Below are 57,671 nucleotides of genomic sequence, written 5' to 3'. Positions count from 1 at the left end.
AACAATATGGGCGAAGCGGACGTGCGCGTGGCCATCGTGCAGCGCGGCAACGCCGACTTGCTGGTGCAACGGGTGAGCAGCTGGGGCCTGGCGCATGGCGACGCCCATTGGTTCCTCACCCGTGAGCGGCAGGACGCCTCGGCCAGCGTGTATTTCACTTCGCAAGGCTTCGCGCAACTGACCATCTGCTTTGTCGACCACCCGGGCGAGGCAGGCTGGGCCCGGCCACACCGATTTAAAGGTTGCCTGTCGCACGGCGGCACCTGACCATCAAGCGGAGGAATTCGTCATGGATTTGATCTTACTGGAACCCGGCGACGGGGAACTCGTGTTCGGCAAGGCGCAGGACGGTGAAAGCAAGAGCGGCGGTATCGACGCCATCTGGCGCGACGACGCCGCGCTGCGGGGCATGGGCCGGTGCATCGAGCTGGTGTCATTACATCAAGGCATGAAGCAGCAAATAACGACCGACGTCAGCAACTCTGCGCGCACGTCTGGCCGGCCCGTCATCACCGAATTTACCTGCGTCAAGTATGTCGATGCGAGCTCGGTCAAGCTGTACGATCTGTGCCTGCGGGCGAAGCCGCTGGGCAGCGGCCCGGACCAGCCGACCAGGCTGTACATCACCCGCCAGACGGGCGACAAGACGGCCAACATCATCACCATCGCCCTGCGCGACGCCCTGATCAGCGAAATCCAGCTGCAAACCCATCCCGACGACATGCCCACCGAGCAGTTCAAGCTGAATTTTACGGAAATCCTCTGGACGTACAGCGTGCAGCAGGCCGACGTCCAGCTCGGCGACCAGCAGACGACGGGCTGGAGCCTGGCGCGCAACCGCCCGATCGGGGCATTTACAGGATAAGCACATGAACGACGCTGTACACGCGACTGACATCGCCGACATCGGCAACGCCGGCCTGGCGCTGCTCCACCCGTTCCTGCCGACAATGTTCCAGCGGCTGGACTTGCTCGCCACTGGCGGCGATGGCAGGCCGCAGCTGCGCGGCGAACACGGCGCGCGCGCCGTTCACTTGCTGCAATACCTGGTCGATGGCAGGAGCGACGCACCGGAGCAGGAGCAGGAGCAGGCACTGTCGCTGAACAAGCTGCTGTGCGGCCTGGAACCGGACTTCCCTGCTCCCCCTGTCGACCTCGGCGAAGAAGAACGGGCCCTGTGCGAACAAGTGCTGGCCGCTGTGATGCGCCATTGGCCAGCGGTGGGACAAACCTCGCCCGAGGGATTGCGCCAGGTATTTCTGCAGCGCGAAGGCCGACTGCAAAAAGGCGACGGGAAATGCACGCTGGCTGTCGCGCGCAATCCCTTCGATGTACTGCTGAGCCGCTTGCCGTGGAATCTGGCTGCCATCCGGCACCCGTGGATGCCGCAACCGCTGTTGATCGACTGGCCCGGCGCGTAGCCTGGCAAGCCCACGCCCGGCTGGCCGCCCCCCCGCAAGGCGGGCTACTCTTCCAGCCCGCCCCCCAGCGCCTTGTACAGGGCCACGGCCGACTTGAACTGGTCGCGCCGCGCGTCGAGCAAGGCTTGCTGCGCCGCATACGACTGACGCTGCGCGTCGAGCAATTCCAGCCGGCTGTCCTGGCCCGCGTCGTAGCGCAGCTGCGACAGGCGCTGGCGCTGCTGCGCCGCCGTCACCACGCGTTCCTGCGCGGCGATCTGCTGCGCATACGTGGCGCTGCCCGCGAGGCCGTCGCGCACGTCGCGGAAGGCCGCCTGGATCGCTTGCTCGTATTGCAGCACGGCCACGTCCTTGCGCAGGCGCGACAGCTGCAGCTCCGCGCGCAGCTGGCCGCCCTGGAACAGCGGCTGCGTCACTTGCGGCGCGAACGACCAGCTGCGCGCGCCGCCGCGGAACAGGTCGCCCAGTTCCGGGCTGGCCAGGCCCAGCTGCGCCGTCAGCGACAGGCGCGGGAAGAAGGCGGCGCGCGCGGCGCCGATTTCCGCATTCGCCGCCACCAGCGCGTATTCCGCCTGCAGGATGTCGGGACGGCGCGCCAGCAAGTCCGACGGCAGGCCGGGCGGCAGCTGCGTCAGCACGGGCTGGCCATCGAGCGGCCGGCCCGCCGGCAAGTCGGCGGGCAACGGCGCGCCCAGCAGCAATTCCAGGTTGTTGCGCGCCAGGGCAGTCGCCCGCTCGCGGGCCTGCACGTCCGCTTCCGCCGTGGCCGCCTGCCCTTCGGCTTGCGCTACATCAAGACCGCTGCCCTGCTGCGCGCCGTGCAGGCGCTGCGTCAGGAGCAGCGCCTGGCGCCAATCGAGCAGGGTTTGCCGGGCCAGCGCCAGCTGTTCCTCGGCTAGGCGCTGTTCCAGGTAGGCGTCGGCCACGGCGCCGATCAGGGCCATGTGGGCGGCCCGCTGGCCCTGCTGCGTGGCCAGGTAGCGCGCAAAGGCGGCCTCCGACAGCGAGCGCAGGCGGCCGAACAGGTCGATTTCGAACGCGCTCATGGCGATGCCGGCCGTGAACTGGTTTTGCACCGTGGGATTTTGTCCCGTGGCATCGGCAGCGCGCTGGCGCGTGCCGCCGCCGTTGAGACCAATCGCCGGATAGTGGCCCGCATCCTGGATCTGGTACTGGGCCCGCACGGCTTCCACGTTGAGGGACGCCACGCGCAGGTCGCGGTTGTTTTCCAGCGCGATGTCGACCAGGCGCTGCAGGCGCGCGTCGAGCAGCATCTGGCGCCAGCCCAGGTTGGCCGCCGTGTCGGCCGTGCCTGGCGCGGCGGCCTCGGCATATGCGGCGGGAATCGGCGGCGCCGGCTTGACCAGCGGCGGCGTCAATGAACAGGCCGACAAGGCCAGCGCGGCCAGCGGCGTGATAAAAATCAAACGCATTACAACTCTCCTTCCACCGCCTTGACGGCGATGCGATTACTGCGTTTGTTGAAATAACGGTCCATCTTGTCGACGGCGCCCAGCACCACGACAAAGAACACGGGCACGAAAAACACGGCAAGCACGGTGGCGGTGATCATGCCGCCGAACACGCCCGTGCCGATCGCATGCTGCGTCTCGGCGCTGGCGCCCGTGGCCAGCATCAGCGGCACCACGCCCAGCGCGAACGCCAGCGACGTCATCAGGATCGGGCGCAAGCGCAATCTGGCCGCTTCCACCGTCGCCTCGACCAATCCCTTGCCCTGCGCCTGCAACTGGCGCGCATACTCGACGATCAGGATGGCGTTCTTCGCGGACAGGCCGATGATGGTGATCATGCCCACCTTGAAGAACACATCGTTCGGCATGCCGCGCAACATCACGGCCAGCACGGCGCCCAGCAAGCCCAGCGGCACGACCAGCATGACGGAGACGGGAATCGACCAGCTTTCATACAGGGCCGCCAGCACGAGGAAGACCACCAGCATCGACAGCGCCATCAGCATGGGCGCTTGCGAGGCCGATTCCTTCTCTTGCAGCGATTGCCCCGTCCACGCCAGCGCGAAGCCGGGCGGCAATTGCTTCACGAGCCGCTCCATTTCCAGCATGGCGTCGCCGCTGGACACGCCGGGCGCCGCGCTGCCCGAAATGCGCGCGGCAGGATAACCCTGGTAGCGCACTAGCTGCAGCGGCGATTCGCTCCACACGGGGCGCACCAGTTCGCCCAGGGCCACCATGCCGCCCGCGTTATTGCGAATGCGCAAGGCCAGCACGTCGTTCAGCTGCATGCGCGACGGCGCATCGGCCTGGATGATCACTTGCTGCATGCGGCCCGCATTCGGGAAATCGTTGACGTAGGTCGACCCCATGGCCGCCGTCAGCATGTCGGCGATGGCCGTAAACGACACGCCCAGCGCTTCCGCCTTGGTGCGGTCGATATCGAGGCGCACGCTGGCGCCGGGCGGCAAGCCGTCCGGATACACGCCCGCCACCTTGGCGCTTTGCGCCGCCAGGCCCAGCAGCTGGTTTTGCGCCGCCTGCAGGGCAGCAATGCCCTGGTTGGCGCGGTCTTGCAGGCGCAGGGAAAAGCCGGACGAGTTGCCCAGTTCATCGATGGCGGGCGGCATCAGGCTCATGATCACGCCCTCCTTCGCCTGCGACATGGCGGCCTGCGCCAGCGCCACTTCTTCCTGCGCCGTGGCGCCGTTGCGCTGTTTCCAGTCCTTCAGCATGGTGAACGCCAGGCCCGCATTCGGCCCCGCGCCGGAAAAGCTGAAGCCAAGGATCGATTGATTTACCTCAATGCCGGGCCGTGTGGCCACGTGCTGTTCGTACAACTTGACGACATCGAGCGTGCGCTCCATGGTGGCGTCGGACGGCAGCTGGATCGAAGTAATGAAATAGCCCTGGTCTTCTTCCGGCAGGAAGGCCGACGGCAGCTGCATGAAGGCCACGCCCAGCGCCGCGACGATGGCGCCGTACAGCACCATCGAGCGCCCAGCGCGTTTCAGCATCGCCACCACGCCCTTTTCATAGCGGGCCGTCATGCGCTCAAACTGGCGGTCGAACCACAGGAAGAATCCCTTCTTGTCATGGTCGTGCGGACCGATGGGTTTCAACATCGTGGCGCACAGGGCCGGCGTCAGGGTCAGCGCCAAAAACGCCGAAAACAGGATCGACACGGCCATGGCCAGGGTGAACTGGCGGTAGATGGCGCCCACGGAACCGCTGGCCAGCGCCATCGGGATGAACACGGCCGTCAGCACCAGGGTAATGCCCACCACAGCGCCCGTGATTTCGCGCATGGCCTTGGAAGTCGCTTCCTTCGGCGACAAGCCTTCGGTCGCCATCAGGCGCTCGACGGCTTCCACCACGACGATGGCGTCATCAACGATGATGCCGATGGCCAGCACCATGCCGAACATGGTCAGCACGTTGACGGAATAGCCGGCCAGCAACATCACCGTAAACGTCCCCATCAGGGCGATCGGCGCGACGATGGCGGGAATCAGCGTGTAGCGTATCTTTTGCAGGAACAGGTACATGACGAGGAACACCAGCACCATCGCTTCCAGCAGGGTGACGATGACCTTTTCGATCGAGATCTTCACGAACGGCGCCGTATCGAAGGGCACCGAATACTTGATCCCGGCCGGCATGGTGTGCGCCAGTTCGGCCATGCGCGCACGCACGGCAGCCGCCGTCTGCACGGCGTTGGCGCCCGGCGACAGCATGATGGCGGCGCCCGACGCGGCCTGGCCGTTTTCGCGGATGCTGAAATTGAAGCTTTGCGCGCCCAGCGACACTTTCGCCACGTCGCCGATGGTCACTTTCGAGCCGTCGGGATTCGCGCGCAGGACGATGGCGGCAAATTCGGCCGGCGTTTGCAGCTGGCCCTGCACCGTCAGCGGGATGGTCACGCGCTGGCCGTGCACGGCGGGCGAGTCGCCCAGGCGGCCCGGGGCGATCTGCGCATTTTGCTGCGCGATGGCGGCCGTCAGCTCGCCCATGGCGATGTTGTACGACACCAGCTTGGCCGGATCGACCCATATGCGCATGGCGCGCTCGGAACCGAACAGCTGCACCTTGCCCACGCCGGGAATGCGGCGCAGTTCTTCCGTCACGTTGCGCGCCAGGTAGTCGCCCAGCGCCACTTCGTCGTGCTGGCCATTGTCCGAGATCAAACTGACGATCATCAAAAAGCCGGACGACGCCGATTCCACCGTCAAGCCGTTTTGCCGCACGGCTTGCGGCAGGCGCGGCTCGATGGCTTTCAGGCGGTTTTGCACGTCCACCTGCGCCATTTCCGGATTCGTGCCCGGCTGGAAGGTGACGGTGATCGAGGCCGAGCCCGACGTATCGGTGGACGACTCGAAATACAGCAGGTGCTTGACGCCCGACAGTTCGCGTTCGATCAGGCCCACCACGGAATCGTTCATGGTTTGCGGCGTGGCGCCGGGATAATTGGCGCTGATGCTGACGCTGGGCGGCGCCACCGAGGGGAAGCGCGCAATCGGCAATTGCGGTATGGCGATCAGTCCGAACAGGACGATGAAGACCGCCACCACCCACGCGAAGACGGGGCGGTTGATGAAAAATTGAGGCATGTCATTAGGCTTTCATTGTATTCATATGGTGCATCAACGCGCCTTGGCGGCAGCCGCCGTTGCCACGACGGCTGGCTTCCACGGTTGCGGCGCCGCCGTGGCGCCCGGCTGCAGGCGCTCCTGGCCTTCGATGACGACGGTTTCGCCAGCTTTCAAGCCGCCGTTGACGACGTACTGGTGCTCGATCACGTCGCCCACGCTGATGGGTTTAAGACTTGCTTTGTTCGTGCCATCGAGCACCCAGGCCTGCGCCTGGCCGCCGCTGCTGTGCAGGACGGCTTGCTGCGGCAACAGCACGCCATTCGCCTGCACGGCGCGGGCGATGCGGGCCCGCACGAACATGCCCGGCAGCAACTGGCGCTGCGGATTGTCGACCAGCACGCGGATGACGGCGTCGCCCGTGCCCGCATCGACGCTGATGCCGGAGAACAGGATGCGGCCCGTGACGGGATGCGGCTGGCCATCGGCGCCTAAAATGGTCACGGGCAGCTTGTCCGCGCCGCCCGTGCCCGACGCTTGCAATGCCGCCAGCGCGGCGGCCGGCTGGCGCACGTCCACATACACCTTGTCGATCTGCTGGATGCGCGCCATCGGCGTGGCATCGGCCAGGCCCACCAGCGCGCCTTCCGTCACCAGTTCCGAGCCGATGCGCCCGGCAATGGGCGCCTCGATGCTGGCGAAGGCCAGGTCCAGGCGGCGGCGCGCCAGGCTGGCCCGCGCCTGGGCCACGGTGGCCACGGCTTGCTCGCGCTGGGCCACGGCGTCGTCATACGCCTGGCGGCTGATGGCGTCCGCTTCCACCAGCGGCTTCAACCTGTCGGCCTGGCTGCTGGCGCGGTTGGCCGTGGCCACCGCATGCTGCAGGGCGGCGGCGGCCGAATCGACGTCCGCCTGGAACGGCGCCGGGTTGAGCTGGAACAATTTCTGTCCCGCCTTCACTTCGGCGCCCTGCTCGAACTGGCGGCGCAGCACGATGCCGCCCACTTGCGGACGGATGTCGGCCGTGCGGAAGGCGGCCACCCTGCCCGGCAATTCATCGCTGAGGACGACGGGCGCCGCTTGCAGCTTGAGTACCGTCACGGCAGCGGGCGGCGCCGCGCCTTCTTCCGGCGCGGGTTTGGAACAGGCGGCAAGGCTGAGCAGTGCCGCGGCGATCAACATGTTTTTCCTGGTGAGGTACTTTACTGGCATGACTTTTCTCTATGACTGATCCCAACCGGCGGTCCGGTCGACAGATAACAAGAGCATAGAAGGCCAACATGGATGTTCCGTCAAAGAAATGTGGAGATTCGATGGAGAGCGCGAAGAATGCTAGACTATTTGCATGAACTATCATCACAGCGCCAGTCAGCCCTCGTTTCTTGCCACCACGCCCCCTTCCGCCCTCGTCCTGATCGCCGAAGATGAACCGCAAATCGCCCGCATCCTCGCCGGTTACCTGGAGCGCGACGGCTATCGCACGGCCTTCGCGCACGACGGCCAGGAAGCGCTGCAGCAGCACCTGGCGCTGGCGCCGGACCTGCTGCTGCTCGACGTGCAAATGCCCAGGGTCGATGGCTGGGGCGTGCTGGCGGAAGTGCGGCGGCGCGGCGAAACGCCCGTCATCATGCTGACGGCGCGCGACCAGGATGCCGATAAACTGGCCGCCCTGCGCGTGGGCGCCGACGACTACATCATCAAGCCCTTCAATCCGGCCGAGGTGGTGGCGCGCGTGGCGGCCGTGCTGCGCCGCTCGCGCGTGCGCCACCACCCAGTGGGCGGCCAGCGCCTGCGCTGCGGTCCCATCGACATCGACCAGGAAACGTACGTGGCCAGCGTGCTGCGCGACGGCGCGCCCGTGCCCTTGAGCCTGACCCTGACGGAGTTCCGCCTGCTGGCCCACCTGGCGCGCACGCCGCGCCGCGTCTGCAGCCGCCTGGAATTGCTGGAGTCATGCATGCCCGAGAGCAATTCCATGGAACGCACGGTGGACAGCCACGTCAGCAAGCTGCGCAAGAAACTGGAAGAAGCTGGGGTGATGAACATGCCGGCCAGCCTGCGCGGCGTGGGCTACCGCCTGGAAAGCGACCTCTGATGCGCTTCACGGGCCTGAACCGGCAGATCGTGCTGTCGATGTCCGTGCTGATGGTCAGCGGCATCCTGATCATCTGGATCGGTTCCTGGACCTTCTTCGCCATCGCCTTCAAGATCGATCCCGGCATGCTGTCCGAGCCGGACGACTGGTCGCCGACGACGGCCGAATGGCTGTGGATCTTCGCCATCACCATCTTCGGCCTGGGCCTGGCCGCGTTTTTCGCCATCAAGCTCGCTTCGCGCATTCTCAAGCCGATCAATTCCGTGATGGACAGCGTGCGCCGCGTGGCGCATGGCGACCTGTCCGCGCGCGCCTTCGCGGGCGACCGCAGCCTGGGCGAGACGGCCATGCTGGTCGACGATTTCAACAGCATGGCCGAGCGCCTGCAGCGGGCGGCCAAGGAAAGCGAGACGTGGAATGCGGCCATCGCGCACGAATTGCGCACGCCCGTGACGATACTGCGCGGCACCTTGCAAGGCGTCGTCGACGGCGTCTTCAAGCCCGAGGAAGTGCCGTTTTCCAGCCTGCTGGCGCAAGTCGAGGACCTGGGCCGCCTGATCGAAGACTTGCGCACCCTGAGCCTGGCCGACAGCGGCCACATGCAGCTGCGCATGGCGTGGACGGACCTGACCCTGGAAATCGGGGAAGTGCGCCGCCTGCTGGCGCAGGAGATGGAAGCGGCCGGCTTTACGCTGCAACTGCACCTGTCCGACCATCCCGTCTGCTGCGACGCGGCGCGCATCCGGCAAATCGTGCTGGCCCTGCTCGACAACGCGCGCCGCTACGCGCATCCGGGCTTGCTGCGCGTGCGCACCCGCGTGCAGGCCGGCCAGTACTACCTGAGCGTCGAAGATGCGGGTCCCGGCATTGCCGACGACCTGGCGCCGCACGTGTTCGAAGCGTTCCGCCGCGGCGACAGCGCCAGGGTCGACCTGAACGCGGGCAGCGGCCTGGGCCTGGCCGTGGTGGAAGCCATCGCGCGCGCCCACGGCGGCAGCGCCGTCTGCACGCGTGGCAAGGCGGGCGGCAGCCTGTTTACCATCAAGTGGCCGGTCGAGCATGGCGCCCCGCCGCCCGCCGGCTGACTACACGGGCGGGGCGCGCAGCATGTCGACGAAGGCGCGCAGCACGGGCGGCATCTGGCGCCGGCCCGGGTAGTACAGGTAGTAACGGGGCGGCGGCGGCAGGCAGCGCTCCAGCACGCACGCCAGGCGCCCCGCCGCGAGATCGGCGCGCGCATCGGCCTCGTACACATACGCCAGTCCCGCGCCATCGCGGGCCGCGCGCAGCATCAATTCATCGTCGTCGAACACCAGCGGGCCGCCAACGGCGATGCTGAAGCCTTCGCCTGCCTGCGCGAACTCCCACGCATACTGGCGCCCGCTGGGAAAACGCCGTCCGATGCAGGCATGGTCCAGCAAGTCGCGCGGCGTGCTTGGCGCCCCATGCGCCGCCAGGTAGGCGGGCGACGCCACCACGACGAACGGTTGCGGCGCGCCCACGGGCACGGCGATCATGTCGGCCGCCACCTGCTCGCCAAAGCGGATGCCCGCATCAAAACCGTCGCGCACGATATCGATCATGCCGTCATCCGTCACCACGTCCACCTGCACGCGCGGATAGCGGGCGACGAAGCTGGCCAGCATGGGCGCCAGCAGCAGCCGCGCGGCCGGACGGGGCACGTTCAGGCGCAGCTTGCCTGCGGGCACATCCTGCAAGGCGCTCAGATCCAGCAAGGCATCGTCGATTTCCCGCATGGCCGGCGCCAGCCGCGCCAATAGCTGCTGCCCCGCCTCGGTCGGCGTGACGCTGCGCGTGGTGCGGTTCAGCAGGCGCACGCCCAGGCGCTCTTCCAGCGTCCGCAGCGCATGGCTGAGGGCGGACGCGGAGACGTCCCGTTCGAGGGCCGCCTTGCGAAAGCTGCGCAGGCGGGCGACGGCGGCAAAGGCCGTCAATTCATTCAGGTCAGCCATTATTCGGGAAGCAATTCATGAGCAATATTCAGTAATGCATGCAGGATTAGGCATCTTATCGCATGCTGTTGCTTCATCCATACTCCTCGCATCTTTTTTTTGAAGAGGAGTGAAAAATGGAACACAGAACACTGGGCAACTCCGGCTTGCGCGTCGCCCCCATCGGCCTGGGCTGCATGGGCATGAGCTTTGCCTACGGCGGCGCGGACGAAGCCGCCTCGCTGCGCGTGCTGCACCGCGCCGTGGAACTGGGCGTGACCCTGATCGATACAGCGGAAGTCTATGGCCCCTACGCCAACGAGGACTTGATAGGCCGCGCCCTGAAGCAATTTCGCGGCAAAGTCAGCATCGCCACCAAGTTCGGCTTCAAGATCTTGCCTGAAGGAAAAGGCGTGGCACGCATGGCGGGCGTCGACAGCCGCCCCGAGCATATTCGCCAGGCGGTGGAAGCGTCGCTGTCCCGGCTGGGCATCGAATGCATCGACTTGCTGTACCAGCACCGCGTGGACCCCGCCGTGCCCATCGAGGACGTCGTCGGCGCCATGGCCGGCCTGGTGCGCGCGGGCAAGGTGCGCCACCTGGGGCTGTCGGAAGTGTCGGCCGCCACCCTGCGCCGCGCCCACGCCGTGCACCCGATTGCGGCCGTGCAGTCCGAATACTCGCTGTGGAGCCGCGACGTGGAAGCGGAGGTGCTGCCCGCCTGCCGCGCCCTCGGCATCGGCTTCGTGCCCTACAGCCCGCTGGGCCGGGGTTTCCTGACGGGCCAGCTCACGTCCAGCGCGATGCTGGCGCCCGACGATTATCGCCACAGCCTGCCCCGCTTCCAGCCGCAGGCGATGGCGGCCAACGCGCACCTGGTGGCAGAACTGCAACGCCTGGCGGCGGCGCGCGGCGTCACGGCGGCCCAGCTGGCCCTGGCCTGGCTGCTGGCGCAAGGCGACGACCTCGTGCCGATACCCGGCGCCCGCAGCCTGGCGCACCTGGAAGAAAACGTGGCCGCCGCGCGTATCCCCCTGGGCGACAGCGAGCTGGCCGCCATCGGCGCCGCCATCGCGCCCGCCAGTGTGCAAGGCGCGCGCTATCCGGACGTGGAACTTGCCATGCTTGGCCTGTAGACAAGCGTACTCGAGTACGCTAATTTGAGTACGAATACCGCTTCTTTTTGCCCGCCGCACTTGAAATGCCTGAATCCGCTATCATTTCCAGTCTGAACTATTCATTATGAAAGGGATTTACATGTCCGCACTGCTCGAAACACTGCAATGGCGCTACGCCACCAAGAAAATGGACCCGACGAAAACGGTGCCGCAAGACAAGGTCGAGCGCATCCTGGAAGCCGTGCGCCTGACGGCCAGCTCCAGCGGACTGCATCCTTATGAAGTCTTCGTCGTGACGAATCCGGCCCTGCGCGAGCAGATCAAGCCGCACGCGTGGAACCAGGGCCAGGTGACGGACGCCTCGCACCTGCTGGTGTTTGCCGCCTGGGACAATTACACGGTGGAACGCATCAACGCGCGCTTCGACCTGGTCAACGAGGTGCGCGGCTTCAAGAATGAAGGCTGGGAAGCGTATCGCCAGCAAATCCTGGCCACGTATCCGCAGCGCGATGCCGAGACCAACTACCAGCACGCGGCACGCCAGGCCTACATCGGCGTGGGCACGGCCCTGATCGCCGCGGCGCAGGAACAAGTCGATTCGACGCCGATGGAAGGTTTTGATCCGGCCAAGGTCGATGAAATCCTGAACCTGCGCGAAAAAGGCCTGCGTTCCGTCGTCATGCTGCCGCTGGGCTACCGCGCCGACGAAGGCGACTGGCTGGTGGACTTGAAAAAAGTGCGCCCTGCGCGCGAGCAATTCATCACCGAGCTGGCGTAAGCGCTACGCCAGTGACTGAAAAGCGGATGCCCTGACCGGCATCCGCTTTTTTTTTTGACCGTTCAGGCCGCCTGCGGGAAGCGCACCGTCACCTGCAATCCCCGCCCCGCCTCGCCGTCGGCCAGCGCGATATCGGCCTGGTGGTGCTCGGCGATGTGGCGCACGATGGACAGGCCCAGGCCGCAGCCCCAGGCGTCGTTGCCGTCGGGACGGAAGAAACGGTCGAACAGGCGCGCATGGTGCTGGCGCGGCACGCCGGGGCCGTTGTCGGACACGCGCAGCAAGGGCCTGCCCTCTTCCACTGCCGCCTGCAAGTCGACCCGGCCGCCCTGCTGCGTGTAGCGCAAGGCATTGTCGATCAAGTTGTTCAGCAACACTTGCAAGCCGTCGGGATCGGCCTGCACCAGCACCCTGGCGGGCAGCGCTTCCACCACGCCCAGGTCGATGGCGCGGCTGTCGGCCAGCGCGCTATGGTCGCCCACGGCCGCTTCCAGCAATTGTCCCAGGTCCACCGTGTGCAGTTGGCTGACCGTGAGCGCCGTTTCATGGCGCGCCAGGCTCAGCAACTGACGCACGAGGTGCGTGCTGCGGTCCAGCCGTTCGTGCAGCCGCGCCAGCGCCACGCGCCGTTCTTCCTCGCTGCCGGCCCGTTCGGCCACCTGCAGCTGCAGTTTCAATGCCGTCAGCGGCGAACGCAATTCATGCGCGGCATCGGCGACAAAGGTGCGCTGCGCCGTCAGCGCCGCCTCGAACTGCCCCATCAGGCTGTTGAGCGCCAGCGCCACGGGCCGCAGTTCGGGCGGCATGTCGTCGGCCGCCAGGGGCGTCAGCGCGTCCGGCGAACGGCCCGCCACGGACTCGGCCAGCCGGTGCAGGGGCGCCAGCGCGCGTCCCACGACGGCGACGATCAGCAGCGCCAGGATCAGCGCGAACACCAGCAGGGGCGCGCCGGCCCGCATCGTCATCCGCCAGGCCAGCTGGTCGCGCACGGCCTGCGCCTGCGCCACCTGCACGTAGCGGCCGCGCCGCGTTTCGCCGTACAGGCGCCAGTCCTCGCCGTGCAGCTCGACATCGGCGAAACCGGCCAGCGCATAGCGCGGCAGTGCCGGCTGCTCCTGCAGGACGGGCAAGGGCTGGCCATCCTCGTCCCACGCCTGCAGCACGAACGCTTCTTCCGGCTCTTGCGCGGCGGCCAGTCCCTCCTGCGGCTCGAACTCGTCGGGCAAGGCCACGGCCAGCTGGCGCAGCTGCAAGTCGGCCAGCTCATTGGTTTCTTCCAGCAGCGAACGGAACAGGGAAATGCCGGCGCCCAGCACGCACAGCAGGGTGGCGGCCAGCAAACCGAGCAGCAATTGGCGGCGGATGGTCAGCAAGATGCTACCCGCATCTTGTAACCCACGCCGCGCACGGTCTGGATGCAATCCGCACCGAGCTTCTTGCGCAGCTGGTACACGTACACGTCGACGGTATTGCTTTCCACTTCGCTATCCCAGCCGTACAGCTTTTCGCTCAGCTGGCGCTTCGACACCACCTTGCCCGGATGGTCGAGCAAGGCGCGCAGCACGGAAAACTCGCGCGGCGGCAGCTTGATCTGCTCGCCCTCGAACGTGACGTCGTGGCTGGCCAGGTCGAGGATCAGCGCGCCATGCTCGATGACGGAGCGCGAACGGCTGACGCGGCGGCGCAGCAGCGCGCGGATGCGCGCCAGCAGCTCGTCGAGGTCGAACGGCTTGACCAGGTAATCGTCGGCGCCGCTGTCGAGCCCTTCCACGCGGGCCGGCGTGCCGTCGCGCGCCGTGATGATCAGCACGGGCAACTCGGCACCCCGCGCGCGCATGGCACGCAGCACGTCCATGCCCTCCTTGCCGGGCAAGCCCAGGTCCAGCAGCATCAAATCGTAGGCGAAGCCGGCCAGCGCCAGCTCCGCATCGTGGCCATCGCGCACCCAGTCCACGGCATAGCACTCGCCGCGCAAGCCCTCGACCAGGCTTTCCCCGATCATCGGATCGTCTTCCACCAGCAACACGCGCACGCGGGCCTCTCAAAGTCTTGAAAAAGCCACCATCTTACCTTGACTGGCGCCGCGCCGCAGGGGCTGCCGCGGTAGCCTTACCTGGACCCGGACCCGCGGAACGGCGGGATATTGCCTTCTTGCGGATACAGCGCCACGCCTGTCGCAAGCGGTGCCGCCGCAGCGAGCGCCTCGCCGGGCTGGGCCGCTTGCGATACGGGCAGAACGGCCAGCAGGGATACTGCGCCAACACAGAAAACAGCCTTGATTTTCATATCATTCCTTCAAAGGTTGCATAGAAAAATATCGGATCAATACATTGTTTCGTATATTGATAAACAGGCAATACCAGTCCAAGATAGCTACATGCCGGCAACAAGTCAATCTCCGCAGCAACTGAATTGCCCGCGTGTCCGCCCATGCCATGCATGGCGTGAATTCGCGATACCGTGACTATGTGCGCATTTGGCGCGTTTTTTATGCGGTATATTTTCCTTCCCTCCACGCATCTGGAAAGGCATGCCATGTCCAGTTCCACCCAAGATACCGTCATCGTCAAGGCGGCGATTTATCCGCCCATCGGCATTGCCCGCGTGGGCAACAGCCCCAGCGAATACTTTATGGGACCGGAGGTGCCGGAACCGGCGCCGCGGCCGGCCGGCTATTACCGCGATGCGTCCGGGGCCATCAAGCGCCAGGCGGCGGGCTTTCGCATCTACGGCCTGAACGCCGCCGGCGTGGCCGTGGCCGAGTTGAACGCCAGCAATGCCGACATCGAATGGTCCGTCACGCTGGCCAACACCAAGGCGGCGTGGTATCAGTTCCAGATCGCGCTCGACATTCCCGAGGCGAATGCCACCCAGCCCTCGTTCCTGCGCAACATGGCCGTCACCGACCGCGCGCAACTGTCCATCACGCCGGGCGAGCGCAAGATCGGCGGCAGCGAACAGCCGGCCGTCGCCTTCGACAGCGGCCGCTTCATGGGCACGCCCGTCTACCTGGGCGAATTGCGCACGGACGCCATGGGACGGCTGATCGTGCTGGGCGGCCATGGCAAGTCCGCCTCGTGGAATGGCGCGCGCGCCATCACCTTCGCCAACAACGAAGGCTGGCATGACGACACGGCCGACGGCCCCGTCTGCGCCACGGTGCACTACCAGGGCCATGCCTTGCCCGTCGACATGGCCTGGGTGGTCGTCGCGCCGCCCGACTACGCGCCGCAGCAAAAGTCGGTGCGCACCATGTGGGACTTGATGCGCGACCTGTTTGTTTCCGAAAACAAAATTACCGCGCCTGCCGTTCCCTCGTTCCATGACGACATCCGTCCCATTTTCGAGCGCCTGTCCAACCTGCAATGGGTCAACGCCGGCTTCGCGGCCGCCTTCGGCTGGGATGGCAGCACGCCGTTCAGCCGCGACGAATGGATGGCGCGCCTGGCCAGTCCGTCCGAAAACCGCAAGGAGTGGCGCAACGTCATCTATAACCAGTTCCGCCAGTTCGAGCGCGACGCCTGGGCGCCATCGCCGTGGCCATGGCTGTATGGCGACGCGATGGCCATCCCGCCGGCAGACACGCCGCGCCAGAACTGCGCGCTGAGCAATTTGCAGTTGCGCTTCCTCAAGCAATGGGCCGACGGCAAGTTCACGGACGACTACGCACCCGGCAAGACGCCGCCGCAAAGCCTGGCCGACGTGGAAGTGGCGCAGCAGCCGGACACCCTGCTGCGCGCGGCCATGGAATTCTGCCTGGCCGACGCCTTCCACCCCGGCTGCGAAATGACCTGGCCCATGCGCCAGGCCAGCATGTACAGCGCGCCGTTCCGCCTGGCGCACCGGCCGCCCGGCTGGGTGGAGCCGGATTACGGTGCCGTATTGACGCCGGACAATATCGGCAGCCCCTGCTCGGCGCAGATCGCCGGCGGCGTGACGCGCTGGATGGCCGTGCCTTGGCAAACGGACACGGCCAGTTGCCGCTCCGGCTACCAATCCGACTACGATCCCTATGTGCCGACCTTCTGGCCCGCGCGCGTGCCGAACCAGGTGATGAGCAAGCTCGCCTACGACACGGTGATGAACCGGGAAGCCCCCACCGACGACCGCCTGGCCGCCTTCGCCCGGCGCGCCGCGTGGATACGTCCGCTGGGCAACATCAACTATGAAGAGCAAATCAACAACATGATCGCCGACCTAGCGCAAGTGGGCGTGGTCGAGGTGCGCCCCGGCCCCACGGACGTGAGCGGCTTCCCCGCCTTCCTGCAGGTGGAAAACCTGCCGCAAGCGATCGCCGGCAAGCATACATTGCGTGCCGCGGCGCCCATACCGGACGAGTTTGTCGACGTCGACCTGGAAGGCACGGAAAAAGCGCGGCATCTGCAGCGGCACCGCTCGTGACGGTGCTGCAGGCCGACGTGCTCGTCGTCGGTGCCGGTCCGGCCGGCGCCACGGCCGCCCTGAACCTGGCGGGGCGGCACCGGGTCTTGCTGGTCGACCGGCTGGCCGCGCCGCTGGCGCGCATCGGTGAATCGCTGCCGCCCGCCGCCGCGCGCCTGCTGCAAGACATGGGCTTGCTCGACGCCTTCCTGCGCCAGGGCCATGCGCCCTACCACGGCAACCGCGCGTGGTGGAACGGCGCCTGGGCGGAACACCACTTCCTCAGCGACCCCGATGGCCACGGCTGGCACCTGGCGCGCGGCACCTTCGACCTGTGGCTGCGCGACGAGGCGCGCCAACGCGGCGCCGCCCTGCTGGCCTCGGCCAGGGTCGCGGACATCGCGCCGGACGATGGCGGCTGGAGAGTACGGCTGGAAACGCAGCACGGCCCGTGCGACGCGGCGGCGCGCATCGTCATCGACGCCACGGGACGCAGCGCCCGGCTGGCCCGCAAAGCGGGCGCGCAGCGCCGGCACAGCGACCGGCTGATATCGATATGGCAATACGGACATGAACGCACGCCCTCCGCGCGGGGCTTTGCCCACATCGAGGCGTGCGAATACGGCTGGTGGTACAGCGCGCCCCTGCCCGGCCAGCGCCGCGTGCTGGCCCTGCATACGGATGCAGACTTGCTCGGCAACACCGCCCTGCGCGATGCCGGCTGGCTGGAAGCGGCGGCGCGGCGCTTGCCGGCCACGCGGGAATTGCTGGAGCAGCAAGGCTACGGGGCAGATACACCGGCCCTGGCCACGCCCGCCCATACGGCCGCCCTGGACGCCGCCGCAGGACCAGGCTGGTTCGCCGCCGGCGACGCGGCCCTGAGCTTCGACCCGCTGTCGTCGCAAGGCATCTTCAACGCCCTCTACACGGGCCTGGCCGCCGCCGAAGCGGCCGACCGCACGCTGCAGGGCGACGCCACGGCTTGCCAGCAATACAATGCGGAACTGGCGGCCATCGGCGCGGCATACGGACGCCACCTGGCATACTGTTACGGCCAGGAAACACGCTGGCCGTCGGCGCCATTCTGGAGCCGGCGCCGGCCGCTCGCGGCCCGCTGACCCGCCGGCCCGCAAAAAAATCGCCGCGCCGCCGTGCTGCCACGCGCTGCCGCTATGGCTGCATGGCCAGCGCCCCGATCACCAGCGCGCGCATGCCCAGGTCGAACTCGGCCTCGATGAGCGCATCGTCCTCTGCTTCCCAGGCGTCGCCGGCCGGCGCATACACGGTGTCGGCCAGGGCCACGCAGTGGAAGGCCACGGTCGACAGCAGCCAGCGGGCGCGCTCCCTGGGCAGCCGGTAGCTGTCCGCCACTTGCGCCTGGTGGGCGTCGATCCGGGCCAGCATGGCCGGCGTCGTCGCTTTTCTGCGCAGCAGGTACGGCGCCAGCCCCGGATGCGACTTGACCAGCGCGCGCAGCGAGGCGCTGAAACGCAGCAGGTAGCCCTCCAGGTCGTCGTTGCCCGTCGCCGGCAGTTTCCATCGAACAAAAATTTCCTCGGCCACCAGCAGCTTGAGCGCCGCCAGGTTCTCCACATGCTTGTACAACGCCACATGGCTGACGCCGAGCAAGGTGGCGACACCAGTGAACGTCATGGCGGGCAGGCCCAGCGCCATGCCGGCGTCGGCGATGCGTTCGCGCGTGATGCTGGGGGGACGCCCGGGGCGGGGCGAAGTGCTTGCAATAGTCATCGTTATGGTCCGTGGCGGCAGCTGCGTTGTCGGTTTCAGTTAATTAGTTTAGCATGATGAAACTAATTACCCAATACCAAGGAGTACTTACCATGGCAACACCAGTAGAACAGCAATCCAACGGTCCCTTGCGCAATGCCGAGCATGACCGCAGCCTGCATGACGTCACGGCCGCCGTCGTCGCCATCGCGCATCCCGTTCCCAGCGTGTTGCGCGTCACGGCCCGCCTGGACCGTTCCGGCGACGATCCCCAATGGGCGTTGCCCAACGTGGCCTTCCGCATCCACCTCGACGGACCAGCGTATGGCGGCGCGTCGCGCATCTACACCGTGCGCAGCTTTGACGCGCAGGCAGGCGCGTTTACCTTCGATATCGTGCGGCATGCACACGCGAGTCCGATGATGCACTGGGGTAACAACCTGCGCGTGGGCGAGGTCTTCCGCCTGACGGGGCCGCGCCCGCAGTTCGTCGTTCCTGCCGGTGCCGAAAAGAAAATCGCCCTCTTCCTCGACGAAACGGGCATACCCGCGCTGTACGCCATGCTGCAGCAGTGGCCCGCCGGCGCGAGCGGCATCGGATGGGTGGTGACGGATGATGCGGCCGCCTTTGCCGAGCTGCCCACCGTGCCGGGCCTGGCGTTGCAACGCCTCGGCACGGCCCACGTGGCGCCGGACGGGCCGCTGGCGGCCCAGGCCAGGGCCTTGCAATATCCGCACGATTACGCGATCTGGGGCGCCGGCGAGCGCGATGAAATGCGCGCCATCCGCCAGCATTTTCGCGTCGACGCCGGCCTGTCCAAGGAACAGGTGCTGGTGGCCGGCTACTGGAAACGGGGCGTCAGCAACACGGACATCGATCTGCGCCGCCGGCAAAATTTCGAGCAGCTGATCGCCAATGGCGGCACCCTGGCCGATTTCGACGACCTGGCCGTCGAAGTGTGAGCGGCGCCGGTCGCGGCGCGCGCTAGCGGGCGGCGAAGTCGAAGCGCCACGCGTCCTGGCTGCGGCGCAAGGTAACGTCCACTTCGGTAGCCGAGACCGGCATCGCATACTGCGTCATGTCCTGGAAACTCTCCAGGCTGTAGGTCTGGCCCGCTGCCGGCCGCATGGCCACCACAAAATACAGGCTGGGCAGGTATTCGAAACCGACCGTCATGTTGGCATCGACATCGGGCATGGTCGCAACCGGCCGGTCGTTCACGTACCAGTTGCAGCTGAATGGGGTGAATGGGCTGGTCTCGTTCATGACGCCGCATTGCGACGGCGTCAACTTCGATTGCGCCAGCGAGGCGGCGGCTGGCTGCAGCAGCGGCGACAAGCCATGCGGGCTCACGGCCGACAGCAGCTGGCCCGGCGCGATGACCTGGCGGCCCGAGACGATCTTGTTCCCGGTGATGCCGAAACTGTTCACGTCGGTCGAGATCCTGTCCTCGTAGTGGAACGATTCGGTGGCGCCGGCCGACCCCGTCAACACCTGCCAGGCATGGCTGCGGTAATGGCCCTGCGGGTTGTGCAGCTTCAGGAAAACCAGCACGGAGTTGCCTAGCAAATCGTCTGTTTCCACGTTGTAGCGGACGTTGAATTGAATGCCCATCGCTTGCTCCCTGCCTGGAATCTGCACGAACTCAGGAAAGACAGCGCCGGAGGACGAGTCCACGATTTCCTCCGGCGCCGGTTGTCACTGCCCCTGCCCTGGCTGATGCAGGGCGTAAGCACGCTATTCGCGAACGATTACTGCGCCAGGTAGCGTTCCGAACGGGGACCGTACAGCAAGCCATTCGGCACGCCGGCCGACAGCATGCGCGCATTTGCCGTGCCGGCGAGCGGATGGCTGGCATCGGTGCTGGTATTAATGATCTGCTTGACGGCCGCCGTCACCAGCATGCCGACCAAGCCACCGCCACCGCTGTTATTGCCTTCGTTGCTCGACGCGCTGGCCGCGCCCTGCCACAGCAAGGCGCCCGTCTTCAGGTCGACCAGCTTGGCATCGACCGACACTACCGTCACGCTGTCGATCACGGCATAGGTCGTGCCGTACTTGGAAATCGTCACGTACAGGCCCGCATCGGCGCCAAAGATCTCGTTGAGCTTTTTCGCGTCGACGCCGTGGATATCGGCGGCGTTCGTCAAACCGTTCTGCTTGAAGGTTTCACCGACCACGGCCACCGGCAGCACATAGTATCCCGCTTCGGCCAGCGGATACGTCACTTGCGCGTAGACGCTGTTGCCGGCATTGACTTCCGGCGAGTTGTTCAACGGCGGCAAGACCACGATGGAGCGGGGCTTGGCTGCCTTGAAGGCGGTGTAATCGTAGGCCGCCTGCTTGGTGGCGCAACCGACCATGAAGATGGCGGGACCCAGACACAAGGCCATTTTCAACATGCGCGACATCATAATTTCTCGCCTTTTTTCATTTTACCCAACAGGAAGTCCATGTACGGCGTCGATTCCGGGAACAGTTTTTTCTCGTCTTCGAACTGCGCTTCGACTTGCTCCGGCTTGCCAGCGATCGAGTACAGCATGCCCAGGTGGGCATGGAAACCCGGCGGCGCGTGGTTGCCCTTCGCGCCGATCACTTGCAAGTCTTTTTCCATGGCGGCGATCTGCTGTTCCGGGCTTTCACCCTTCAGGTATTCGTACACTTGCGGCTGGTAGCCTTCCCATTGGTACAGGGTCTTCGATTGCGTGGCGCAACCGGTCAGGGCGGCACAGGCGAGCAGCGCCAGCAGGGCTGCGCCCTTGTTCATCATTGTTTTCATGGGATACCTTATTGTTTGCGCATTGCGCCCGCTTCGACACCAGCCACCAGGCGCTCGACCGCTTCGCGCATGGCCAGGTCCAGCACCTTGCCATTGAGGGTCGCGTCATAGCTGGCCGTACCGCCAAAACCCAGCACTTCGCGGTTCGACAGGCTGTATTCACCGGCGCCGGCGGCCGAAAACACGACTTCCGACGTAGCGATGTTGACGACGTTCAAGGTGACCTTGGCATATGCCACTTGCGTCTTGCCGCGGCCCATGATGCCGAACAATTGCTTGTCGCCAACTTCCTTGCGGCCGAATTCGGTCACGTCGCCCGTGACGACGAAATCCGCGCCCTTGATATTCTGGCCCTGCTTCTTGAACTCGGCTTCCTGCTTGAGTTCCGCCATGTTGTCGCGGTCGAGCACATTGAAACGGTTGGACGTCTGCAGGTGCGCAATCAGGATCGTTTTCGACTGGCTGCCCAGGCGGTCGACGCCATCGGAAAAGATGCCGCGCATGAAGTTCGAGCGGTTGTCGAATTTGCCGACAGCGATCAGGGTGCGTGGACCAACGTAGGGACGGGCTGCGCTGGCAACCGTGGGGACAGCCAAAGCTTGCGAGGATTCGGAAGCGCAACCAGCCAACGCCGCGCCAATCAGCGCTGCAATCAACAACGCGCCGGGTTTATTCTTGTTCATAGTGCCCTTATGATATGGAGGATCAGGAGCAACCTGCGAAATTGATTTTTGGCAAGTTAATTTCCTAATGGCAATTATATGGTATTGCATGTCTCACAATTCTCTCCAAAAGTAACGATGGCAAGGATTGCATGATTGCCGGCGCTACTCAGGCGCGGCCCTGCTTGACTTCCTGGGGCCGATTCATTAACTTAGTAGTAAAAAAGCGCGCCGTCAGCGCCCTGTGCCACTGTCCCTCTCGGACTTCGCCCGCCGGCCCGCCCCACTCCGGCGCCAACTCCACGTTTTCCACCTGGACGGGTCTCCTGGCCATGCCGATACACGATCATTCCCCGGCCCATCCGCTGGCCACGGCGCTGGCGCTCTCGCTGGGCGCGGCCGTCGCCCTGGGCCTGTCGCGCTTTTCCTATGGCTTGCTGCTGCCGCCCATGCGCGCCGACCTGGGCTGGTCCTACCTGCTGGCAGGGGCCATGAACACCTTCAATGCGCTCGGCTATTTTCTCGGCGCCCTGGCCACGCCGGCCCTGATGCGCCGCCTGGGCGTGTGGCGCTTGCTGATCGTCGGTTCCGTGCTGGCCAGCATCTTCATGCTGATGTCGGGCCTCGTCAGCGATACGGCCACCCTGTTCCTGCAGCGCGTGTGCGCGGGCGTGGCAAGCGCCTTCATCTTCATCGCCGGCGGCGTGCTGGCGGCGCGGCTCGGCTCCATACACAGCCAGCGCGCCGGCTTCTACATCGGCCTGTATTACGGCGGCACGGGATTCGGCATCGCGCTGTCGGCCCTGCTGGTGCCGGCCGCATTGGCGTCCGCCCAGCAGCACGGCGCCGCTCATGCCTGGCAATGGCCGTGGCTGGCACTGGGCATCGCCTGCCTGCTCGCCACCGCCGTCATGGCCTTGCCGGCAAAAGCCATCGGCGAAGCGCCGCGTGCCGTCGACACGCCGCGGCGCTTCGCCTGGCGCGACTTTTCCCCCAGCCTGGCCGGCTACTTCATGTTCGGCGTCGGCTACATCGGCTACATGACCTTCGTCATCGCCCTGCTCAAGCAGCAAGGCATGCCGCCCACCTTGATCACGGTGTTCTACACGGTATTGGGCCTGGCGGTGGTGGCGTCGTCGCGCATCTGGGCGCGCATGCTGGACCGTTACAAGGGCGGCGAATCGCTGGCGATATTGAATGGCGTGCTGGGCGCGGCGACCATCCTGCCCGCGCTGACGAGCTTTGTCCCCGTCGTGTTCCTCTCCGGACTCGTCTTCGGCGCCGTGTTCCTGTCGGTCGTGGCGTCGACCACGGCCCTGGTGCGGCATAACCTGCCGCAACAATCCTGGACGGCCGGCATCAGCGCCTACACGACGGTATTCGCGCTGGGCCAGATCGTCGGCCCCATCGTTGTCGGCTGGATCGCCGACGGCCCGGCCGGCCTGGAACGGGGCTTGATCGCCTCGGCCATCGCCCTCTTCATCGGCGCGGCGCTGGCCGCACGGCAAAAGGCGCTGGCGGCGGGTGCGTAAGCGACTGTCTCGCACATGCATTGGCCCCGCTTATTGCGGTTTGGCATACTTTGCGACGCCGGTTACATCGAACAGTACACAACGCTGGTTTCCAACTACCCAGGCGTCGTGCCCTGGTGGCATATAGAAGACGTCACCCGGGCCATATTCCATTTCGGCGCCATCATTCATCCTTACCACCATCCGTCCCTCAAGGACCATGCCGGTATGAGCTGCCTGGCACGAATCGGTTCCTGCAATCGGTTTTACGTGCAGACTCCAACGCCAGCCAGGCTCAAATTCGCCGCGCCCCATGGTCTGTTCGCCAAGCGTAAAGACAGCCATCCGGCCGGCTCCGTCCTTGAATGGGCGGACTTCGTCCGGCTTATCCAAGGATTTCTTTTCTAACATCGCACTCATGACCCGCCCCTCCTTTGGAATTTCTGGAAGTATTAAATTTCCGAATTGGAATAACTGACACAATATAAAAATCACATCATTTTCCAATATAGTTTAATAATGGAAATTTACAAGCAGAGCACCTGCCGCACTTACCTCAAATGCGGAGACGGATCGTACAATTGAAACTTCCGGGCCAATGCTTCAACATCCATTTACACTGCAGGCATAGCCCACCTTCGCGGAAAGAAAACGATGAACACCGATGCACGAAAAATCCCGGCAACGATGGATGCGGAAACGCTGGAATTCATCCAGGGCCTGTTCGCCCTGGTGCGCGAAGGTGATACGCAGCAACTGGGCGCCATGGTGGCTCAGGGCGTGCCAGTGAACTTTCGCAATGAAAAAGGCGACAGCCTGATCATGCTGGCCAGCTACCATGGCCACCTGGAAACGTCGCGCCTGCTGCTCGCAGCGGGCGCCGACGCCAACGTCCCCAACGACCAGGGCCAGACGCCGCTGGCCGGCGTCGCCTACAAGGGTTACCTGGACATCGCCGAACTGCTGCTCCGGCACGGCGCCAAGGTGGAAGGCAGCAGTCCGGATGGCAAGACCCCCTTGATGATGGCCGCCATGTTCAACCGCCTAGCCATTCTCGACCTGCTGCTGCAACACGGCGCCCGCATCGATGCCGTGGACAGCCGGGGCATGACCGCCGCCTCGCTGGCCAAGAGCATGAATGCGCAGGAAACCCTGGGCCGCCTGGCCAGCTTGGGACAGACGGCATAGCCGACGCTGCCGAATGAGTGACTATTCCCATTTGATAGTCAATGAGATGGCTAAGCGCTTGATTTTTCAGTGTCTTCCAAACCATTCAGTTACCGATACCCTCAAAAATACCCTCACCAGCAAAATCCGCTATTGCCGGTTTGTCGCGACAACGCGTTCATCTCAGCACAGCAGCAATCAAAGCGCACGATAAATTTAAGGATACGCCGATCTTCAGCGCCGCGCTGTCACCCTGTCATTAACGCCATATCAAGCCCGCTATAGCGACAGAGACGAGGCAATGGGACGAGCTTATCTGTCTGCCGCTTTTACCCTGTCCCACACTACCGCCGCTTTTCACGTCTCAAGCAAGACAGTCAGTCGGGCCGTATCGGCAATTAATAAAGCGCAACTTGCCGCAAATAGAGATGACTAAAGCGGAGATCATGTACAAATGGCGGACCTGACCCTGGCCCTGTGTGCTTAAAAACCCCATAAATACATGACTTACAAGACAGTTTGAGGACATCTATACTTAACTTGGGTGGATTGGTATCTGATCCCACCCCTTGTACCGATTACGTTTCTAAATATCGCCTTCCCTAATTTTCAAAACAAAAGAATGTAGCAACTCATATTCATCATCCGTTTTTGCATAACGTTCCAAAGCAGGAATTAGGTAATACAACAACAATTCAATATTTTCTCCTTTAATAGGAAGCTTCTCCTCCATGACCTTTATAAAGACCTTAAATGACATAATAGACAAGAAAATATCATAAACTTTCCCATTAGCAAAAGGAATTTTTTTTAGATAATGTTTTGCCAAACGAATCTGATCCCCCCTGCGCCATGACAAATGCGGAATTATTTGCAAGGCCTTCCAATAATCAGGATTCTCCACAGAATAATTCAACAACAACCAATCTACCGCCTCGTCAGTTGGAATTTTTCTAAGATTGGCAATTTCATTTTTCACATCATTACCCATTTTTACCTTCCCCCTTTGGAGTTAAATACATTTTTTGGCAATCCAGCATTATCAATCAACGTAGCTGGAGGTTTATAATGACCAGATCTGTCTGTCCAGTTGCTAATTGCACCTCGATTAGGCCCCATATTATTAAAGAACCGAATGGATCCAGCAAAATTAACCTCACCTCCACCACTTAAACCAAGGTGCGTGGAGAAATCGGGATTGCTATTTGGCCTTGTCACTTTAATTTCACCATTCGGCAAAGTAACAAAATCATACGATCCAGATGGTGTTATTTTTTTACCTTCAGGACTTTTCAACCAATAACGTCCACTTTCGTCTTGCAATAAATTCCTCACAGGAAATTGAGCTACTACTGCATGATCTGGATATAAATTCAACAACGTCCCACGATCTGTTATGTTTTGCCCGCTTGAAATATCTATACTTGGCCGACTCTGCACCACCGATACTGGATGGGCCATTCCTCCATCTGAAATTCCTTTAGCACCAGCATAAGGCTCATCTCCCACTGGAACATGAGGTCGGACTCCAACGGTTGCAGGTTTCGTCTCTAATACAGCTTCGGCCTGAAATACCTCCCTGCCCTGCCCCGGCTTCGGGCCACGATTATTACTCGCAATAGCTTTTCCACCTGCGATTGGTGCAATGACATCAATAATTATTGTTTCCGCAATTGCTCTCTTATCCCCCTCTGCTGCTTTTGCATAACGTTCAAGTTGTGTAGCGACAGCGGCATATTCAGGGCGAGGATCATTAATCAATGCAATTAAAAAAGGTAATTTTACCTCACTCATTTCACGATAACTTGTGGCTTTTATTCTATATGTATCGGAAATATTCTTTCCAAATAATTCTGCCTTCGCATTTTTTTTCTCCTGCAAATATACGCTATCACGATACCCACCACCTAGCCTGTCGATTTCATCAACAGCCAAACGAAGCTCCGTTCTGAGTGCCTGACATTGGGCACTTGTATCTGACTTACAACTCTCCAGCTTCGCATCCCGCTCAGCACTGCTTGCTTGCAACTGCTTTTCTCTTTCTTTATCACAGCCACTCCCTTTCGGATCCTTGGAACATGCTTTTGATATGGCGCTAAGTTCGAGAATTTCTTTGTGTTTCAGATAATTATTCGCCACCTCATTTGCCGCGGTCGCCGCTCCCGTCGCCCCACCAGCAGCGGCGCCCACCGCAGCACCCGCCGCCAGCGTCAACGCATCACGCAGCGTTTCAGGCATATCAAGTTGCTTCAGCTCCTTAGCGATGCTATCAGTCGACAACGCCGCCGCGCCTGCGCCCAAAGCACCATTGGCGCCACCGGCAAGCCCGCCAATTGCCGTGTGCAAGGCAACACGCGCGAGTCCATCCTCTTTCCAATTCTCTGTTAACTCAACACTTTGACGCGTTAACTCTGCGCTTCTTTCAGGATCGGTTTCTCGAAGCTTATATGCTTCATCTGCCAATGCAGTCGCTTCTTTCAGCTTATCGGAAGCATAGGTCCCCAGCTTCTCTGCAGCAGCTGCCGCAAACGCCGCCGTCACCTCCATCGTCGCCTGCAGCGCTGCCTTGTCAAAATTATTGCCAATCTTACCGCTGGAATCCACTCCAGTCGTTACATCGCGGTTCAGATCGGAGATAGCTTCATCCGCTCCCTTGCCCGTCGCTGCACGCTGAGCCGCATCATCGGTGATGACCAGAGTGCCGCCACTGATGCCGCTACGCGTAGTACTACTAGCGTTCTCGCTGAGCGCGACAATGGCAGGCAGGCCTGCGGTGGTGCCGCCTTTACCGCCAACATTGGTCAAATTCTTATTCTCTTCGGTCTCCTTGCCCGCTACCGAAAAACCGCCCGAAACACCCACACTGCTACCCTTCGATATCGCATGGTTGGCAATGTCGCTATGCGTCAGGGTCGCGGTGATCAAACTGCTGTTCAGCTTGCCCGCCTCCGTGGCACTGATGACGGCTCCCTTCAAGTCCGTATTGCCGCCCACCTTGATCTGGAAGCCGCCGTTGCCTGCCCTGATGCCGCTTTGCTCCTGCACGCTGGCATAGTCGTTGTGCATGTTGCTCTGGCTATAGCTGCCGCTGAAGCTGGCGCCAATGCCCACCGTACCGCTGGCGGAAATGCTCTGGCTCTTGCTGTCGAACTTGGCCAGGTCTTGCAAGCTTTCCAGGTTCAGATTGCCCTTGATGTCGGCAATCACCTGGTTGGCGCTGGCCACGGCGCCCTTGATGTTGGTGTCGCCACCACTTGTGATAACTAGCTTGTCGCCTGCATTCACATGGGTATTGAGCTGCGTCGTGCCGTCACCATCCTCATGGCCTTTGCTACCGCTGACGCTGGCCGTGAAGCCGAACGAGGTGCCCTGTGTACTGACGATCGCCTTCACGCCCACGGAGGCGCTCAGGCTCGAGCTCTTGCTGTGCTGGCTTTCCGTGTCCTGCGCGGCCAGCAGATTGACGTTATTGTCGGCATGCAGGCGGATATCGTTCTTCGCGTTCAAGTCGCTGCCCAGGATATTGATGTTGCTATCCTTGCCGCCGCCCAGGGCCGTGATGTTGATACTGTTGCCTGTCAACACGCTGCCGCTATGCGTGGTGCTAGCCGTATTTTGCGTCTGGATGCTTTCCGAATGGCCCGCCGTCAGGCTGATGCTGATGCTTGGACCGCCTTCCTTCATCATGTCCTTGGCAGCGTCCTTGGCGGCCATGGCCGCCGTGGCCGCCGCCATGGCCGTAACGCGGCCATCCTTGGCCGTGCTGGCCGCCGAACTCATGGTTTGCAAGGTCTGGATGGCGCTGATCACGCTGCCGCCCAAAGCCAGGGTCAAGCCATCCTGCGTCGTCTTGACTTCAAATTTCCCCTTCTCATTGTCCTTGCCCGGCTTGATGGTGACGCTCTTGCCGATGATATCGAGATCGGTAGCGGCAAGAATATCGCTGCCGCCTATCGTCACGTTATTGCCGGCAACCATCGTCAATGCACCGCCTGTGGCGCCGATCGAACTGCGCGCCTCGCCGCTTTGCAAGGTGGCGTCCCGCTCCTGATCCACCGTCGTGGTCTTGGTGCCATAGCTGAAGCCGATGCCGCCACTGCTCATGAAGCCGCTTTTCTTGGTACTCGTGTGATGCAGTTCGTATACCGTATTGGTGGCCGCGTCGATCGTGATGTTGTTGCCTGCGAGTAATCGCGTCGCGTCGTCGCTCAAGATGCTCGAACCAGTAACTTGCAAATCATGCCCGGCCTGCACCGTCACGCTGCTACCGCCAAGCGAGGTGCCGATGGCCGTGGTGGTATCGACCACATCGTGCTTGGTCGTCGTGGTCTTGTTCCAGAAACCCTTCTTCGTCGATTTGCTGGCAACATCAGTCACTTCGTTCTGGAAACCATTCACCAGGCTGATGTCATTGCCCGCCACCAGGCCCAAGGTACCGCCCGCCTGCACGTCCGCCGCGCGCGCCGTCAGATCATGGCCCGCCTGCAAATTGACGTTGCCGGCGCCCATGATCTGGCTGCCCACTTCGCCTGTCTTGCTTTCTTTGCGGTAATTGTCCGCGTTGCGCACTTGGTCGTGCGTCGAGGCGACGGTGACGGTATTGAGAGTCAGGTTATTACCTGCGACCAAGCTGGTCTGGCCATTCACGCCGGCATTGGCGATGACGCCACCGGTCAGCGTCAAATCACGCCCAGCCTGGGCGATCAGCGTATTGCCTTCACCCGTGCCAGTCACATACAGGCCTGCCACCTTGTCGACGACAGTACTGGTTTCGCTATTGCCCATCCCTTTCTTGCTGGCATTGCTGACAGTGGTCGTGACGATGTTGATGTCTCGTCCCGCGCTTGCAATGAGCTTGTCTGTCGCGATCACCTGGCCGCCAGTATTATTAATGTCATTGCCGGCCAGCATGACGATCTGCTTGCCGCCCAGCTCGCTGCCTTGGCTAGTGCCTTTGGTCGAGCTGTTGCCATACCAGCTTTGACGCGTTTCTGTATCCCGTGCCGTAGAAATGTCGATATTGCGTTCCGCAGACAGCTGCAGCGTTTCCGCTGCCTGGACATTTGCCGCTTTCAGCTGGATATTGTCACCGGCACTCAGGCGAATATCGCCGGCAGATGCAATCGTGCTGGCGGTTTCTTTGCTGGACGTATCGGTCATATGCCGCTTCCCAGGACCTGCCAATGTGAACTCACTACCGCTGCTCACCGTCGTGACGGCAATATCACGGCCGGCTGCGATGCCAATACCGCCACCGGCATCCGTATTCACGACGGAAGCGCCCGCGATAGTCACGTCGCGCCCTGCAGAAACCAGCAGATTGCCGCTGCCGGCCGTGCCATTGCCTGTGACATACAGGCCCGCCAGATTATCCAGGGTGGTACGACTGAAGCTGTTTTTGCCATCGCCGCCACTGGACGTCAGCGTGGACGTCTTCACGTTGATATCCCTTCCCGCACTGACTTGCAGCTCGCTATTGGCGGAAATGGTGCCGCTGATGTTGTTCAGGTCATTCCTGGCATGGGCCGAAATGGCGTCGCCAGTAATGCGCCCGCCCAGGTTGTCGATATTTTCCGCATTCAGCTTGACGATCGTGCGTCCGGCGATCGTACCGCTATTGGTCAAATCGCCTTCGAGATTCAGATTGACTTCCTTGCCGGCCAACAATCCGCCTTGCCCATCGATATCGCCCTCACGCACGCGCACATACACTTGCGGCGCCAATACCTTTTGAGTGCTGCCATCGGCCAGCACGACGTCCTGCTCCACCAGCCAGACGATATCGCTGGTCAGTCCCGCCATTTGCTCCGCTGTCAGCGCAATACCGGGACGAAGGTCCCATTGCTTGGCAAACGCGACACCTTGATCCATCAGTGCCTTGTACTGCTGTTCGTCACTGGTGTAATCGCCGACGAAACGCTGCCCTGTCAGCTCTGCGACTTGCTCGCGCACCAGGCGCTGCTCATAAAAACCGTCGCCCAGGCGCTTTTGCGTCACGGAGGGATCGTTTTTTACCTGCTTGAGCAGATAGTCGGAACCCGTCCATTCGCGGTAGCTGGCAAAGCGCGGATCGGTTTCCACCAGATAGCGGGACGATGGCGCAGAGCTCACTTTATACAAACTGGCGTTCGGAATCTGCAGCGATGACCCCGTGGTCCGCACCACTTGCGCACGCGTGGATGGGTTGCCCAGTTTCACTTGGGTAATGCCATTCATGCGTACCTGCCCCACTCTACCGACGGCGCCTGCGTGTGCCGCGCTGCCTGTCGAGGCTGCGATAGCCACGTCTTTCAGCGGGTTCAATCCGGTTCCGGTGCTTGCTTGCGCGCCGTTGACACCGGCCAGCGCAGTCGGCGCCAGCGTTGCAATTTCGCCGGCCCGGCCAAGCTTGGCGGCATCGGCAATACCGCCCGGCCCGCCCTTGCCCTGCACTTGATCTGCCGCAATGCCAGCCCCGGCGACGGGACCAAGGCCTGTATGCGAGCTGGCGTGGCTGCCGGCAATGCCACTCAACTGGGCAGCATTCACCGCCCCAAGCTCTCCAGCTTGGCCAAGGACGCCACCATGGGCCGCGCCGCCCGGCCCCTTGCCGCCCGACACGGCCGTGACCGCCCCCACAGACGAGCGAGACAGCAAGGCCGCATCAACGCCTGCGCCATGCTGGCCAGCGCCGCTGGCCGCATCAACGTGCGCGCCGGACACTGTGTCAACGGCAACAGTACGGGCCGCATCGCCCGTACGCGTGCTGCCCGTCGCACCGTGAGCGCCCGACACCGTGGCTGCGCCCTGTGCGGCAACGCTACCTGCCGCGCCTGTCGACACGTGGTTCAGTGATGTCCCTGTATCTGCAGCGATGCCTGTCGCGCCATCAAGCTTGCTGCCTGGCGTGACGCCAACAGCCGCATCGGTGACGGGATTGCCAGCACGGTCAGTCTTTTGGACAACACTGCCGCCATCGACACGATTAGTTTCTTGACCGCTGACATCGGCTTTCCGGATTTCTGTTGCCTCCGTAGAAAAAGCCGAAGTGCGCACATGCGTTTCCGCACCGCCTATGCGTTCCGCCGCACCACCAACGCCGTTTTTGACGGCACTGCCTGGTTTTGTGCCCTGGCCGCCGGTATTGGCATTTCCTTCATTGCGTGATGTGCTGGCAGAACTGGAGGGCTCAGTTACAGTCCGGTCTATGGGTGTATCAATTTTCGCCGTCACTGTTCTATGCTCAAATCCAATAACCGGTTTGAAAACTGTCATTTTTCCTTTCTCATGTACAGTTTTCTGCCCCTTCGTCGTCTTATTATTGAGAATCGCCCTATCCATATCCAAAGTACCACCTGCAATGATATGACTATTGTCATTCACAATGGCACTTGAGCTAATTTTCAAATTATTGCTTGCAATAATTCTCCCTGGATCAGAACTAACGACAACACTCTCATAGCTTGTGCGAGTCAGTTCACGCTTTGTGAAAACGGAATAGCCCCTGCCATCAGGTGCATTCATAAATAAGCTAGTATCCTTGGGGTCGTCTGGAAGAGCAAAAATATCCAAACCTAACGTGCCCTCTGTATACCAGATATCACTTCCTTTTCCTTGATACTCAGATATCGTCTCCGTCGTCATCCGCCCTTCCTCAAAAACCAGATGGTTATTGAGGACATTGACCTGATTCGCGCCCAGGTTCAAGCTCCCCAGCGCCTCGATCGTCGCGCTGGCATTCGTCACCGTTCCCGCCCAGCCCGTGGCGATGCGGTTGCCGTCCAGGTAGCCTCCGATGGCCATGTCGCCGCCGCTGAAGATCAGGCCATGTTCGCGGTTACTGAGTGTCGTCACACCAATGTCGAGCCGCTCGCGCGCCGCGATGGTGGCCGCCACGCCGCCCTCCACTTCATTGTTGACGGTAGCGCCACCGATGCTCAGATGGTCGCCGTAGATGCGGCCCGTGCCCATGTTGTTCAGCGTGCCCACGTTCAGTTGCGTGCTGATGCCGTCGATCACCCCCCGGTTGTTCAGCACGCCGCCGACATTGACGCCCGTCGTGCCCGCATTGATGTCGCCCGTGCTGGCATTGTCGAAATTGGCCGCGCCCAGGGTCAGCATGCTGAGCGCCTGGATTTTCCCGGCATTGGCCAACTGCCCGCCGATGGTGATATCCGCATTGCCGTTGGCCATGATCTCGGCGCCTGCGTTCAGCGTAAAGTTGCCGGCCAGGTCCAGCGCCATATCCTTCTGCGACAGCACCTTGCCATCGCCGCTCAGGCTGCCCGCGCGGATATCGGTGCGCTGGCCGCCGATGATGGTGCCGCCCGAGTTGGTGACGGCCAGTCCCCGGCCGGGGCCCGTGTCCTGCAGCGCCAGCGTGCTGCCGGCGCTGAGCATGCCCAGGGTGTTGTTGATAATGCCTGCACTGTTGATCGCCAGGTTGCCATCGGCGCGCACCGCGCCCTGCACATTGCTGACATTGGCACTGTTCAGGGTCACATGAATGCCTTCGATGCCCTGGTTCGCGCCCAGGGTGCTGGCATTGTCAATGGTGCCGCCCGTCACGTTGACAGCCGCGCCGGAGCGGATCAAACCTTGCTGGTTATTAATGCTGCCGCCACCAGCGTTCAGGCCGATATTGCCCAGGACCTGGATTTGCCCGCCCTGGTTTTGCAAGCCGCTCAAGGCCAGGTCCAGCGCCGACTTGCCGACCACCTGGCCGCCACGGTTATCCAGCTGGCCCACGCTGCCCGTGATGTTGCCGGCCGCGCCCAGATAGCCGCCCGCATTGTTCCAGCTGCCCGTTTGCAGACTGAGGCCGGCGCCGCTGCTGATGCCGCCAGCGCTGCCCGGATGGCGCACCGCGTACGCGCCCGCATTGGTGTTGAGTAAAGCGTTGCCATGCGTGTCGATGGTCATGGCGCCGCCCGATTGCAGCAAGCCGCCATCGTTGTCCAGGATGCCCGTCTGCAAGTTGACGGTTCCGGCACCCGCCAGGGTGCCCTGCGTATTGTTGAAAACCTGGCCATGCGTGTCGAGCGTGACGTTCGCGCCCGCAATGGTGCCCTGCCCGTTCCACAGACCGCCATTGCGCAGGATGATATCGCCGCCCGCTTGCAAAGTGCCGCCATTGTTGACGGTGGCGCCCGTGGACGTGACCGCCAACAGGCCTTGTACCGAGGCCAGCTTACCCCCGGCGCTGTTGTCGACGCTGGCCGCGTTCACGGTCATATTGCCCGTGGCGGCCAGCAAGCCGCCCGCATTGTTCAATGCCTGCACCACATTTGCAGTCAGCTGCCCGCCCGCCGTGGCGCTGCCGCCCTGGTTCAGCAGATTTCCGGCACCCAGCACGACATTGCCGCCGCCGGCGATGGCGCCGCCATGGCGGTTGTCGAGCACATTGCTTGCAGTCACCGTCAGGTTGGCCGTGCTGGCCGCCTGCAGCTTGCCGCCCTGGTTGTTCAGGGTCGGTGCGACGATACTGGTGTTGCCGTTGCTGGCAATCGTGCCGCCGCGGTTGTCCAGGCTGGTCGTCAATTGAATGCTGGTGTCGCCCTTGCCCAGCTGCGTCAGGTTGCCGCCCGCATTGTCCAGGGACGCGCCCGTCACGCTCACTTGCTGCGCGATGGTACTGGCGTTGCGGTGGTCAATGGCGCCGGCCGTGACGACCAAGGCGCCATTGCCCGTGATCTGTCCGCGCAGGTCGTTCAACTGCGCGGCTTGCAGGCTCAAGGTACCGCTGCCCGCGTGTTCGATCTTGCCATCCGTATTCGTCAGCGTACCCGCCTTCAGGCCCAGGTTGGCGCTGTTGACTGCGATGCGCCCGCCCGTGTTGTCCAGCACGCCTGCTGGCGATGTCAAGTCGATGGCCGTATTGCCCGCACCCGTCTGTACGATGCTGCCTTGCTGGTTGTTCAGCTTGCCGGCTGTGACGGCCAGCTGGCCGGCGCTGATGTCGCCGCGCTGGTTGGTCCACGTCTGACCATTCCCGCCGGCCGTGATCGTCAGGGCGCCGGGCGTGGTGACCACGGCGCCGCTGGTGCTGACATCGCCGCTTGTCGCCGTCAGGCCGATATTGCCAGCGCTGCTGCGGCTGCCGCCGAGGTCGACACTGCCGCCGCTCAGGACGGCATTGCCTGCCGCCAACACTTGCCCATGCGCTCCCAATGCCTGTTGCGCCGTGACCTGCAAGTTGCCGCTCGTCTGCAGGCTGCCATCGGCTTTCACACCCGCGCCGATCAGGCTGGCCGCGCCGCTGTTGACGCTGTTGGCACTGATCGTGTTGTTGCCCTGGGCCAGGATCACGCCGGCATTTTCCAGCGCGCCCGTCACGGTGAGCGTTTGTTCTGTGCCGGCAAACAGGCTGCCGCTGTTGCGCACGCTGCCCGCCGTCGTCGTCAGATTGCCGCTGGCAACGAGGCTGCCTTGCGCATTGAGCAGCTCATCCATCGTCAATTGCGCATTGCCGCCTGCCGCCTGCAACTGGCCCAGGGTATTGTCTACCTTGCCGCCAGCCAGCGTCAGGTCGCGCCCGGCAATGATCACGCCGCTAGTATTGTCCAGCTTGCCCGTCGCTGCCACATTGACATCTTGCGCAGACGCAATACGGCCATGATCGTTGAGCAACTCGCCCGTTTCCACGCGCACATTGCCGTTCGCTTCGATCTTGCCGCCGCTATTGTCCAGGCGCGTACTGGCCAGCACTGTCGCCGCGCTCGTGCCCAGCTGCGTGATCTGCCCCTGGCGATTATCGAGGATGCCGGCAGAGACGTTCACCTGCTGCGCCAGCAGGCTGGCGTTGCGGTGATCGAGGTAATTGGCCGCCACCTGCAGCGCGCCATTGCCCGTCAGCTGGCCCCGCTGGCTATACAGATTCGTTGCACGGATCTCCAGCACGCCCTTGCCTGCATGTTCGATCTTGCCGTCGATATTCGTCAAGTCGCCAGCCTGCAGGCGCAGATTGGCGCTGTTGACGGCGATGCGCCCGCCCGTGTTGTCCAGCTTGCCTGTTTCGATGAGCGTGTCGCCAGCACCCGTCTGTATCAAGGTGCCTTTGGCGTTGTCCAGGTTGGCAACGCGCAGGGCCAATTGCCCAGCGCTCAAGCTGCCGCCCTGGTTGACCAGTGCCTGCCCGTTGCCGGCATTCGCCGTGATGGCGAGCAAACCATTCGTCGACACGACCGCCTTGCTGGTCGTCACATTGCCCGTCAAGGCCGTCAAACCGATATTCGCCGCGCTGGTCTGGCTGCCGCCCGCGTCGACCGATGCGCCCGTCATCTGCAGCTGGCCCGCCGCCATGTTCTGGCCGCCAGCTTGCAAGGCGCCACGGGCCGTCACCGTCAGGTCACCGGCCGCGGCAAAGCTGCCATCGGCGCGCATGCCTGCCGCCAGCAATCCATTACCGCTCAGACTGCCCGCCGTGATCGTCGTATTGCCCAGCGCGGCGAGGCTACCTGTATTGCTGAGCAAGCCGCCAATGTCCAAGGTCTGGTTGCGTCCGGCATACAGCACACCAGCGTTGAGCACGTCGCCGCTGACCTTGGCTATGATATCGCTGCCCGCGCTGAGCGTGCCTTGCGCATTGCGCACGCTGGCCGCGTCCAGGCGCAAGGCGCCAGTGCCCGCCTGCAGCAAGCCGCGCGTATTGTCGATGGCGCCACCCAGGTGCAGATCGGTTGCCGCCGCGATCACGCCATCGGTATTGACGAGCGCGCCAGTGCTGGCGATGTCGGCGGATGTGGCCGAGGTGATCTTGCCTTTGGTGTTGTCAAGGCTGCCGGTCTGCACCGACAAGGTGCCGTTGCCAGCGATTTCGCCATTTGCGTTGTCCAGTTGGCCGGTCACGGCCACTGTCATGCCCCCCGCGCCCGTCTGCAGCAGATGGCCGCCCCGGTTGCTCAGGCTGTCTGCCTGCACGTTCAGGGACCGCCCCGTGGTGGTGGCGTTGGCGTGGTCGAACAAGCCTGCCTTCAGATCGACGGCGCCATTGCCGATGATACTGCCGCCTGCGCCCCGCAAGGTGGCCGCCGTGATGGCCAAGGTGCCGCTGCCCGCATGCTCGATCTTGCCGCCCGCATTCGTCAAGCTGGCCGTGCCCAGGGTCAGATTCGCGCTATTGACGGCGATGCGACCGGCGCTGTTGTCCAGTTTGCCCGTCTGGATGACGGTATCGCCCGAGCCCGTCTGGATGACGCTGCCCTTGGTGTTGTCCAGGTTGCCCACATGCAAGTCGAGCTGGCCCGCCTGCAAGGTACCTTCCGCGTTGTGCAAGGTGGCGCTCGTCGTGATGCTGAGCGCTCCTGGCGTCGTCACCACCGCCTTGTTCGTGCTGACATCACCCTGGGTTGCCGTCAGGCCGATGTTGGCGGCGCTGGTCTGGCTGCCAGAGAAGTCCACGCTGGCGCCTGTCACGTTCGCCTTGCCCGCCGCCAGATTCTGGCCGTGTGCAGCCAGCGTTTGCGCGGTGTTGATGGTCAAGTCACCAACCGTGCCCAGCTTGCCATCGGCCTGCATACCGGCGCCGATCAGGCTGCTTGCGCCGCTGTCGATAGTCTTTGCAGTGATGCTGTTGTTGCCTTGCGCCGCGATCACGCCCGTGTTGACAATGGCGCCGCTGGCGGTCAAGGTCTGGTTGCCGGCGGCGTACAGGCTGCCGGTGTTGTTCAGGCTCGCCAGGGTGGCGTTCAGGTTGGCGCCGGCAAACACGCTGCCCGCGTTGTTGTTCAGCTTGCCAACGCTCAAGGTCGCATCGCCCGCCACGGCCTGCAACTGGCCCTTGGTATTGTCGATATCGCCACCGGTCAATGCCAGATTGCGCCCCGCCGCCACCGTGCCTTCCGTGTTATCCAGGCTACCGATGTTCAACTTGGCATCCTGTGCCGCCACGATGCGGCCCTTGTTGTTCAACAACGTACCTGCTTTCACCAGAGCATCGCCATTGCCTTCGATATTGCCGCCCGTGTTGTCCAGCAAACCAGTCGCATTGACATTCATCAAACCTGTACCCGTTTGCGCCAGGCTGCCGGCACGGTTGTCCAGGCTGCCCGCGTTCACCGTCAGCTGATTGGCCACGGTGGTGGCATTGCGGTGGTCCAAGGTCGCAGCGGTGAGGTCCACTTTGCCGTTGCCCGTAATCTTGCCGAACTGGTTGTTGAACTGGCCCGCGTTGATAGCCAGCACGCCCACTCCCGCGTGCTCCAGCTTGCCATTGATATTGGTCAAGACGGAGGCGTTCAAAGCCAGGTTAGCGCTGTTGACGGCGATACGACCCGCCATGTTGTCCAGCTTGGCCGTGGTGATAACGGTATCGCCCGTGCCCGTCTGCACGATCTCCCCGCTGGCGTTGTTCAGGTTGGCCACGCTCAGTTGCAACTGGCCGGCCACCAGCTGGCCCTGCGTATTTACCAGTGACTGCGCGTTATGCGCGTTGGCCGTGATGGCCAGCACGTTGCTGGCGGAAATCACCGCCTTGTTCGTCACGACATCGCCAGTATTTGCCGTGATGGCGATATTCGCTGCGCCCGTCTGGCTATCCGACAAATCGACCGATGTACCTTTCAACTGAGCGCTGCCCGCCGCCAGGTTCTGCCCGCTCGCTTGCAACACGCCATCGGCATGGATGGTCAAGTCGCCTGCCGTACCCAGGCTGCCGTCCGCTTTCACACCGGCGCCCAGCAAGCCGCTGCTGGTCACTTTACCAGCGGTAATATGGGTGTTGTTGACGGAGGCGATCGACCCCGTGTTATTCAGTACGCCGCCCACCATCCACTGCTGGTTACGGCCTGCGTACAGCAGGCCAGCATTGTTCAGGTCACCGCTCACTTTCGCCGTCAGGTCCATGCCAGCGCTCACTGTCCCTTGCTGGTTCAGCAAGGTCGCCGCGTCAAGATGTAAATTGTCCGCCTGCAATACGCCGCGCGTGTTGTCCAGTGCAGTACCGCCAACCTGCAGATTGATGGTGGCGGCGATCACGCCATCCGTATTGTTCAGCACACCTTTGCTGATGACAGAAGCTGCTGCCGACGACGTGATGCGGCCCTTGTTGTTGTCCAGCACACCCGCCTGCACATTCAGCGTCCCCGTGCCCGCATGCTCGATCTTGCCATTCTGGTTCGTGAGCTTGACGGCATCGATATTCAAGTTCGTGCTGTTGACGGCGATGCGGCCAGCCGTGTTGTCAAGATTGCCCGTATGGATGACGGTATCGCCCGTGCCCGTTTGCAAGACAGTGCCCTTGGCGTTGTCCAGATTGCCTACATGCAAGTCGAGCTGGCCCGCCTGCAAGGTACCGTCCATGTTGTGCAAGGTGGCGCTCGTCGTGATGTTGAGCGCGCCTGGCGTCATCACCACCGCCTTGTTCGTGGCAACATCGCCCTGAGTGGCCGTCAGGCCGATGTTCGCCGCGCTGGTCTGGCTGCCGCCGATGTCGATGCTGGCGCCTGTCAGGGTCGCCTTGCCCGCCGCCAGGTTCTGGCCGTGTGCAGCCAACGTTTGCGCGGTGTTGATGGTCAAGTCACCAGCCGTACCCAGCTTGCCATCGGCCTGCATACCGGCGCCGATCAGGCTGCTTGCGCCGCTGTCGATAGTCTTTGCAGTGATGCTGTTGTTGCCTTGTGCCGCGATCACGCCTGTATTAATGATGGCGCCTGTTGCGGTCAGGGATTGATTCCCGGCCGCATACAAGCTGCCCGTGTTGTTCAAGCTGGCCAGTGTCGCGTTCAGATTACTGCCAGCAAACACGCTGCCTGCCGCATTGTTCAAGTTTGCAACGTTCAAGGTAGCGTTACCGGCCACGGCCTGCAACTGGCCCTTGGTATTGTCGAAGTCAGCACCGCTCAATGCCAGGTTGCGGCCGGCAGCCACCGTACCATCCGTATTGTCCAGGCTACCGACGTTCAACGCGGCATCCTGCGCCGCCACGATGCGGCCCTTGTTGTTCAGCAAGGTAGTGGCCTTTACCAGCGCATCGCCATTGCCTTCGATCTTGCCGCCCGTATTGTCCAACAAACCAGTCGCATTGACGTTCATCAAACCTGTACCCGTTTGCGCCAGGCTGCCGCTGCGGTTGTCCAGCGTGCCCGCATTGACCGTCAGCTGGTTCGCGATGGTCGTGGCATTGCGGTGATCCAAGCTAGTCGCCGTGATGTCGAGCTTGCCATTACCCGTAATCTTGCTGAACTGGTTGTTGAACTGGCCCGCGTTGATGGCCAGGATGCCGGCGCCTGCGTGCTCCAGCTTGCCATTGATGTTCGTCAATACCGTGGCGTTCAAAGCCAGGTTCGCGCTGTTGACGGCGATACGGCCAGCCGTGTTGTCCAACTTGCCTGTGGTGATGACGGTGTCGCCCGTGCCCGTCTGCACGATGTCGCCGTTGGCATTGTCCAGATTCGCGATGTTCAGCTGCAGCTGGTCTGCCACTAGTTGGCCCTGGGTATTGATCAGCGACTGTGCGTTGGCCGCATTGGCGGTAATCGCCAGCAGCTTGCTCGCAGAAATGACCGCCTTGCTGGTGATGACATCGCCAGCAAGGGACGTGATGGCGAGGTTCGCCGCGCCCGTCTGGCTACCCGACAGATCCACATTGTCGCCCGTCAGCACGGCATTGCCCGCCGCAAGGTTCTGGCCGCTCGCTTGCAAGAGGCCATCGGCGTTGATGCTGAGATCACCTGCCACGCCCAAGCTGCCGTCCGCTTTCACGCCGGCGCCCAGCAAGCCGCTGCTGGTGAGCTTTCCAGCAGATATAGTGGTGCTACCAACGGAGGCGATGGAACCGCTGTTGTTCAGCACACCGCCCACCGTCCATTGCTGGTTGCGGCCCGCGTACAGCAGGCCAGCGTTGTTCAGGTCACCGCTCACTTTCGCCGTCAAGTCCGTGCCGGCGCTGAGCGTGCCTTGCTGGTTCAGCAAGGTCGCCGCGTCCAGACGTAAATTGTCCGCTTGCAATATACCTCGGGTGTTATCCAGTGCAATACCGCCCACCTGCAAGTCGGCAGTCGCTGCCATCACGCCATCGGTATTGTTCAGCGCGCCCTTGCTAACGATGTCGGCCGCCGCGGCGGATGTGATACGGCCCTTGCTGTTGTCCAGCACGCCCGCCTGCACGGACAGGATGCCGGCTCCCGCATGCTCGATCTTGCCATCGCGGTTCGTCAGCGTAGTCGCATCGAGGGTCAGCTTGTCACTGTTGACGGCGATGCGGCCAGCCGTGTTGTCCAGATTGCCCGTCTGGATGACGGTGTTACCCGTGCCCGTTTGCAGCAACGTCCCCTTGGCGTTATCCAGGTTTGCCACATGCAGGTCGAGCTGGCCCGCCTGCAAAGTACCGTCCGTGTTGTGCAACGCGGCGCTGGTCGTCACGTTCAACGTGCCCGGCGTCGTCACCACGGCCTTGTTCGTGCGGACATCGCCTTGTGTCGCCGTCAGGCCGATATTGGCCGCGCTGGCCTGGCTGCCACTGATGTCGAGCGTGGCGCCTGCCAGATTGGCATTGCCGGCCGCCAGAATCTGGCCGTGTGCATTCAGCGCTTGCGCGGTGCCGATCGCCAGGTCGCCAGACGTGCCCAGCTTGCCATCGGCCTGGATACCCGCGCCGATCAGGCTGCTTGCACTGCTGTCGAGGCGATTGGCCTTGATGCTGGTATCGCCCTGCGCCGCGATGACGCCCGTGTTGACGATGGCGCCTGTTGCGGTCAGGGATTGATTTCCGGCCGCATACAGGCTGCCCGTGTTGTTCAAGGTATCGAGCGTGGTGCTCAGATTGCCGCCGGCAAACACGTTGCCTGCCGCATTGTTCAAGTTCGCCACGGTCAAGGTAGCGTTACCGGCCACGGCTTGCAACTGGCCCTTGGTATTGTCGATGTCAGCACCGCTCAATGCCAGGTTGCGCCCGGCGGCCACGATCCCTTCCGTATTGTCCAGACGATCTACATTCAACGTGGCATCCTGCGCCGTCACGATGCGGCCCGTGTTGTTCAGCAAAGTGTTTGCCTTCACCAGCGCATCGCCATTGCCCTCGATCTTGCCGCCCGTGTTGTCCAGCGAGCCGGCGGCATTGAGGCTCATCAAACCTGTACCCGTTTGCGCCAGGCTGCCGGCGCGGTTGTCCAGGCTGCCGGCGTTGACGGTCAGCTGATTGGCCACCGTCGTCGCATTGCGGTGGTCGATGGCGGCGGCAGTGATGTCAAGCTTGCCATTGCCCGTGATCTTGCCGGACTGGTTGTTGAACTGACCTGCGTTAATGGCCAGAACGCCCGCACCCGCGTGTTCCAGTTTGCCATTGATGTTCGTCAACACAGTCGCGTTCAACGCCAGGTTAGCGCTGTTGGCGGCGATACGGCCGGCCGTGTTGTCCAGCTTGTCCGTCCTGATGACGGTATCCCCACTCCCTGTCTGCACGATCTCGCCGCTGGCGTTGTTCACATTCGCCACGTTCAGCTGCAACTGTCCACCCACCAGTTGCCCTTGGCTATTCACCAGCGATTGTCCATTGTTCGCATTGGCGGTAATAGCCAGCAGATTGTTGGCGGAAATCACGGCCTTGTTCGTCAATACGTCGCCGCTGCGCGCGGTGATGGCGATATTGCCTGCCCCCGTCTGGCTGCCCGACAAGTCCACATTGTCGCCCGTCAGCACGGCATTGCCCGCCGCAAGGTTCTGGCCGCTCGCTTGCAAGAGGCCATCGGCGTTGATGCTGAGATCACCTGCCACGCCCAAGCTGCCGTCCGCTTTCACGCCGGCGCCCAGCAAGCCGCTGCTGGTGAGCTTTCCAGCAGATATAGTGGTGCTACCAACGGAGGCGATGGAACCGCTGTTGTTCAGCACACCGCCCACCGTCAGTTGCTGGTTGCGGCCCGCGTACAGCAGGCCGGTGTTGCTCAAGTCTGCGCTGAGGCGCGCCGTCAGGTCCGAACCGGCGCTGACCGTGCCTTGCTGGTTCAGCAAGGTCGCCGCGTCAAGATGTAAATTGTCCGCCTGCAATACACCACGCGTGTTGTCAATATTTACACCTACCACATGCAAGTCGGCGGTCGCAGCGATCACGCCATCCATGTTGGTCAGCGCGCCCTTGCTGGTGATATCTGCCGAGGCAGCGGACGTGATACGGCCCTTGCTGTTGTCCACCTCAGCAGCCTGCACTTGCACGCTGCCATTACCGGCGATGTTGCCGCGCGTATTGTTCAGGGTTTGCGCCACATCCACGCGCATCTGCCCTGGCCCCGTCTGCTGCAAGGTACCGTCGCTATTGTCCAGCTGGTTGGCCTGCACTGTTACCTGCTGCCCGGACGTAACGGCATGACGGTGATCAATTGTTTCCGCCTGGATATCAACCAGGCCATTGCCCATCACCTTGCCGCGTTCGTCATCGAAACGCACCGCGTCGATGCTCAGGCTGCCCGTGCCTGCGTGTTCGATGCTGCCGTCGCGGTTTGTCACAGTTTCCGCAGTCAGTGCCAGCTTGGCGCTGTTGACGGCGATGCGTCCGCCCGTGTTGTCCAGGGTGCTGCCTGTTAATACCGTGTCGCCAGTGCCCGTCTGGATCAAGGTGCCGCCGCGGTTGTCGAGCGGTCCCGTTGTGATATCCAACTGGCCCGCGCTCAGGGTGCCACGCACGTTCGACAGGGCCTGGCCGCTGCCGGCCGCCGCCACGGACAGCAGGCCCGTGGTCGTCACCAGTGCGTTATCGGTGACGACATTGCCGGCGCTGGCGTTCAAGGCGATGGCCGCGCCGCCCGTCTGGCTGCCGCTCAGGTCGATGGCGGAAGCATGCATGCTGGTCTTGCCAGCCGCCAGGTTCTGGCCGTGGGCCGCGATCGCTTGCCTGGCCGTCAGTCGCAACTGGCCACTGCCGGCCAGGCTGCCGTCGGCGCGGATGCCGGCGCCCAGCAAGCTGCCGGTCGCGCTGTCGATGCGGCTGGCGTCGATGCGGTTGTCGCCTTGCGCGGCAATGACGCCGCTGTTGCTGACGGCACCGCTCACCTGCAGCGCCTGGCTGCCGGCCGCATACAGGTTGCCGCTATTGAGCACTTCACTGGCCCGGGTGGCAAGATTGCCACCGGCAAACACGCTGCCGGCCGTATTGTTCAGCTTTGCCACCGTCAAGGCCGCATCGCCCGCCACTGCCTGGATCTGGCCGCGCGTATTGTCGACGTCGCCGCTGTCGAGGCGCAATGTGCGACCCGCCGCCAGGGTCGCCTCGGTATTGTCCAGCGCGCCTGTCGACAGCGCCACATCCGTGCCCGAGACGATACGGCCCTTCTGATTTTGTACATTCCCCGCCTGCACGCTCAAAGCGCCATTGCTTTCCAGCGCGCCACCGCGGTTGTCCAACCCGCCGCGCACCTGCACGCCGGTCGCGCCCTGGCCGCTCTGCGCCAGGCTGCCGCCCCGGTTATCCAGGGTAGCGGCGTCGACGCTGAGCTGCCCCGCCACCGTGCGCGCATCGCGGTGGTCGATGTGCTCGCCCGTCAGCGCCATGGCGCCATTGCTGAGGATGCTGCCGCGTTGCAAGTTGACTTGCGCTGCGCCGATCTCCAGCGCCCCCGTACCCGCATGCTGGATTTGCCCATCCTGATTGCTCAGGCTGGCAGCCTGCAGACGCAGGGCCTGGCTATTCGTGGCGATGACGCCGCGCGTATTGTCTAGCGCACCCGGCAAGCGGATGGCAAGATCACCGTTGCCCAGTTGCATGATCTGGCCGCCCACGTTCGACAAGCCGTACGCATTCACGCCCAGCTGCTGGCCAGTCAACTGCGCCGCATCGCTGCGCACGGTGTGCGCCGCGTCCAGTTGCAGGCGGTCACGGGCAGTGACCTGCGCGCGGCTGGCATCGAGGTCGCCCGCGCTGGCGCCCAGACTGACATTCCCGCCCGAAACTTGCGCCCCAGCAAGGTCCAGCTGGCGCGCCGCCAGAGTGCTGTCGCCGCCAGCCACGGCCGTGCCATGCATGGCAATGGTGTCGCCAGCAGAAACACTCAGCTTGCCGCTGGCAGCCAAAGTATTGTCCAGATTCAAGCCAGCCGCCAGCACCGAGCCAGCAGTGGCATCGATGCGCGCCGCCGCCCCCGTGGCGTGCACCTTGGCATTGCCCTGGGCCGCGATCACGCCGCTGTTGGCAATGTTGCCCTGCGCCTGCACCTGGCTGTCGCCGCCCGCATACACGGTGCCGCTATTGGCCACGTCGCCCGTCACGGCAATGCTGGTCTGGCTGCCCGCGCCAGCGGACTGGATATTGCCGCTATTGCTCAGCCAGCCATTCGATTGCAGCACCAGATTACCCGCCGTGGCCGCCAAGACGCCCGCATTGCGCACACCCAGGCCCGCTTCCGTGCCGATCAGGGTGATCTTGCCCGCGTACATACCGCCCAGCTGTGCCACGTCCAGCGCGTAGGCCGGTGCCGGCCCCACGCCAGCAGTACCGCCCGCCACGCCATGCGCCGCATCGATCTGGTTCGCCCCCGTCACCACTTTCAATTCCTGCGCCCAGATGCCGCCATTGATCTGTGCGGCGCGCGCCAGGATGGCCGTGTAGTCGCTCAGCGACGTGTCCAGTCCACGCCCGTTGATGCTGACCACGCCGCGCTGCACCATGTAACCGTCCAGGCTGCCGCCGTTGAGGATAGGCGTGCCCGTCGTCAGCGTGACCCGGCTGGCATTGATGAAACCGCCGCCGTCGATGGCCACGCCGGCCGGGTTGGCGATGACGACCTCGGCCCGCTGCCCGGCCACCTCGACATAACCGCGCAGCTGGCTCGGGTTGGCCGAATTGACTTCGTTCAATATCACGCGCGCGCTGCCGCCCGCCAGCCATGGATTGCCTTGTACCCAGCCGCCCGTCTGCGTCTGCACGTTGCCGCGGCTATTGTTGAGGATGGCGCCATTCGCCGTCACGTCGAACTGGCTGTAGGTATTGCGCGACACGCCCGCCGCGCTCGGCGTCTGGATGTTGACCTGTGTCACGCCGTTCGCGCTTTGCACCACGGTCGGACGCTGGCGGCCCGGCGCGTTCGGATCAACCACGATCTGTCCCATGGCCGGACCGGCGACAAAGGCCACCATGCCCAGCGCGCCAAATATCGCCAAGGCCAGGGGCCGCAATTTGGCATTGACCCCGCCACCGCCATCACCGCCAAAGACACCACTGTCCAGGCCTCCCTCTCCCTTGGCAGCCTTGCCTTGCGACGAAGCATTTTCGGCGACGACCATCAATTGGCCACGGCGTTTGTTGAAGATGATGCGGTACAGGTTCTTGTTCATGAAAGTCCTAATAGCGGCCAAATACAGGGAAAGGAAAACGTCTGGCGGATGGCTGCGTTTAGTGACTTAATTCTTTAAAACTACGTAACTACATTGCTAAATATCAATAACTGGCGTTCAGGCTGAAACCTGCCGTATGACTGGCCGTGCGGAAGAGTTCAGGTTTATGCACGGGCCAGCCGACAAAGGCGTCGTACTGCACGCCCAGCCATTGCCCCCGCAAGCCGACGAAGCCGCCCGTCAGGCGGCGCGCGATCAGCCATTCCGCGGACGGCCCGGATACCTCGCCATGATCGAGTCCCACATACGCTTGCTGGCCGCTGCTGCCCAGCGGCACGCCGACTTCGTTGCGCAGCAGCCAGCCCCGTTCGGCCGACAGGCTGCTTTCGCCGTCATAGCCGCGCACCGTGTAGCGCCCGCCGATGGCGAAGCGGTCTTGCGGCACCAGCGGCGTACGGTTGTGCTGCGTGCGCCAGCTGCCCGTGTAGTGCAGCGGCTGGCCAGCCAGCGTGAACGGCGCCGACACGGCCGCGTCGGCCAGCAGCAAGCGCATGCGCGAGGTACCCTCGCCAAACGCTTCCTCGGGTGCGGCCAGCGCCTCCATCGCGCCCGTGCCGCGCCGGTATTGCAGGTTCACGTCCAGGGTCGCCTGGCCCATGAATTCGCGGTGGCCGATGCCCAGTTCCCAGCCGGCCATGCGGCGGCGCTGCACTTCCACTTCCGTGTCGTCGATGAAGTTTTGCGCGGAACGCTGCCAGCCGCGCAGGGAAAGCGTCGTCTTGCGCGACGCATCCCGGTAGACCAGGCGGGACAGTTTCACTTCGCGATTCTGGCTGGCGCCGCTGTAGTTGTAGTCCTGGCTGATGCCGGCCACGGACTGGTGGTAATGGCTGTCGCTGACCGTGAAGGCCAGCAGCCAGTAGGCGTAGGGAATCGAATAGTGGGCAACCATGCCAGCCGTGCCGCGCGGGCCGTCGCGGTCACCGTCGACGTTCTGGTTCAGGCTCAGGTAAAACAGGTCGTTCAGGGTCAGCCAATGGTCATACGACAGGGTCACGCTGCCCTGCAGCTTGCCCGTCGAGCGCGAACCGCCATCGTCGAGGCCCAGCGCCAGGCGGAACGGCAAGCCCTGCTTCCACTGGATCTGCAGGTCGCTCTCGCCCGGCTTCGCATTGCCGCCCTCGGCCGGCATGATCTGGATATCGGCCTCGGCCGTCGGCACGCGCTTGAAGTTTTCCAGCGCCTGTTCCGTATCGCGCACATTGAGCAAGTCGCCAGGGCGCGCCGGCACGGCATTCCACCAGGTGGCGCGGGGATTCGTGCCGGGCGCAAAGCCGATCTGGCGGATGCGACCCGGTATCAAGGTCAAGGCCAGCGTACCCTTGCTCAAGTCCTGCGGTTCGGCCAGCACGCGCGTGGTGACGTAGCCGCGCGCGATGATGGCGTTCTGCAGCCGGCCCATCAGTACATTGATGGCCTGCGTGCCCAGGCAGCGCCCCAGCGCAGAGTCCGGCGCGCCCAGGTCGTCGCGCCCGGCGGCGGCCAGCGCCCACTGGAATTGCGCGGCGTCCTCGCCTCGCAACACCAGCTGGTCAATCGTAAAGCATGGCGATTCGCCCGCAGGCAGGCGGTTGGCGGACGCGGCGGCGGGCGTCTCGAGCAGGCGCACGTCGGGAGTGCGTTCCTGCTGCTGGCGCAGGAGGCGCTCACGTTCTTGCTGGCGGATAAGTTCTTGGCTGGCATCGTCGCGCTGGCTGGCGCCAGGCAGATTGGGAAGGGGCGGTGCAATTTCAGGACGGGTCTGCGCGGACACGGCGGTACACAAAGTACTGCTAAACAAAAATACACCGCACCATGGCGTCAAGCGCAGGTGCATATGTTGCCTTAGGTAATTATTTACGTAATGAAATTATAAATTAATTATTTCTATAGGGCAACTATATTTATTTCTTGAGAACTTTACCTCTTTGGTAACTACCTTTCAACTATCCAATTACCACTAGTAAGACAGGTGAGCAGGCGATGGTGCATCGACATGAGCCCATAAAAAAACCTGCCAAACAGGGCTTCAGCTAGCTCAGTCATTCCGATACACAAAGTTTCCAAAAAAAACTTACTCCAACTCGATGCTCAATGAGATAGCTAAAGTTCTGCATTTTTCAAACCAATAAACTGCTGCTACCCTCGCAAATACTCTCACCGGATATATCCATCCTGTCCGATTTGTCGCGGACTGGATGGCAGAGGCAAGCCCGTTCACTCATACCGATCACCATACCTTGCGCTTTTCACTGCGCGAGTAAAACAGTCAGTCGAACCGTATACACATTTGAGAAACTGATGCGTACCCTATGGGCTGAGATCGGGTAAGAATACCCCCGGCCTCCCCATCGCCTTGATCGGCAAGCTGCGCACCCTGCGCATGCAGCGGGACGTGGCCAAGGTCGTGTAAGATTTACGAAGCTGACCACGCTCCACTTCCGCCAGTCAGGCCATCCACCTTGCGACCATCCTGATGGGCCCATCGGCATGGGCTATCAACCGGCGACGTATCGCTGGCAGCAAGGATTGCTTAGGCCACGCGCAGGAGTCGGGCGGCACTGTCAGCGTCATGTTAAAACTCGCCGGGATTCTCCCTGGCTTCAACCAAGGTAACAATGCAAGATGATCAGCACCCAACATCAGCCATCCCTGAACGTCAGATCAGGGCCACCTACGACGAATCGACCATCCGTGTCTATCAGGCCTATTCGGATGTGATCGCAGATGACGCATTAACGAACGGCACATTTACTTCGCCCCCATTCAAAATGGAACGCATGACGTGGATTAAACCGTCTTTCTTATGGATGATGTATCGCGCCGGCTGGGGATTCAAAGATGCTGGTCAGCAACGCATACTGGCGATCGATATCAGTCGAGCGGGATTTGAATGGGCACTGGAGCACGGCTGCCTGAGCCACGCGGATACGTCCATGAGCAAGGACGAATGGTCGGCGAAAAAAGAGGCATCGCCCGTGCGCATCCAATGGGATCCAGAACGGGATCTGCTGTTGCGGCCGCAATCTCACAGAGCCATTCAGATCGGCCTCAGCAAAAAGGCGGTAGAACTTTACGTACATCAATGGATAACCAGGGTGGCGGATGTGACGCCGCTGGCCCATGCAATCCATGCGTTGCTCGCCCAAGAGAAATTTGAGGAAGCAAAGCACATGCTCCCGCAAGAAAAACCGTATTCGTCAGTATTTCATCCATCCTGAGCGCTGACATCCAGGACTTGAGAGCGAGGTCAAGCAAGGTAGCTCATGCAACGCAGGCCACCTCTTAGCAAGCTCAACTGCGTCCAGCTCCCTCCCCTGCGCGGAGCGGGGTCAGATCCGGCATCCGTACATGATCTCAACATTGACCATGCCGACCGGAAGAAATACGAAACAAGGGATGCCGCCATGCCGCTCCCGGGCGGTAAAATCATTGCTGTTGACCAAGCTGTGGCTGGCAGAACGCTCTTGCTCCTTTCATCACCGTGGAGACAGCTGCACCACAGCCGGTCATTCACGAACGCTATATATTGAAAGGCAATATGTATGTCTGGCAACACCCATGTTTCTGAGCGCCTCAAAAGCTGCCGCGAGAATCTTCGTATCTCACAAGTGCTGCTTGCCGAACTGGCGGGCATCAATCCCACGCAACTGTATCGCTATGAATCAGGCAAAGCCAAACTGCTTATGGACGCGGCAGAGAAGATTGCCGCTGCCCTCGACGTCAGCACCGCCTGGTTAATGCATGGGACGTTACCCATCGCCAGAGGGACGCAAATCGACCCGCCAGTACCGGCCGGAGGGGCGCTGATCCTGCATTTTCTGGAACTTCCCCCCATGCTTGCCTCCGCCGTGAAGCGCCTGTCCATGCAAAATGGCTGCACCGTAGAAATAGCGCTGCTGGACCTCGCGCATCAAGGCCTCGAAGCCATCCCCAAAAAAACCTTGGATTGCGCCGAGTCCGCAAGCAAGAGCGAGAAATAACCGGATCACTACCTTGCTGAGAAGTCGCGGTAGATGGAGTAGTGCAGCTCACGGGGAAATACGCGCAGCGTGATCCATGCGCTGACCTGTAAAGTCAAAAACTGCCTGATGACTGGCTGGATTCATTGACCTGGGATCGCGGTGGAGACGTCAATGCACGCATTTCCTTGGCGCGACGGATCAACCGCACGCACATCAAAAAAATGGCCGTTGAGAATTCTTTTTGAATTATCAACGGCCATATATTTTTCACTTTAAAATCAAACAGTTAAAGCGAGCTCATCACTCCCATTCGATGGTCGCCGGCGGCTTGCCCGAAATATCGTAGACGACGCGGTTGATGCCGCGCACTTCATTGATGATGCGGTTGGAGACCTTGCCCAGCAAGCTGTGCGGCAGGTGCGCCCAGTGGGCCGTCATGAAGTCTTGCGTTTGCACGGCGCGCAGGGCCACCACGTATTCGTAGGTACGGCCATCGCCCATCACGCCCACCGATTTGACGGGCAGGAAGACGGCAAACGCCTGGCTGGTCGCTTCGTACCAGTTCGCTGGCAGCGCGTCCGGGTCGACGGCCTGGCCAGCGACGAACTCGTACGGCGTATTGCGCAGCTCTTCGATGAAGATGGCATCGGCGCGGCGCAGCAGATCGGCATAGTCTTTCTTGACTTCGCCGAGGATGCGCACGCCCAGGCCCGGGCCCGGGAATGGGTGGCGGTAGACCATGTCATGCGGCAAGCCGAGCGCGACGCCCAGTTTGCGCACTTCATCCTTGAACAGTTCGCGCAGCGGCTCGAGCAGCTTGAGCTTCATGGTGTCCGGCAAGCCGCCCACGTTGTGGTGGCTCTTGATGGTCTGGCCTTTCTTGCCCTTACCTGCCGATTCGATCACGTCCGGGTAGATCGTGCCTTGCGCCAGCCATTTGGCGTTGACCAGCTTGCCCGATTCGACCTGGAAGACTTCGACGAATTCGCGGCCGATGATCTTGCGCTTTTGCTCGGGATCGGTAACGCCGGCCAAATGGCCCATGAACTGATCTTCCGCATCGACGCGGATGACTTTCACGCCCAGGTTCTTGGCGAACATGTCCATCACCATCTTGCCTTCGTCCAGACGCAACAGGCCGTGGTCGACGAAGACGCAGGTCAGCTGGTCGCCGATGGCGCGGTGGATCAGGGCAGCCGCGACGGACGAATCGACGCCGCCGGACAGGCCCAGGATGACGTCGTCGCTACCGACTTGCGCGCGGATTTTTTCCACCGCTTCGCTGATGTAGTCGGGCATGTTCCAGTCCGACTTGCAGCCGCAGATTTCATGCACGAAGCGGCCGATCATGGCCTTGCCCTGCACCGTGTGCGTCACTTCCGGGTGGAATTGCACGCCGTAGAACTGGCGCTCTTCGTCGGCCATGGCGGCGATCGGGCAGCTCGGAGTGTTGCCCATCAGCTTGAAACCTGGCGGCATTTCCAGCACCTTGTCGCCGTGGCTCATCCACACTTTCAGCATGCCGTGGCCTTCGTCGGTGACGAAGTCGGCAATGCCGTTGAGCAACTTGGTATGGCTGCGGGCGCGCACTTCGGCGTAACCGAATTCGCGCACCAGGCCATTTTCTACCTTGCCGCCCAGCTGGGCCGCCATGGTTTGCATACCGTAGCAGATGCCCAGCACGGGCACGCCCAGCTCGAACACGGCTTGCGGTGCGCGCGGCGAATCGCCGTCCAGCGTGGAATTGTGGCTGCCCGACAGGATCACGCCGGCGGCGCCATAGTTGCGCACGAATTCATCGCTGACGTCATACGGGAAGACTTCGGAAAACACGCCGGAATCGCGCACGCGGCGGGCGATCAACTGGGTGACTTGGGAACCGAAATCGAGAATGAGGATTTTAGAGTGCATGGTCGGAGCTTTATTCAGGGTCAATTGCAAAACCGGCGCACTGGGCGCCGGTCTGGACTTTCGCTACCACAATAGCGTAGCTGGAAAACTGTTCAGGGCAAGGCGCAGTGCCGAAGACAGTACGAACAGTACGGCGAGGCACTGGAACGCAGCCATGGACAGTTTCTCCAGTACGCTTACTCGGAGCGGTAGTTAGGCGCTTCTTTCGTGATCTGCACATCATGGACATGCGACTCGCGCATGCCGGCCGAGGTGATTTCCACGAATTCCGCTTTTTCGCGCAGTTCGTCGATGGTGGCACAACCGCAGTAACCCATCGATTGACGCACGCCGCCCACCAGTTGGAAGATGATCGCCAGCACGCTGCCCTTGTAGGCCACGCGACCTTCGATACCTTCAGGCACGAACTTGTCGGCCTTCATGGTGGCGTCCTGGAAATAACGGTCAGCCGAACCATCGGACATCGCGCCCAGCGAACCCATGCCGCGGTACGATTTGTAGCTGCGGCCCTGGTACAGGATCACTTCGCCCGGTGCTTCTTCCGTACCAGCAAACATGGACCCCATCATGACGGTCGAAGCGCCAGCGGCCAGCGCTTTCGAGATATCGCCCGAGAAACGGATACCGCCGTCGGCGATACATGGCACGCCCGTGCCTTCCAGCGCTTCGGCCACGTTCGAGATGGCCGTGATTTGCGGCACGCCCACACCGGCGACGATACGCGTGGTGCAGATCGAGCCAGGACCGATGCCGACCTTGACCGCATCGGCGCCGTATTCGACCAGCGCCTTGGCGGCGGCGGCGGTAGCGATATTGCCGCCAATCACTTCGACTTGCGGATACTTGGTCTTGATCCAGCGTACGCGGTCGAGGATGCCCTGCGAGTGGCCGTGGGCCGTATCGACCACCAGCACATCGACGCCGGCAGCGACCAGCAGGTCGATGCGTTCTTCATCCTTGGCGCCCACGCCGACGGCAGCGCCGACCAGCAGCTTGCCCTGGCTGTCTTTCGACGCGAACGGGTGGGAAGTCGACTTCTGGATATCCTTGACGGTGATCAGACCGCGCAGTTCGAATGCGTCGTTGACGACCAGCACGCGCTCCAGGCGGTGCTTGTTCATCAGGCGCTTGGCTTCGGCCGTATCGGCGTCTTCCTTGACGACCACGAGTTTTTCGCGCGGGGTCATCTTGGCGGAAGCTTCCGCGTCGAGTTCCTGCTCAAAGCGCAAATCGCGGTTGGTGATGATGCCGACGACTTCCTTGCCTTTGACAACAGGGAAACCGCTGATGCCGTATTGTTCCGTCAGGGCGATTACGTCGCGGATTTTCATTTCCGGCGGAATCGTGATCGGGTCGCGCAGCACGCCGGCTTCGAAACGCTTCACGCGGGCCACTTCACGTGCCTGGTCTTTCGGATTCAAATTCTTGTGAATGATGCCGATGCCGCCTTCCTGGGCCATCGCGATCGCGAGGCGGGCTTCCGTCACCGTATCCATGGCTGCGGACAGCAAGGGAATATTCAGGGTGATATTGCGGGTCAGGCGAGTTTTGAGGGACGTATCGGCGGGCAGAACGTTGGAGTAGGCTGGGACGAGCAGCACGTCATCGAATGTGAGTGCTTTTTGAAGTAGACGCATAGCATTTCCTATTGGCGCAAAAGCAGATTATACAGAAAAAAGCGCCCTCCGTCCTTGCAGCATAGAAAAGATATTTGGAAATAGCAAAAAAATGTCCCGCCAGGGCCAGCCGCCAGCCGCAGCCCTGCCCTCTCCCAGACCCGTCAGGTCTTGGCGGGCTTGCCGCTGGCACGCCGGCGGCGCGCTTCTTTCGGGTCCGCCTGCAGCGGACGGTACACCTCGATCCGGTCATGTTCGCGCAAAACGGTGTCCAACGGCTTCTTCTTGCCATAGATGCCGACCATATTCACGACCAGGTCGATGCCGGGGACTTCCTGCAGCAAGCCGCTCTGCTCCACCGCCTGCCCGATGGTGGCGCCTGCAGCCACCGTCAATGAGCGCAGAAAGCTGCTATCGGGCAAGGCGTAGCAGACTTGCACCTGGATGCTCACTTCAGCCATACACCGTCTCCGCGCGCTTGCAGAAGGAATCGACCATGCTGTTGGCGATCATGCCGAAGACGGGGCCGATGATCTGCTCGAGCACGCGGCTGGAAAACTCGTAGTGCAGGTCCAGTTCGATCTTGCACGCATCTTCGCGCAGGGCCTTGAAGGTCCACACGCCGTCGAGGGTCTTGAAAGGACCGTCCACCAGCTTCATCTTGATGGAGCTCGGCGGCACGTTCTCGTTGGACGTGGTGAAGCTTTGGCGCACGCCGTGGTAATGTATGCCCACGCTGGCGACGACCGTGTTCTCGCCCCGCTCGCGAATCTCGACCGCACCGCACCAGGGCAGGAATTTGGGATAATCCTCCACCGCCGCCACCAGCGCGAACATTTGTTCGGCGCTATAGCCGAGAAAAACTGATTTATGTACTACTGCCATTGAAGAACCATTTGCTATGATGTTGGATACATTTGATTTTATCGCGCTTGCGCGAGACAGTAGTTTAACCGACCCGCGCACATTTACCATCTCATGACCATAGCAGACAACAGAAAAGCCTTCCACGACTACTTTATCGAGGATCGCTACGAAGCCGGCATCGTGCTGGAAGGCTGGGAAGTCAAAGCCATCCGCGACGCCCGCGTACAAATCAAGGAAGCCTACGTTGTCGTCCGCGGCGATGAACTCTTCCTGTTCGGCGCGCATATCAGCGCCCTGCCGACCGCCTCTACCCACATCCACCCGGAAGCCGTACGCACGCGCAAGCTGCTGCTGCACCGCACGGAAATGGATAAACTGATCGGCAAGGTGGAACGCTCCGGCTATACGCTGGTGCCGCTCAACCTGCACTACAAGGGCGGCCGCGTCAAATGCGAAATCGGCCTGGCAAAAGGCAAGAAACAGCACGACAAGCGGGCAGCGGAACGCGACCGCGACGGCGCGCGCGAAGTGCAGGCGGCAATGAAGTCGCACCGCCGCTGATCCGGCACCACGCGCAGCGATCTGCGCCAATACCACCAAGCCCGGCTATATGCCGGGTTTTATTTTGCCGGTACCTGCGGCAAACGGAAATGCACAGCGCAATGGGATGAAAACAGGAAAAGGAAGAAATACTGCGGGAATAAGACAGATATTATCGAAAATACCATGGAGATAAGCGAATGAATCAGCTTTGCCTGCCTGGCCAAAGACGATTAATCAGGAAAGTTCCGGATGCTTGCATGCTGCCTTGTACTACACCTGTACTACTCCACAGGACAAGCATCCGAATGAACGGTTTGTTAAACCTTCAGGATCAAACCTTCAGCAGATCGCGCGACTTGCCCGAATCGGTCCACTCTTTGACCCATTTCGGTTGACGGCCACGGCCAGTCCATTGCTGCGTCGCATCATCCGGATTGCGATAGCGTACTGCGACCGTGCCGGTTTTAGCGCGGATACCGGTACCAACCAGATCTTTTACGGAAACGCCAACGCTCTGGGCGATTGCCAGGATTTGTTCACGCGCTTTGGACAGATCGTCCTGTTCGCGTTTCTTCATTTGCTTCTTGATGTCGTCCTGCAAGGTGCGCAGTTCGGACAGGGATAAGCTGGACAGATCCATGATATTTCCTTGTGTGAGTTGAAAAATATAACTGAACAGTTAAATTCTATCCAATTGTAACGCGACTGAGGTGATTTTTCTTGAGATTTGATTGTTTTTTACAATTCTCTTACCAAAAACCCGACTTCCCCGACCTTCAGATGATGTAAGTCTTCAATCCAGGGAGCGGACATCGCGCCGGACCGACTGTCTGCGCCGACTTCCCTTCCTTGTGCGATCGCGATTCAATGCAGCACCATCGACAGTATTTATTTTGCAGCACTTTCTACCTCATTGCAATTTATAGTAATCATAAATTGCAATTCAAAATATACATGGGAGCAATACTATCGCCAATGATGCATCGGCTCCCAAACACTACCCAAGTATCCGCCGCGGATATCGGTTGAATCATCGCAATGCATGAGCAGCAGATTCTACTTCAATCAAAAAGATAAGCGTCGCACGGCAGCATATAATCCCGAAAGTGCGCATAGCATAGCATAAAGAAAATATTTTCAACATTGCCATTTAGAACGCAGATACTCGAGCCTTGTTGCCAGCATATATTCCAGCAGCGCAAATGAAAACTGCCCGCGATATGGCGGGCAGTTTTGACGACTAACTTGCTACGAGTTTGCTATTCACCAGGCAATCAGGGAATCGCCACGCCGCTTTTCGGCTTTTGCGTTTTCACCACCTGCATCGCCGTGGCGATCAAACCGCTCATATCGCCCAGATTGGCCGGCACGATAATCGAGTTATTTGTTTTCGCCAATTGCGCGAACGCGCCCACATACTGCTCGGCCACTTTCAGGTTGACAGCATCTTCGCCGCCCGGCTCGCGGATGGCGGCGCCCACCTGGCGCAGCGCCTCGGCACTGGCTTGCGCCAGCGCGACGATGGCCGTGGCCTGGCCTTCGGCACGGTTGATCGACGCCTGCTTTTCGCCTTCCGAGCGGGCAATCGCCGCTTCGCGCTCGCCGCTGGCGATATTGATCTGCTCCTGCTTGCGCCCTTCCGAGGCGGCAATCAGCGCGCGCTTTTCGCGTTCAGCCGTAATCTGCGCCTGCATCGCATGCAGAATTTCCTTGGGCGGCGTCAAATCCTTGATTTCATAGCGCAATACCTTGACGCCCCAATTCGCCGCCGATTCATCGATGGCATTCACGATGGCCGTATTGATATGGTCGCGTTCTTCAAATGTCTTGTCGAGTTCCATTTTACCGATCACCGAACGCAAGGTCGTTTGCGCCAGTTGCGTAATGGCGGCGATATAATTCGACGAGCCATACGAAGCACGCATGGCGTCGGTAATCTGGAAATACAGAATGCCATCGACCTGCAATTGCGTATTGTCGCGCGTAATACATACCTGCGGCGGCACGTCGAGCGGAATTTCCTTGAGCACGTGCTTGTAGGCGATACGGTCGACAAAAGGCACGACGATATTCAAGCCAGGCCCCAATACCGCATGGAACTTGCCCAGGCGCTCCACCACCCAGGCATGCTGCTGCGGTACCACATTGACCGTCTTGAAGACAAATACCAATGCCAGCAATAACAAGATCAACGACATGCTTCCGATGCTTACTTCCATAATCTACTCTCCAGGTTATCCAACAATCAAACGGCTGCCACGCACGGCGCGTATGGTGTAATGGCCGGCTTGCGTATCGCTGCCGGGAATCAGTTCCACATCCCACAAGGCGCCGCGGTACATGACGCGCGCCGCGCCATCGACCCAATGCGCGACCGCCACGCTTTGGCCGATATCGAGATTGACATTCGGATCCTGCGCCGCATCGCGCCGCGCCGCCTTGCCAAAACGGCTGCGCCGCAATAACAGGGTGGCCGCCACGCCGACAATGGCGGCCGTCAGGGCTTGCCAGCCGCCATTGCCGCCCGCCAGCGCCACCAGTCCTCCGGCACTGATACCGATGGCGATCATCAGCAAATAAAACGTGCCCGTAAACAGCTCCAGGATCAATACCGCGCCAGCCGCCACAAACCAGCCTACCCATTCAGCCATGATGCCTCCATCTTTGCGAATCCGAAAATAAAAAACCCCGCAGCCTATATAAGCGACGGGGTTTAATGCGTATTACTGCCTGATATTATTCTTGCCAAACACCTATATACAAGCAGTCTAACGCAATTCCTGATGGCGTCAATAGGCAGGGGCGAATTAGCGCCGCAGGCCCGGCAATTACTCTTCCAGCAGGCTGCGCAGCATCCACGCCGTCTTTTCATGCAAATCGAGGCGCTGCGTGATCAGGTCGGCCGTCGGCTGGTCATTGGCTTTTTCCAGCAGCGGGAACAGGCGGCGCGCCGTGCGCGCGGTCGCTTCCTGTGCCGATACCAGGTGGCTGACCATATCCAGCGCCGGCGGCACACCGTCGATTTCCTTGATCGAGGCCAGCTTGACGAATTCCTTGTAGGTGCCGGGCGCAGGATAGCCGAGGGCGCGGATGCGCTCGGCGATCAGGTCCAGCGCGGCCCACTGTTCCGTGTATTGCGTCATGAACATCAGGTGCAGGGTGTTGAACATCGGCCCCTTGACGTTCCAGTGAAAATTATGGGTCATCAGGTACAAGGTGTAGCTGTCGGCCAGCAGGCCGGACAGGCCTACCGCAATCTTCGCGCGGTCCGCCTCGGAAATGCCGATGTCGATCTTTGCCACTTTGCTCGGTTTCTTGCTTGCCATGAGAACTCCCGTTTCAATGTA

At 62.0% G+C, this 57,671-nt stretch carries 39 protein-coding genes (1 of these 39 only partly in view); 15 read left to right on the top strand and 24 right to left on the bottom strand.

Annotation, left to right across the window (positions count from 1 at the left end; genetic code table 11):
• The 3 genes in view from O3300_RS00965 to O3300_RS00955 are tightly spaced (at most 22 nt apart) and all read left to right on the top strand, a layout consistent with a single transcriptional unit that may run on beyond the window.
• Positions 1-267, top strand: the 3' portion of a protein-coding gene (locus O3300_RS00965) for a DUF6150 family protein (RefSeq protein WP_251349087.1). The gene continues 21 nt to the left of window position 1, outside the view; 267 of the gene's 288 nt are visible here — the last part of the coding sequence; its start codon lies off the left edge, out of view; it ends in the stop codon at positions 265-267.
• Positions 268-289: 22 nt separating this feature from the next.
• Positions 290-865, top strand: coding sequence for a type VI secretion system tube protein Hcp (locus O3300_RS00960; protein WP_305051683.1), 576 nt, complete (start codon positions 290-292; stop codon positions 863-865).
• 4 nt (positions 866-869) lie between these two features.
• Complete coding sequence (locus O3300_RS00955) at positions 870-1,421, top strand: contractile injection system tape measure protein (RefSeq protein ID WP_305051682.1); 552 nt, start codon at positions 870-872, stop codon at positions 1,419-1,421.
• Positions 1,422-1,465: 44 nt separating this feature from the next.
• On the opposite strand, the gene O3300_RS00950 is transcribed toward O3300_RS00955, so the two are convergent.
• From O3300_RS00950 to O3300_RS00940, 3 genes are read right to left on the bottom strand one after another with little or no spacing between them, the layout of a single operon-like run.
• Positions 1,466-2,854: an efflux transporter outer membrane subunit gene (locus tag O3300_RS00950; protein ID WP_305051681.1), complete on the bottom strand. Its 1,389-nt coding sequence runs from the start codon at positions 2,852-2,854 to the stop codon at positions 1,466-1,468.
• Positions 2,854-6,000: an efflux RND transporter permease subunit gene (locus O3300_RS00945; RefSeq protein WP_305051680.1), complete on the bottom strand. Its 3,147-nt coding sequence runs from the start codon at positions 5,998-6,000 to the stop codon at positions 2,854-2,856. Before O3300_RS00945 ends, O3300_RS00950 begins: the two co-directional genes overlap by 1 nt.
• Before the next feature lie 33 nt (positions 6,001-6,033).
• Positions 6,034-7,161 (bottom strand): efflux RND transporter periplasmic adaptor subunit, encoded by a 1,128-nt coding sequence (locus tag O3300_RS00940; RefSeq protein ID WP_305051679.1) that lies wholly within the window; start codon positions 7,159-7,161, stop codon positions 6,034-6,036.
• 163 nt (positions 7,162-7,324) lie between these two features.
• Here O3300_RS00940 and O3300_RS00935 point away from each other — a divergent pair, with 163 nt between their 5' ends.
• Positions 7,325-8,074, top strand: coding sequence for a response regulator (locus O3300_RS00935; RefSeq protein ID WP_099664299.1), 750 nt, complete (start codon positions 7,325-7,327; stop codon positions 8,072-8,074).
• On the top strand, positions 8,074-9,159 hold the full coding sequence (locus O3300_RS00930; protein ID WP_099664300.1) for an ATP-binding protein: 1,086 nt from the start codon (positions 8,074-8,076) through the stop codon (positions 9,157-9,159). Before O3300_RS00935 ends, O3300_RS00930 begins: the two co-directional genes overlap by 1 nt.
• On the opposite strand, the gene O3300_RS00925 is transcribed toward O3300_RS00930, so the two are convergent.
• A complete protein-coding gene (locus O3300_RS00925; RefSeq protein ID WP_305051678.1) occupies positions 9,160-10,047 on the bottom strand; it encodes a LysR family transcriptional regulator in 888 nt (295 codons plus the stop codon).
• 116 nt (positions 10,048-10,163) lie between these two features.
• On the opposite strand from O3300_RS00925, the gene O3300_RS00920 reads away from it, so the two are divergent.
• Both O3300_RS00920 and O3300_RS00915 read left to right on the top strand, forming a co-directional pair.
• Positions 10,164-11,162: an aldo/keto reductase gene (locus O3300_RS00920; RefSeq protein ID WP_305051677.1), complete on the top strand. Its 999-nt coding sequence runs from the start codon at positions 10,164-10,166 to the stop codon at positions 11,160-11,162.
• A 121-nt stretch (positions 11,163-11,283) separates the two neighbouring features.
• Positions 11,284-11,922, top strand: coding sequence for an NAD(P)H-dependent oxidoreductase (locus O3300_RS00915; RefSeq protein ID WP_077403440.1), 639 nt, complete (start codon positions 11,284-11,286; stop codon positions 11,920-11,922).
• Positions 11,923-11,984: 62 nt separating this feature from the next.
• On the opposite strand, the gene O3300_RS00910 is transcribed toward O3300_RS00915, so the two are convergent.
• The 3 genes from O3300_RS00910 to O3300_RS00900 all read right to left on the bottom strand — a co-directional run bounded on the left by O3300_RS00910 (position 11,985) and on the right by O3300_RS00900 (position 14,208).
• Positions 11,985-13,295, bottom strand: a complete 1,311-nt coding sequence (locus O3300_RS00910; protein WP_305051676.1) for an ATP-binding protein — start codon at positions 13,293-13,295, stop codon at positions 11,985-11,987.
• Positions 13,289-13,954, bottom strand: coding sequence for a response regulator transcription factor (locus O3300_RS00905; protein WP_305051675.1), 666 nt, complete (start codon positions 13,952-13,954; stop codon positions 13,289-13,291). The genes O3300_RS00910 and O3300_RS00905 overlap by 7 nt, the downstream gene beginning before the upstream one ends.
• Positions 13,955-14,031: 77 nt before the next feature.
• Positions 14,032-14,208, bottom strand: a complete 177-nt coding sequence (locus tag O3300_RS00900) for a hypothetical protein (RefSeq protein ID WP_305051674.1) — start codon at positions 14,206-14,208, stop codon at positions 14,032-14,034.
• 249 nt (positions 14,209-14,457) lie between these two features.
• Between O3300_RS00900 and O3300_RS00895 the strand changes: the two genes are divergently transcribed.
• Both O3300_RS00895 and O3300_RS00890 read left to right on the top strand, forming a co-directional pair.
• Positions 14,458-16,323 carry a LodA/GoxA family CTQ-dependent oxidase gene (locus tag O3300_RS00895; protein ID WP_305051673.1) on the top strand — a complete coding sequence of 622 codons (1,866 nt, stop codon included), beginning with the start codon at positions 14,458-14,460 and terminating at the stop codon, positions 16,321-16,323.
• Entirely contained in the window at positions 16,320-17,420 is a 1,101-nt protein-coding gene (locus O3300_RS00890; protein WP_305051672.1) for a tryptophan 7-halogenase, read from the top strand. Before O3300_RS00895 ends, O3300_RS00890 begins: the two co-directional genes overlap by 4 nt.
• Positions 17,421-17,472: 52 nt before the next feature.
• Here O3300_RS00890 and O3300_RS00885 read toward each other — a convergent pair whose 3' ends face one another.
• Positions 17,473-18,051: a TetR/AcrR family transcriptional regulator gene (locus O3300_RS00885; RefSeq protein ID WP_305051671.1), complete on the bottom strand. Its 579-nt coding sequence runs from the start codon at positions 18,049-18,051 to the stop codon at positions 17,473-17,475.
• A gap of 92 nt (positions 18,052-18,143) precedes the next feature.
• Between O3300_RS00885 and O3300_RS00880 the strand changes: the two genes are divergently transcribed.
• Entirely contained in the window at positions 18,144-18,992 is an 849-nt protein-coding gene (locus O3300_RS00880; RefSeq protein ID WP_305051670.1) for a siderophore-interacting protein, read from the top strand.
• A gap of 22 nt (positions 18,993-19,014) precedes the next feature.
• On the opposite strand, the gene O3300_RS00875 is transcribed toward O3300_RS00880, so the two are convergent.
• The 4 genes from O3300_RS00875 to O3300_RS00860 all read right to left on the bottom strand — a co-directional run bounded on the left by O3300_RS00875 (position 19,015) and on the right by O3300_RS00860 (position 21,492).
• A complete protein-coding gene (locus O3300_RS00875; RefSeq protein ID WP_305051669.1) occupies positions 19,015-19,707 on the bottom strand; it encodes a hypothetical protein in 693 nt (230 codons plus the stop codon).
• A 74-nt stretch (positions 19,708-19,781) separates the two neighbouring features.
• Entirely contained in the window at positions 19,782-20,444 is a 663-nt protein-coding gene (locus O3300_RS00870; protein WP_034788080.1) for a DUF799 domain-containing protein, read from the bottom strand.
• A complete protein-coding gene (locus O3300_RS00865; RefSeq protein ID WP_231958215.1) occupies positions 20,441-20,809 on the bottom strand; it encodes a DUF4810 domain-containing protein in 369 nt (122 codons plus the stop codon). The genes O3300_RS00870 and O3300_RS00865 overlap by 4 nt, the downstream gene beginning before the upstream one ends.
• Before the next feature lie 8 nt (positions 20,810-20,817).
• Positions 20,818-21,492, bottom strand: a complete 675-nt coding sequence (locus O3300_RS00860) for a CsgG/HfaB family protein (protein ID WP_077403418.1) — start codon at positions 21,490-21,492, stop codon at positions 20,818-20,820.
• 311 nt (positions 21,493-21,803) lie between these two features.
• Between O3300_RS00860 and O3300_RS00855 the strand changes: the two genes are divergently transcribed.
• Positions 21,804-23,003, top strand: coding sequence for a YbfB/YjiJ family MFS transporter (locus O3300_RS00855; RefSeq protein ID WP_305051668.1), 1,200 nt, complete (start codon positions 21,804-21,806; stop codon positions 23,001-23,003).
• Between the two features lie 30 nt (positions 23,004-23,033).
• Here O3300_RS00855 and O3300_RS00850 read toward each other — a convergent pair whose 3' ends face one another.
• Complete coding sequence (locus tag O3300_RS00850; protein ID WP_215409092.1) at positions 23,034-23,402, bottom strand: cupin domain-containing protein; 369 nt, start codon at positions 23,400-23,402, stop codon at positions 23,034-23,036.
• Between the two features lie 234 nt (positions 23,403-23,636).
• Here O3300_RS00850 and O3300_RS00845 point away from each other — a divergent pair, with 234 nt between their 5' ends.
• Positions 23,637-24,170: an ankyrin repeat domain-containing protein gene (locus O3300_RS00845; protein WP_305051667.1), complete on the top strand. Its 534-nt coding sequence runs from the start codon at positions 23,637-23,639 to the stop codon at positions 24,168-24,170.
• A 565-nt stretch (positions 24,171-24,735) separates the two neighbouring features.
• Here O3300_RS00845 and O3300_RS00840 read toward each other — a convergent pair.
• From O3300_RS00840 to O3300_RS00830, 3 genes are all read right to left on the bottom strand, one after another.
• A complete protein-coding gene (locus O3300_RS00840) occupies positions 24,736-25,140 on the bottom strand; it encodes a hypothetical protein (protein ID WP_251349107.1) in 405 nt (134 codons plus the stop codon).
• A 2-nt stretch (positions 25,141-25,142) separates the two neighbouring features.
• Positions 25,143-45,383, bottom strand: a complete 20,241-nt coding sequence (locus tag O3300_RS00835; protein ID WP_305051666.1) for a hemagglutinin repeat-containing protein — start codon at positions 45,381-45,383, stop codon at positions 25,143-25,145.
• Positions 45,384-45,486: 103 nt separating this feature from the next.
• Entirely contained in the window at positions 45,487-47,259 is a 1,773-nt protein-coding gene (locus tag O3300_RS00830; RefSeq protein WP_305051665.1) for a ShlB/FhaC/HecB family hemolysin secretion/activation protein, read from the bottom strand.
• Between the two features lie 781 nt (positions 47,260-48,040).
• Between O3300_RS00830 and O3300_RS00825 the strand changes: the two genes are divergently transcribed.
• Both O3300_RS00825 and O3300_RS00820 read left to right on the top strand, forming a co-directional pair.
• Positions 48,041-48,643 carry a DUF4291 domain-containing protein gene (locus O3300_RS00825; RefSeq protein ID WP_305051664.1) on the top strand — a complete coding sequence of 201 codons (603 nt, stop codon included), beginning with the start codon at positions 48,041-48,043 and terminating at the stop codon, positions 48,641-48,643.
• Between the two features lie 324 nt (positions 48,644-48,967).
• Positions 48,968-49,405, top strand: a complete 438-nt coding sequence (locus tag O3300_RS00820; protein WP_305051663.1) for a helix-turn-helix domain-containing protein — start codon at positions 48,968-48,970, stop codon at positions 49,403-49,405.
• Positions 49,406-49,687: 282 nt separating this feature from the next.
• Here the strand turns inward: O3300_RS00820 and guaA are convergent, their stop codons facing one another.
• The 4 genes from guaA to O3300_RS00800 form a co-directional block, all read right to left on the bottom strand.
• Positions 49,688-51,298: a glutamine-hydrolyzing GMP synthase gene (gene guaA / locus O3300_RS00815; protein WP_034777714.1), complete on the bottom strand. Its 1,611-nt coding sequence runs from the start codon at positions 51,296-51,298 to the stop codon at positions 49,688-49,690.
• 176 nt (positions 51,299-51,474) lie between these two features.
• Positions 51,475-52,935 carry an IMP dehydrogenase gene (gene guaB, locus O3300_RS00810; protein ID WP_034752206.1) on the bottom strand — a complete coding sequence of 487 codons (1,461 nt, stop codon included), beginning with the start codon at positions 52,933-52,935 and terminating at the stop codon, positions 51,475-51,477.
• Positions 52,936-53,078: 143 nt separating this feature from the next.
• Positions 53,079-53,375, bottom strand: a complete 297-nt coding sequence (locus O3300_RS00805) for an RnfH family protein (RefSeq protein ID WP_305051662.1) — start codon at positions 53,373-53,375, stop codon at positions 53,079-53,081.
• Positions 53,368-53,799, bottom strand: a complete 432-nt coding sequence (locus O3300_RS00800; protein WP_034752216.1) for a type II toxin-antitoxin system RatA family toxin — start codon at positions 53,797-53,799, stop codon at positions 53,368-53,370. Before O3300_RS00800 ends, O3300_RS00805 begins: the two co-directional genes overlap by 8 nt.
• A 93-nt stretch (positions 53,800-53,892) precedes the next feature.
• Between O3300_RS00800 and smpB the strand changes: the two genes are divergently transcribed.
• On the top strand, positions 53,893-54,342 hold the full coding sequence (gene smpB / locus O3300_RS00795; protein ID WP_034752217.1) for an SsrA-binding protein SmpB: 450 nt from the start codon (positions 53,893-53,895) through the stop codon (positions 54,340-54,342).
• A gap of 313 nt (positions 54,343-54,655) precedes the next feature.
• On the opposite strand, the gene O3300_RS00790 is transcribed toward smpB, so the two are convergent.
• From O3300_RS00790 to O3300_RS00775, 4 genes are all read right to left on the bottom strand, one after another.
• Positions 54,656-54,964: an H-NS family nucleoid-associated regulatory protein gene (locus O3300_RS00790; protein WP_010397665.1), complete on the bottom strand. Its 309-nt coding sequence runs from the start codon at positions 54,962-54,964 to the stop codon at positions 54,656-54,658.
• 634 nt (positions 54,965-55,598) lie between these two features.
• Entirely contained in the window at positions 55,599-56,543 is a 945-nt protein-coding gene (locus O3300_RS00785) for an SPFH domain-containing protein (RefSeq protein WP_099664320.1), read from the bottom strand.
• 15 nt (positions 56,544-56,558) lie between these two features.
• Positions 56,559-56,975, bottom strand: a complete 417-nt coding sequence (locus tag O3300_RS00780; protein ID WP_099664321.1) for an NfeD family protein — start codon at positions 56,973-56,975, stop codon at positions 56,559-56,561.
• 177 nt (positions 56,976-57,152) lie between these two features.
• Complete coding sequence (locus tag O3300_RS00775; RefSeq protein WP_305051661.1) at positions 57,153-57,650, bottom strand: Dps family protein; 498 nt, start codon at positions 57,648-57,650, stop codon at positions 57,153-57,155.
• Positions 57,651-57,671 lie beyond the last annotated feature (21 nt).

It is taken from the genome of Janthinobacterium sp. SUN206, from assembly GCF_030587305.1.
Classification (GTDB): Bacteria; Pseudomonadota; Gammaproteobacteria; order Burkholderiales; family Burkholderiaceae_D; genus Janthinobacterium; species Janthinobacterium kumbetense.
The sequence above is the reverse complement of the archived record's forward strand: the minus strand, read 5'-3'. Positions and strand labels throughout refer to the sequence as shown.

Coding starts and splice junctions, on each gene's coding strand:
- O3300_RS00960 (WP_305051683.1), top strand. CDS start 290: ATGGATTTGATCTTACTGGAACCCGGCGACGGGGAACTCGTGTTCGGC.
- O3300_RS00955 (WP_305051682.1), top strand. CDS start 870: ATGAACGACGCTGTACACGCGACTGACATCGCCGACATCGGCAACGCC.
- O3300_RS00950 (WP_305051681.1), bottom strand. CDS start 2,854: ATGCGTTTGATTTTTATCACGCCGCTGGCCGCGCTGGCCTTGTCGGCC.
- O3300_RS00945 (WP_305051680.1), bottom strand. CDS start 6,000: ATGCCTCAATTTTTCATCAACCGCCCCGTCTTCGCGTGGGTGGTGGCG.
- O3300_RS00940 (WP_305051679.1), bottom strand. CDS start 7,161: ATGTTGATCGCCGCGGCACTGCTCAGCCTTGCCGCCTGTTCCAAACCC.
- O3300_RS00935 (WP_099664299.1), top strand. CDS start 7,325: ATGAACTATCATCACAGCGCCAGTCAGCCCTCGTTTCTTGCCACCACG.
- O3300_RS00930 (WP_099664300.1), top strand. CDS start 8,074: ATGCGCTTCACGGGCCTGAACCGGCAGATCGTGCTGTCGATGTCCGTG.
- O3300_RS00925 (WP_305051678.1), bottom strand. CDS start 10,047: ATGGCTGACCTGAATGAATTGACGGCCTTTGCCGCCGTCGCCCGCCTG.
- O3300_RS00920 (WP_305051677.1), top strand. CDS start 10,164: ATGGAACACAGAACACTGGGCAACTCCGGCTTGCGCGTCGCCCCCATC.
- O3300_RS00915 (WP_077403440.1), top strand. CDS start 11,284: ATGTCCGCACTGCTCGAAACACTGCAATGGCGCTACGCCACCAAGAAA.
- O3300_RS00900 (WP_305051674.1), bottom strand. CDS start 14,208: ATGAAAATCAAGGCTGTTTTCTGTGTTGGCGCAGTATCCCTGCTGGCC.
- O3300_RS00895 (WP_305051673.1), top strand. CDS start 14,458: ATGTCCAGTTCCACCCAAGATACCGTCATCGTCAAGGCGGCGATTTAT.
- O3300_RS00885 (WP_305051671.1), bottom strand. CDS start 18,051: ATGACTATTGCAAGCACTTCGCCCCGCCCCGGGCGTCCCCCCAGCATC.
- O3300_RS00880 (WP_305051670.1), top strand. CDS start 18,144: ATGGCAACACCAGTAGAACAGCAATCCAACGGTCCCTTGCGCAATGCC.
- O3300_RS00870 (WP_034788080.1), bottom strand. CDS start 20,444: ATGATGTCGCGCATGTTGAAAATGGCCTTGTGTCTGGGTCCCGCCATC.
- O3300_RS00865 (WP_231958215.1), bottom strand. CDS start 20,809: ATGAAAACAATGATGAACAAGGGCGCAGCCCTGCTGGCGCTGCTCGCC.
- O3300_RS00860 (WP_077403418.1), bottom strand. CDS start 21,492: ATGAACAAGAATAAACCCGGCGCGTTGTTGATTGCAGCGCTGATTGGC.
- O3300_RS00855 (WP_305051668.1), top strand. CDS start 21,804: ATGCCGATACACGATCATTCCCCGGCCCATCCGCTGGCCACGGCGCTG.
- O3300_RS00850 (WP_215409092.1), bottom strand. CDS start 23,402: ATGAGTGCGATGTTAGAAAAGAAATCCTTGGATAAGCCGGACGAAGTC.
- O3300_RS00845 (WP_305051667.1), top strand. CDS start 23,637: ATGAACACCGATGCACGAAAAATCCCGGCAACGATGGATGCGGAAACG.
- O3300_RS00840 (WP_251349107.1), bottom strand. CDS start 25,140: ATGGGTAATGATGTGAAAAATGAAATTGCCAATCTTAGAAAAATTCCA.
- O3300_RS00835 (WP_305051666.1), bottom strand. CDS start 45,383: ATGAACAAGAACCTGTACCGCATCATCTTCAACAAACGCCGTGGCCAA.
- O3300_RS00830 (WP_305051665.1), bottom strand. CDS start 47,259: ATGCACCTGCGCTTGACGCCATGGTGCGGTGTATTTTTGTTTAGCAGT.
- O3300_RS00825 (WP_305051664.1), top strand. CDS start 48,041: ATGCAAGATGATCAGCACCCAACATCAGCCATCCCTGAACGTCAGATC.
- O3300_RS00820 (WP_305051663.1), top strand. CDS start 48,968: ATGTCTGGCAACACCCATGTTTCTGAGCGCCTCAAAAGCTGCCGCGAG.
- guaA (WP_034777714.1), bottom strand. CDS start 51,298: ATGCACTCTAAAATCCTCATTCTCGATTTCGGTTCCCAAGTCACCCAG.
- guaB (WP_034752206.1), bottom strand. CDS start 52,935: ATGCGTCTACTTCAAAAAGCACTCACATTCGATGACGTGCTGCTCGTC.
- O3300_RS00805 (WP_305051662.1), bottom strand. CDS start 53,375: ATGGCTGAAGTGAGCATCCAGGTGCAAGTCTGCTACGCCTTGCCCGAT.
- O3300_RS00800 (WP_034752216.1), bottom strand. CDS start 53,799: ATGGCAGTAGTACATAAATCAGTTTTTCTCGGCTATAGCGCCGAACAA.
- smpB (WP_034752217.1), top strand. CDS start 53,893: ATGACCATAGCAGACAACAGAAAAGCCTTCCACGACTACTTTATCGAG.
- O3300_RS00790 (WP_010397665.1), bottom strand. CDS start 54,964: ATGGATCTGTCCAGCTTATCCCTGTCCGAACTGCGCACCTTGCAGGAC.
- O3300_RS00785 (WP_099664320.1), bottom strand. CDS start 56,543: ATGGAAGTAAGCATCGGAAGCATGTCGTTGATCTTGTTATTGCTGGCA.
- O3300_RS00780 (WP_099664321.1), bottom strand. CDS start 56,975: ATGGCTGAATGGGTAGGCTGGTTTGTGGCGGCTGGCGCGGTATTGATC.
- O3300_RS00775 (WP_305051661.1), bottom strand. CDS start 57,650: ATGGCAAGCAAGAAACCGAGCAAAGTGGCAAAGATCGACATCGGCATT.